Raw genomic sequence first — 56,592 nt, 5'->3', positions numbered from 1 at the left:
TTTTTTTCATTTGCACTCCCCTTTTAGTTTGCTGCGGGCCCCCAAAACCAGGCCAGCGAAGCTCGCATATAAGCACCGAATCCGAACCATTGGAACACCCCGCTTGTCTGCCGCATGGTAAGCGGAATGGCTTTATCCAAAGACTTGTGAAATTGAAGAAACATTCCAATTTCCTCATGGACAGGTTTCATTCCTTGCCGTGAACCGGAATTGGATAGGATCGTTGAGTTGCGTGGAGATAGAGCTTTGATGCGAAAGAATTGGGTCGAAGACGTACTTGCCTTCTGGTTCGGAGAGCTCAAGCCCGAGGATTGGTTCGAGCAGAAGGACACCACGGACGAGGCGATCCGTACGCGTTTCGCAGGACTGCACGCATCGCTCTTCGAGGCAGCGCCGTCCATGTCGTTCGACGATCCGGACACGGCACTCGCCGCGATCCTCGTCTTCGACCAGTTCCCGCGAAACATGTTCCGTGGCCAGGCGCAAGCCTTCGCGACCGACGATCTCGCGATCGCGATCGCGCGCAAGTCGATCGATCGCGACTTCGATTCGAAAGTTTCCGAAGAACGAAGAATGTTCTTCTACTTGCCGCTCATGCATTCGGAAAACGTCGCCGACCAGGAGCACTGCGTCTCGCTGTTCGCTGCGCTGACGGGCGACGCGCTCAAACACGCGATCGAACACCGAGACATTATTGTACGCTTCGGGCGCTTCCCGCACCGCAATCGCGTGCTCGGCCGGCCAAGCACCACGGACGAACGGGCATTCCTGACCGAGCACAAGGGCTTTGGCCAGTGAATCGGCGGGGCTGGAGTAGATCTGGCTGCCGGTCGGCGCGAGGCTTGCGCAGGCTTTCGCCGACACCGTAGATAGGAGAACAAAAGACCATTTGATGACGCGCGGACCAGCGCAATGCTGCACCGCTCGCAAAGGAGCCCTATCGATCGGTTACTGGGAGGCAAGCTTGGCGAAGGCAAAGAGGGGAACAGCGGAAGGCGGAGCCGGAACGACAAAGTCTCGTAAGTCCGCGGCTGCTCAGCCGGTCGAGGAGGCCGCCCGGCCGAACGGCCAAGCGTCCGCCGCGCCGAACGGAATGGGCGCGGCTGCCGCCCCGAAAACGGCCAAGCCGGCTGCTCTCAAGAGATCGGGGAAGAAGCAGGCAGCAGCCAAGCAGCCGGCCTCGTCGCCCTCACCGTCCGCCGGCAAATCGGAGGCTTCGCCCATCGAAAGCACCGACAAGCCTTGGCTGAAGAGCTATCCCGAAGTGGTGCCGGCCGAAATCGGACCGCTCGCGGCCGCATCTATCGGCGATTTCCTGGTCGAGGCCTGCAAGCGATATGCTGGACGTCCGGCCTTCACCTGCATGGGCAAGTCGCTCACCTTCACCGAGTTGGAGCGGCTTTCGTCGCAGCTTGGCGGTTATCTGCAGTCGACCGGCCTCAGGGAAGGCGCCCGGGTCGCGCTGATGATGCCGAACATCCTGCAAAACCCCGTCTCGATGATGGCAGTCCTCCGGGGCGGCTTCACCGTGGTAAACGTCAATCCGCTGTACACGCCCCGCGAGCTCGAGCACCAGCTCAGGGATTCCGGCGCCGAGGCGATCATCATATTGGAGAATTTCGCCAAGACCTTGAAAGCGGCGATCTCCAACACGTCGGTCAAGCATGTGATCGTGGCCTCGATGGGCGACCTGCTCGGCCTCAAGGGCCTCGTCGTCAATCTGGTGGTGCGGCACGTCAAAAAGATGGTGCCGGAGTGGTCGCTGCCCGGGCACATCAAGTTCAACGAGGCGCTGAAGATCGGCGCCCGGAAAACGTTCCGGCCCGCCAGGGTCGACGGCGACGACATCGCCTTCCTGCAATATACGGGGGGTACGACGGGCGTCGCCAAAGGCGCCATCCTGCTCCACCGCAACGTCCTCGCCAATGTCGCGCAAAACGCCGCCTGGGTAGAGGACGCCTATGCGGTGAAACCGATGCCGGCAAACCTCACCTATGTCTGCGCGCTGCCGCTCTACCATATCTTCGCGCTTACCGTGAATGCGCTGATGGGAATGCAGCAAGGCGCCAACAACGTCATGATCCCCAATCCGCGCGACATTCCGGGCTTCGTGAAGGAACTGGGAAAGCGGCCGTTCCACATCTTCGTCGGGCTCAACACTCTCTTCAACGCGCTCCTCAACAATGAGGAGTTCCACAAGCTGGATTTCAAGCCGCTGGTGTTGACGCTCGCCGGCGGCATGGCTGTGCAGCGTGCCGTAGCCAAGCGCTGGCTTGAGCTCACCGGCTGCCCGATCACCGAAGGCTACGGCCTGTCGGAGACCTCGCCGGTCGCAACCGCCAACCGGTTCAGCGTGTCGGAATTCACCGGCACGATCGGCCTGCCGCTCCCGTCCACAGAGATCGCCATCCGCGACGACAAGGGCAAGGACCTACCGCTTGGCCAGGTCGGCGAGATCTGCATACGCGGCCCGCAGGTGATGGCGGGCTACTGGAACCGCCCCGACGAGACCGTGAAAGTCATGACCCGGGACGGTTTCTTCGCCACCGGCGACATGGGGTTCATGGACGAGCGCGGCTTCATCACCATCGTCGACCGCAAGAAGGACATGATCCTCGTCTCAGGTTTCAACGTCTATCCGAACGAGTTGGAGGACGTGGTCGCGCGCCATCCAGGCGTGCTCGAGGTGGCAGCCATCGGCGTGCCCGACGAGCGTTCCGGGGAGGTGCCGAAGCTGTTCGTCGTCAAGAAAGACCCGAACCTGACAGTCGAGGACCTTGTCGCCTATTGCAGGGAAAATCTCACCGGCTACAAGCGGCCGAAATATATCGAATTCCGCACCGAACTGCCGAAGAGCAATGTGGGCAAGATCCTGAGAAGGGAGCTTAAGGGCTGACTTCTATCAATGGTACCCGATGTCGGCCCTCACCTTGCCGCGAAACACCCAATAGGACCACGCCGTGTAGACCAGGACGATCGGCAGCAGGAAGAGCGTGCCTATCAGAAGGAACGCCTGCGTACTCGGCGAGGCCGCAGCCTGATCGAGCGTGTAGTGCCTCGGCACGATCATCGGCCACAGGCTGATGGCGATGCCGATATAGGACATGGCGAAGAGGGCCAACGAGCCGACAAACGGACCGAAATCCGAGGTGCTGTTGAGGGCACGCCAGACATACCAGACCAGCGCCGCGGTGATGATAGGCACCGGCGCGAGATAGAGGATGTTCGGCCAGCTGAACCACCGCGCCGCGATGGCCGCATCGGAAAGCGGAGTCCAAACACTCACAATGACGATCGCGGCGGTCGTCGCGACAAAGCTGCCGCGCCCGAGCCTGCGTGCCCAGGCCTGCAGTTCTCCCTCGGTCTTGATGATCAGCCAGCCGGCCCCGAGCAGCGAATAGCCAGCCACCAGGCACAGGCCGACAACCACGGAAAACGGCGTCAAAAAATCGAATGAGCCGCCGGCAAAGTGCCTGCCGTCGACCTGGAACCCTTGTATGAACGCGCCGAGAACCAGACCCTGTGCAAAGGCGGCCAGCGCCGAGCCCCAGGCAAAGCCGTGATCCCAGAACGTCCGGTGCTCTGCGTCGCGATAACGGAACTCGAACGCAAGCCCTCTGAAGATCAAGGCAAGCAGCATGAGCAGCACTGGGAAGTAGACCGCCGGAATGATGATCGCGAACGCCAGCGGAAATGCGGCGTAGAGGCCGACGCTCCCGAGGATCAGCCATGTCTCGTTGCCGTCCCAGATCGGCGCGATCGAGTTCATGATCAGGTTGCGATCCTCGCGGCTGCCGGCGAAGTTGTAGAGCATGCCGACGCCGAGATCGAAACCGTCGAGGGCAACGTAGAGGAACACGCCTACGCCAAGGATTACGGTCCAGACCGGAACGAGGTCGAGGGCCATCACGGAACAGCCTCCGGCGCGGGTTGCAGGGCTTCGATCGGCCCTTTCGGATGACCTGCTTCGATTGGCTCCGCCTCCTCCTCGGTCACGGCAGGTCCCTTCCAGACCAGTCTCAGCATGAGGAAAAGGCCGACCGGATAGACGATGAGATAGACGAGTACATAAAGCAGGAGCGAAATGAGCACGTCCGAGCCGGTCAGCGACGGCGAGACCGACTCTGCCGTGCGCATCAGCCCGTAGATGGTCCAGGGCTGTCGCCCGACCTCGGTGGTCGTCCAACCGGCTATGACGGCGACGAAACCGGCTCCGGCCATCACCTGGCAGACGCGCAGATACCACCTCGTCTCATCGAGGCGGTTGCGCACCATCAATACGAAACCAGTCGCGACCGTAAGCAGCATCAGCACGGCAATGCCGACCATGATACGGAACGCGAAATACACGATCGCGACCGGCGGGCGCTGATCGGGCGGGAAATCCTTGAGCCCCTTGACTTCGCCGTCCCATGAATGCGTGAGGTAGAGACTTCCGAGCTTAGGAATGGCGATCTCGCCGATGTTGCGCTCCTGAGCCTGATCCGGCCAGGCGACTATCGAGGCAGGCACGCCTCGTCCGGTTTCCCAAAGGCCTTCGATGGCGGCGAGCTTGGCCGGCTGGTGCTCGAGGGTATTCACCCCATGCAAGTCCCCGAGGATGGCCTGCAATGGAACGAAGATCGCGAGAAACCATAGAGCGAGCAGCAGCATCGTCCGGCCGTGCATGATGGCCCGACCTGCGCGCATCGTATAAGCGCCGACGCCAAGCACCACGAAAGCGGTCGTTACATAGAAGGCGCTGACTGTGTGGGCGAGCCGGTAGGGGAAGGATGGATTGAAGATTGCCTCGATCCAGTCCTTCGGAAAATAACGGCCATCGATCACCTCGTAGCCTGATGGCGTCTGCATCCAGCTGTTGGTAGCCAGTATCCAGAACGACGAGAACAGCGTGCCGGCTGCGACCAGCAGCGCCGCCACGAAGTGCATCGGCGTCGAAACCAGCTTGCGCCCGAACAGCAGCACCCCGAGGAAGGTCGCCTCCAGGAAGAAGGCCGTCAGGCCCTCATAAGCCAGCAGCGGCGAAATGATGTTGGCGGAAGCGTCGGAGAACCGGCTCCAGTTGGTTCCGAACTGGAACGGCATGACGATGCCGCTGACCACACCCATGCCGAAGGAGATTGCAAAAATCTTGAGCCAGAAGGTGGAAAGGTCGATGAAGACGGAGCGCTGCGTGAAAAGATATGCGCCCTCGAGAAAGGCTATGAACGATGCCAGCCCGACCGTGAATGCAGGCAGGAGAATGTGCCAGCCGACAACCCAAGCAAACTGCAGCCGTGACAGCATGACTGGATCAAGATCCATGATCCCGATCTCCTTCGCGTTCGATAGGCCGCGCCAGTGAGCACCCTACAACTCCGTCCGTCAACATAAACTTGGACTAAGCTCAACCTATCCATAAGCTCAGCCTATCGAGAAAAAAGAAAATCCTGCCAGTGTCGAATTGGAACAGCGGCAACGACTATTCTTGCGCGCATTCCAAAAGGAGATCTCGGATGAAGTACGCTTGCCTCGTCTATGTCGACGCCAGCCTCATGGAGGGGCTGTCGGAGAAGGACAGCAGAGAACTGACCGACGACTCCGTCGACTTCGACTGGAAGGTCCGAAACAGCGGCCGGCTGATCCTGGCGCAACCGCTGCAACCGCCGGAGACGGCGGTCACCATCCGCCTGCGCAACGGCAGGATGTCGAGCACCGACGGGCCGTTCGCCGAGACCAAAGAGCACCTTGGCGGCTTCTTCCTGATCGAGGCACGCGATCTCAATGAAGCAATGGGCCTGGCTATGGAGAGCCCCATGGCCGCCATGGGGAGCATCGAGGTCAGGCCGTTCCTCGAGCAGACTCACAGCGTCACCGGCAAGCAGCCGCCGAAACTGCAGGAGTAGCTTCAGCCGCCGGCCGACGGGCTGGATGGCGTGCGTTCGATTCGATCGCACGCCGATCTAGCCTTTTGATTGCGCTACCCGGCGTTTCTCACACTCGGCGCGACCTGCGCCGGGTCGAGCATGAACACGCAGCCAATGCTCATCGCCGCGCCTTTGACATCGCCGAAATCGGGCACCGAATATTCGGCCAGAAGCCGAAGCCGTGAGCGAGGCAGATAGGTCCTGCCAGGATCGCCGATCAGCGTCGTCATGCCGGCAGCAAGGCAGCTGTCCAGGAACCCCAGAACGCGTTCGGCGAGGTCGGCCTCGTAGAACAGATCGCCGATCCCAACGATATCCGCCGGGGGCGCAGAGCCCCCCATGATGTCGCCGACGATCGTCTCTACGGCAACGCCGTTCGCCGCCGCATTGAGATCGACTGCCAAGGCGGCATAGGGATCGATGTCGGCGGCGATCACCTTGCTCGCGCCGGCCTTGGCTGCAGCGATACCGACAATTCCGGAACCGGCGCCGAGATCGAGCACTCGACGGCCTTTCACCATTTCCGGATGATCAAGGAAGTAGCGGGCGAGAGCCGCGCCGCCGGCCCAGAGATAGGCCCAATATGGCGACGGCGGATCGAAGTTCCCGGGCCCCTGCCTGACGAGACGCCATAGGTTGCTCGCCGGACGAGCCATGTGGAGGCGGATGTCGGGAATTGCAGGAACAGGCTCGATCGGCAGGTTCGTTTTGATGAACTCGAGCGGATCGAGCTGCCTGCGACGCGCTGAAGCGACGGAGTTCACGTCTTCCGTCGGCCTCGGCGAGCGATGGTCCTTCCTCGGCATTTGTCGGCCATCCGAACAGATAATCTTCGAAATCTCGCGATTCCATGTTCAGGTCGCGTCTGACTTTGCCCGAGATGGCAGCGGTGGGAGGGGCGCCCATTCCGCTCGGATCAGCGATCCAGCAAAGCAGGCAGGTCCGCGATCGAGTCGAGGATCACATCCGCCATGGAAGCAAGGCTGTCGCGCGTTCCTGTTCCGGAAAGCACACCAACGGCAAGCCCTGCTCCGCCGGCGCGCGCCATTTCGAGATCGTGACGATTGTCGCCGACCATAGCAATCTCGGACGGCTTCAGGCCGGTCATATCGGCAAAGGCGATGATCGTGTCCGGCGCGGGCTTCGGCCGTGGGACTGCATCATAGCCGTAAGCCGCGTCGAACATATGAGCGACACCGAGCGTGAGCAGCGTCTTCTCCGCGCCTGTCGTGGAATCATTGGTCGCGACGCCCAGGCGATAGCCCGACGCGTGCAGCGTGGCGACGGCTTCCCGGCTGCCCGGGAGCGGGACGCATCCCGCAGCTCCGGCTTCGGCGGTGAACCTGTCGAATTCGGCGACGATGGACCCGCGCCTGGCCGGATCGGCCTCGGGGTACCAGAGCGCGACGATGTCGGCATTGGTGCCTGCGGCAAAGACGGAGTCGGCGCGAAACTTGCCGGCGGCGAAATCGTAGCCGGCCGCCGCGAGCAGGTCGTTGGCCCGCTTGCGGTCGCCGCCGGCCGCCTTCAGCGCCATGCTGTCGCCAATCGCGAACCAGGTCGCGTCGAAATCGACAAGCGTGCCGTCCTTGTCGAACAGAATTCCCTTGATCAGCCCCAAGCCCCTACCCCGCGCGCAAAGCGTGGATATGGCGCACGAGGCCTGCCGTCGAGGCGCCGCTCTTTGCGGCATCTTCCTTGCCCTCGACGACGGGCAGCAATCCGGTCGCCAGCTCCTTGCCGAGCTCGACGCCCCATTGGTCGAAGGAGTTGATATTGAACAGCGTGCCCTCGACGAAAACCCGGTGCTCGTAGAGCGCGATCAGACGGCCGAGCGTGGCGGGGTCGAGCTTCTCATAGATCATCGTCAGCGACGGCCGGTTGCCGGAAAAGACGCGATGCGGCGCGATCCGCTCCACATCGGCCGGCTTCATGCCGCGCGCGGTCATCTGCGCTTTCGCCTCCTCCAGCGTGCGGCCGCGCATCAGCGCTTCGGATTGCGCAAGGCAATTGGCGAGGAGCAGGTCGTGGTGGTGGCGAAGATGCGGTTCGTGGCCGTTCGCGGCGGCAATGAACTCGATGGGGATGACGTCCGTGCCCTGGTGCAGGAGCTGGAAGAAAGCGTGCTGGCCATTGGTGCCGGGCTCGCCCCAGACCAGCGGGCCGGTCGGAGTCGCCGCTGCCGAGCCGTCGAGCGTCGTGGTCTTGCCGTTCGATTCCATATCGAGCTGCTGGAGATAGGCCGGCAGCCGGGCAAGCCGCTGGTCATAGGGGATCACGGCGCGCGCGGGATAGCCGCATACGACGCGATGCCAGAAGCCGATCAAGCCGAGCAGGAAAGGCAAGTTCTCGAGCGGTTCGGCAGTCGCGAAATGGTTGTCCATCTCATGCGCGCCGTCGAGAAAAGCGCGGAAATTCCGGGGCCCGATTGCAATCATGATCGGAAGGCCGATTGCCGACCACAGCGAATAGCGGCCGCCGACCCAATCCCAGAAACCGAAGACCCGCTCCGGAGCGATGCCGAAGGCAGCGACCTTATCGAGCGCGGTCGAGACTGCAACGAAATGGTGCGGCGTAGCCTCCGGGCCCAGCGCCTCGGCCACCCATTTGCGGGCAGTCTCCGCATTGGTCATCGTCTCGACTGTCGTGAACGTCTTCGACGCGATAATGAAAAGCGTCGTCTCGGCATCGAGGCCCTTCAGCGTGTCGGCAATATGCGCGCCGTCGATGTTCGAAACAAAATGTGCGCGCGGGCCGTCATGGTATGGCGAGAGCGCCAGCGTGGCCATGGCCGGCCCGAGATCCGAGCCGCCTATGCCGATATTGACGACATCGGTGATGTTCTTGCCGGTGGCACCGCGCGCCCTGCCCGACCGCACCGCGTCGGCGAATTCGGCCATGGCATCGAGAACCTTGTGCACTTCCGGCACGACGTTCTCGCCGTCGACAACGATGCGCTCCGTGTCGGGCGCGCGCAGCGCGACATGAAGCACTGCCCGGTCTTCGGTGATGTTGATCTTCTCGCCCGCGAACATCGCGTCGCGTCGCGCCTCGACGCCTGCGGCAGCGGCGAGCTCGACCAAAAGCTTCATTGTCTCTGGCGTGACGGCGCATTTCGACCAGTCGAGCAGGAACCCGCCCAGCGATGCGGAGAATTTCGAGAACCGCTGCGGGTCGTCGGCAAAGGCCTTGCGCATGTTCCGAGGGGTAGCGGAAAGGCGGTGGCTGCGCAGTTCGTCCAGCTTCTTCTCGAATGCAGAGCGTGTCACGGGATTACCCTCCGGATCGGGTGTTGCTGAAGCAAGCTTAGAGCGAGACGCCTTCCCATGTCACGCCCCGTCGAGCCATGCAATTCCGTCGCGCGCATCACGAAAAAGCGATGCCGCTGGCCTATGTCATGAACCTTGACATTTCTTGTTGGCGCAACTGGTTAGACCAAAAAAAATCGTCTATAGGTCCACTCAAGATAAAAGACTGCTAGGCAGAGACTGCCAGGACACGCCATGGCGCAAAGGAACGATACAGCAATTTGGTCGGGGCTGTTCCGGATTTCGGCCGAGTCTGGCCAGACGCTGCAAGCCCAAATCAGGCAGGCTATCGTCGCGGCCATTCTCGACCGTCAGATCGCGGCTTCGATGCCGCTCCCGTCCTGCCGCGTGCTCGCCGAGAAGCTCGGCGTCGCGCGGGGCACGGTCGTGCTCGCCTTTCAGCAGCTCGTCGACCAGGGTTTCCTGATCGCGCGCGAGCGGCGCGGCCATTTCGTCAACCCTGAAATCCTGGCTGCTCCTGCCAAGCCGGCTCAGAAGGCCAATGGCGGCGCGGTGGCCGAGATCGACTGGAAGTCGCGGCGCCGCATTGCGGCAAGCGAGATGCCGAAGCCTGCCAAACATGACAACTGGATCAAATATTCCTATCCCTTCGTCTACGGCCAGTTCGACCCTGCACTGTTTCCGACCGCCGAATGGCGCGAATGCAACCGCATGGCGCTGGCAGTGCTGGAAATCCGCAACTGGGCGGCGGACATGGTCGACCGCGACGACCCGCTGCTGATCGAGCAGATCCAGGCACGCCTCCTGCCCAGGCGCGGCATATTCGCCAATCCCGACGAGATCATCGTCACACTCGGCGCGCAGAATGCGCTCTACATGCTGGCAACGCTGCTGATGGGCAAGGGCACCAAGGTCGCTATGGAAGACCCCGGCTATCCGGACGCGCGCAGCATCTTCCGGCTGGCCGGCGCCGAAGTGGAGCCGGTCCCGGTGGACAAGTCCGGAATTGTCACCGGCGCGGTCCCGACCGACGCCGACTTCGTCTTCGTGACGCCCAGCCATCACTGCCCGACCATGGTGCCGCTCAGCGCGGAGCGGCGGCAGGACCTGCTCAACCGAGCGCAGCAGTACAACCAGATCGTCATCGAGGACGGCTACGACAGCCAGCTCATCGACGAGGCGCCGCAGCAGGCATTGAAGAGCCTCGATCGATCCGGCCGCGTGATCTATGTCGGCTCGATGTCGAAGACGCTCGCGCCGGGCCTGAGGCTCGGCTACATCGTCGCCTCGGCCGACTTGGTGGCGGAGCTTCGGGCGCTGCGCCGTTTCATGCTCAGGCATCCGCCAGCCAACAATCAGCGCGCGGTGGCGCTGTTCCTGTCGCTCGGCCATCACGAAGCGCTGGTGCGCCGGCTTTCGACCGCCTTCGACGAGAGGCGCAAGCGATTGGTCCAGGCAATCTCGGCATTCCTGCCGGACTGGCGCTCGACCGACTCGGCCGGCGGTACCTCGCTCTGGCTCGAGGGGCCGCAAGGAACGGACTCTCGTGCGCTGGCCGACGCGGCTTCCTGCCGCAGTGTCATCATCGAGCCCGGCGACCGCTTCTTCAATCGCGTCGACAAGCCGACGCGATTCATGAGGCTCGGGATCTCGTCGATCGCGCTGCAACACATCGAGCCCGGAATCCGCGAGCTTGCAACCGCTGCGGGCAGGCGTCCAGCGGCGGCTTGAGGCGACCGTTTTCCTTCTGCCCGCTAGCGCAAGGCGATTGCCGATCGCGAGGCGGAGTGGGGGTCGACCTCATAGGCGATTGCCGTGCCGGAGGCGGAAAGAGGAACGCTCTCATCAGCGCGTCCTGGCTCATCTGGCCGAATCTGGTGGCTCAAAGGCTTCGGCCCGCCTGGCTGCATAGTTGCCAAAAGAAGCGACGGTTGGATCAGCGCAGCAAGACGCAGACCAACCCTGGGAACCGGAGCTGAGAATGTCGACGACGCTTGACGAACAGGAAGCGGCGGTCACCACGCGTGGCCGGCGTGCTGGAGGACGCGAGGCACGACGCGCAATGCGATCGGCGCCGCTGGCGGAGGACATCCGGCCGGTCCGAGCCGGCCTGGAGGGCGGCCGTTACAAGCCGCTTCAGGAGGACGATCTGGCGCGCATCCACGAGGCCGTGCTGACGGTACTGGAGACAGTCGGCTTCGCCAATGCGATCCCAAGCTGCATCGATGCGCTGATCCGCGTCGGTGCGACGCTCGGCGAAGACGGTCGGCTGCGCTTTCCGCGACGGCTGGTCGAGGCAACGGTCAAGAACGCGGCGAGGAACTTCACTCTGCACGGCCAGGATCCCAGGCACGACATGGTGATCCAGGGCTCCAGGGTGCACTATGGCACAGCCGGTGCCGCCGTCCATCTGGTCGATGTGGAGAAGCGCGAATATCGCGAGTCGCAGCTTCAGGACATCTATGACGCGGCCCGCATCGTCGACGGGCTCGACAACATCCATTTTTTCCAGCGGCCGATGGTGCCGCGCGACATCCCCGACCCGCTCGCGATGGACTTCAATACGCTCTACGCCTGCGTGATGGGCACGTCCAAGCACGTCGGCACGAGCTTTACTGTGCGCGAGAACGTCGCCCCGGCGCTGGAGATGCTCTACATGATCGCCGGCGGCGAGGAGAATTTCCGGGCGCGGCCCTTCGTCTCCAATTCCAACTGTTTCGTCGTGCCGCCGATGAAATTCGCCGAGGACGCCTGTGGCGTGCTGGAGGCCTGCGTCGCCGGCGGCATTCCGATCCTGCTGCTCTCGGCCGGACAGGCCGGCGCCACCGCACCCGCCGCGATCGCCGGCGCCGTGGTGCAGGCCGTTGCCGAGGTGCTTGTCGGCTTGATCTATGTGAATGCGCTGAAGCCCGGACACCCTGCGATCTTCGGCACCTGGCCCTTCGTCTCGGATCTCAGGACCGGCGCGATGTCGGGCGGCTCGGCCGAGCAGGCCCTGCTCACCGCAGCCTGCGCGCAGATGGCCCAGTTCTACAACCTGCCCGGCGGCTCGGCGGCGGGCATGGCAGACTCCAAGCTGCCCGACATCCAGGCCGGATACGAGAAAGGCATAACCAACGTCATGGCCGGGCTCTCCGGCCTCAACCTCATCTACGAATCGGCCGGCATGCATGCCTCGCTGCTCGGCTTCTGCCTGGAAAGCCTGATCGTCGACAACGACATGCTGGGTTACTGCCTGCGCAGCGTGCGCGGCATCGAGGTCTCCGACAACACGCTGTCGGTCGACACCATCGCGGATGTCTGCCTGAACGGGCCCGGCCATTTTCTCGGGCATCGGCAGACGCTCGGCCTGATGCAGTCCGAATATTTTTACCCCGCCGTCGGCGACCGTTTCTCCCCCAAGGAATGGAACGAGAAGGGCAAGCCCGATATCCTCTCCCGCGCAATCGAGGAGAAGAAGCGCATCCTGTCCTCGCGCTTCCCGCGCCACGTGGCGCGCGCGCTCGATGACCGGCTGCGCGCCAAATTCGGCAATCTGATCCACTTGCCGCGCAAATCGATGGGTGGGTGAGCAAGCGCTGGGGACTTACCGCGCTTCCGGCAGCCTTACCGCATAGCTTACGACGCGATCGCGTTCCGAGACGCCGGCGATCTCGAAGCTTCCCGTCGCCGCAATCGGCGTGCCCTCCGGAATGAGGCCCGGGGGCTGATCTTTCCCCCGCCAGACATAGAGCACGCCATCCTTGCGCAGCCGGTCCTCGTCCAACCATGGCGAGTTGGCGAGTACACCGTCATGGATGACGTGCGGGCGCTCGGGAAGTCCGGCAGACACGAGACCGGCGAGCCATCTTTCACCCGACACGACCTGAAGCTTCGCGGGCGTGCTCGCGGCCCAGGCTTCACGCGCCTTGTCCGCGATCTCGGCCATCGGCCAGGCATTGCGGATCGGCTGGCTGATGCCGCGACTGACGACGATGTTGATCGTGAAAGCCACGCCCACGACGGCGACAAGGCCGATTGTCGCGACCCACAGACGCTGGACCAGCGGATAGCTCCACTCACGCCGCAAAAGGAGCACGACCAGCAGTCCCGATGGCGCGAACATGGGCATGCCCCACATGTTCTGCGGCTTCGAACCGGAGATTGCGGCGAGAAGCGCTGTTGCCAGCGCCGGGGCGAGCGCGATGAAGGCGACATAGGCGAGGTTGCCGCCATCCTCCGTCCGGCGTGGAAGCGACATGATCCTGCGCATGCCGGTGATCGCCAGCAGCAGGCCGATAGGCAGCTGGCAAGCGATCTGCACCAGGATCCATTTGATCGGAGGAAGCAGCGAGCCGCCGCCCGCTGCCCGCGACTCGACATAGCCAATGGGCGCGAAATCGTGCTCTACCAGCCAATAGACGTGCGGAGCCGCCACGAGCAGCGACAAGGCGACGGCGAGCCACGGCCACGGCGTCAGGAAGGCACGCCGCATCCTGCCATCGATCAGCGTCCAGAAGCCCAGCGCGACATAGAGGACAACGACGCTGTACTTGGCGTATATACCGAGGCCGGCCAGCACGCCGAGCGCCAGCCAGGGGCCGGGTCGGCCTGCATCCTCGCGGATCACCGTGAACAGCAGGAATGTCGCCGCCCAGATCGGCATCTGGATAACGTTGTGGTTGAACTCCGGCGTGGTCCAGTTGAAATAGACGATGCCAGCGGTGAGCAGGGTGCCAGCAAGCGCATTTGCCGTCGTGGTCAGCCGGCAGCCGGCCATGAAGACGAAGATGTAGGAAAGCGCGACGCAGAGCTGGCTGAGCAAATACGGCCCAAGGATCGGGCTGCCTGTCAGCCGGAACGAAATCTCGATCAGCCAGGCCGGCATGGTCGGCAGCTTATGCGTGCCGAGCAGCCATTCCTGCCCCCAGATCAAGCCTTCGACGACGTCGATCGGCGGTGCCGAGCTGACCGGGAAAGGCAGCAGCGCGAGGAAGATGATGTGTGTAGCGACCAGCGTCGCGATCGCGCGCGCAGGCGTGGCGGAGAGTTTTTGCAGGATTGTAAGCCAGCGCTGGGCGGCGACGACCGGTCCTGCGACCTGCACGGAATTCATTCATCAACCCGCCGCACGATGACTGGACTTGTCACGGACCGGCCCGGGCGGCACGAGCGCAGATCGAGGAAGCGGCCGATCGGTCGCTGCTGCGCCTCTTAGCTTCCGCGGCTGCGGAATGCCAGCATGCGGCAAGAGGGGCGTTGGGGACAGCCTAGTTTTTAACGTCAGCGCGACTTCGGCAAAATGCAGCGCCTTTCCGCGGCAAGAAGCAAACTGTCCCTCGGCGACCTATCTGACTGCCGCCCTACCCCAGCGCCCTGCCCAGCGCATCGAGCAGGTCGCGCGTGCCGCGCTCGCGGTTGCCTGCGTCGTCATAGCCATCGAGAAAGGCGGCCTGCTCCGTGAAGACAAGGCGGGTGCCGCCTTGTTCCGGGATAAGCACTATGGTGGCGAGCGACACCGAGATGCGCGTGTCGCCGATATGCATGTCGTAGGAATAGACGATGCGCTGGTCCTCTACGATGTCATGATAGATCGCGTCGAAGGTGTGCAGTTCACCCCCCTTCGGCCTGCCGCTGTTGACCTCGCGGCCGCCGACGCGGAAGTCCATCTCAAACCGCTCCTGGCGCCATTCGTCGGGGCCGACGAACCATCTGCTCTTTGCAGCCTTGTCGGAAAGCGCGTGGAATACACGCGAAGGAACGGCCGCATAGGTCCGCTCGATCGTAAAGGTCGCGTGGGTGACGGAACGTTCGGTCATGAAATCCTCATTCGATTTCCGGTTGCCAACTGCAGCGGCGAGCCGCAGCACTGGAGATTACTGAGCATTCCAACTCGGGCGCGAGCGCACGCGTTCCAGCCAGCGGTTGACATTCGGCAGCGAGGCTGGCCGCTCGATCTCGAAGAACTCGCCCAGCCACGCGGCCACGCCTGCCGTAATGTCGGCGATCGAGAATTGCTCGCCGGCAATGAAGGGGCGGCCGTCGGCCATCTCGCGATCGAGCCATTCCCATTTTCTGGGAACGTTCAGCTTCTGTGCCTCCCCGAATCCCGGGAACTGAGGCACGCGATCTTTGAAGAACTCGTTGGTGTGGAAGGTATAGTCGCCGATCGTCCCCATGACCTGCAGCTCCACCCGCCGATTCCACATCTCGACCTTGGCGCGGCCAACGGGTTCCCTTCCAAACAAGGGCGGCTCGGGATTGAGCTCCTCCAGATAACGGCAGATCGCGACACTCTCTGTGATGACAGTCCCGTCGTCGAGCATGAGAACCGGGATCTGCCCGAGCGAATTGAGCTTCAGGAATTCCGGAAATTTGTGCTCGCCCTTGAAAAGGTCCACCTCGACACGAGGGAGATCGACGCCCTTCTCTGCCATGAAGATGCGTACGCGATACGAATTCGGCCCGACACCGCAGTAGAGTTTCATGACTGCCTCCTGTGTGAATCTACCCTGACGCATTAACGCCGCAGCTCGGCAGCCAGATTGTCGAGGGCGCCAGCATGCCCGGCCCTGTGGCCGTCGATCATGCTCCTGCCGCCGAACGCACCGACCTGATCTGTGAGAATGATCCGCGTACCGCTGCCAGCCTCGAGAAGCTCAACTGTTATCAAGGCGAAGCACAGCGTAATGCCTCCTTCCGAGACGATTTCGGTCGAGATGATGCGCCGTTGCGGAACGATGTCGCGGTAGCGGGTCTCGACACGGTAGACCAGATTGCCGCGCGGGCCACAACGGCTGACATCCATGCCGCCTATCCGGAAATCCGCCTGATCATACTCGAGCTCGACATGGGCCGAGGGGACTCCCCATCGCATCCGCGCCTCGGGGCTCGCAAAGGCCTCGAACACGCGGGCCGGCTTCGCCTCGTAGGTGCGCTCCAGCACGATCGTGTCATGGTTCAGTGGCGGTACGATCGCGATCGCGGACTGTTCGACGGATCGTTCGGTCATGTTTTCCCTCCCTTTTCCTCACCTGGGGCCGTTTCGGCAAGGAAGTCGCCGAGGCGGTCGAGCCGCCCTTCCCAGCTCCTGCGACGCTCGGAAATCCAACGCTCGACATCTCCGAGCGCCTTCGGCTCGATGCGGCAGGTTCGGACGCGGCCGATCTTCTCGGAAACGACCAGCCCACTCGTCTCCAACAGATGGAGGTGCTGCATGACCGCCGACAGAGACATGTCGAGGGGCTCGGCGAGCTCGCTGACCGAAGCCGGACCGCGCGACAGGCGTTCGACCATCCGGCGCCGGCCGGGATCGGCAAGCGCCTGAAACATCAGATCGAGCTGGGCGGGGTCGTGCAGCAACGCCTCACGCCTGCTCCGGCTCGTAGAATGGGAAGAGCGGCATATAGGGCTGGGCCTCCTCGACGACCCGAGCCACCGAGGGGCGGGTGGACAGACGTTCGAGATAGCGGGCGGCGTTCCGGTATTTGCTCGTCAACGGCTCGACCTTGTCCGCGTAGAAGAGGGCGGGGAAAGCCGAGCAGTCTGCGAGCGTGAAATCACCGCCTATCGCCCAGGTCTTTGAACGAATGTCCTCGTCGATCAGCGCATAGGCCGTCTGGAGCATCTGCCGAGCCCTCTCGACGCCAAACAAATCATGGCTGCCTTCAGGCCTTATCTTGTCCCCCACGATCTTCTGCAACGGCTCGTGCACGTAGAGGTCGAAGAACCGATCGGCGAGCCGCGTTTGCCGGGCAAGTTCCGGATCCTTGGGAACGAAGGTAACGCGTCCGGGAAAATACTGATCGAGATAGTCGATGACGATTGAGGATTCCGGCACGATCCGATCTCGCGCCTTGTCCTGGAGCACCGGGAACTTGCCGACCGGCCAGAGCTTGAAGAAGGCAGCTCGCGAGGCCTCGTCCCCAAGATCGACGACCAGCTTCTCAAACGGAGTGTCGTTCTCATACAGCGCGATCAGCACCTTCCAGCAGAAGGAGGCCAGCGGGTGGTAGTGGAGCGTGAGGGACATGTTGCTACTCGATCTGGCTCGAAACACTGAAGTGCTTACTTAACTAATGCTAGCCCCCTGCGGATGTCAATGGTGAAGCAACAACTTAAGTATGGCTTTGCGTGTGCCCTTCTATCGCGTCGATGATCAGCGGCCAGTACGCCTCGTTCAACTCATGGCCGCCGCCTTCCAGGCGCACAAGTTTCGCACCCGGGACTGCCCGGGCGAGCGCTTCGCCATGCTCGATCGGAAAGAGGGGATCGGCCGTCCCATGAATGACGAGGAGCGGCACGCGCAACTCGGCCATCCGACCGCGAAGCTTCCTTCCGCTTTCGAGCAGGAAGTGATTGGCGGCGCTGGCGAAGGAATTCGAGCGGTCGAAATCGCTCTCCACGAATCGCCTTGCAGTTCTCTTGTCGAAAGGGTGCGCAGGACTTGCCAGCACGCGCATTTCCTCAACCATCGAGCGGACCGCCTGCTCCCGGTCCGACCAGTTAACCTGGCCGGCTTCAGCGGAATGGTCCTGATACTCCGGCCTCGCCGGCGGTAGGTGCGAGGTGTCCATACCGACCGGCGATGTGCTGATGGCCGTCAGCGATAGCACTCGTTGCGGATATTCGAGCGCAACCGATTGTGCGATCGCGCCGCCCATCGACATGCCGACGATGTGAGCCGAGGTGAGACCGTAGCCATCGAGCACACGCACCACGTCATCGACCATGTCGGCGGACGTATAGCCTGGTCTGCCGTGCTCATACTTCGTCGAAAGACCGGTGTCACGGTTATCGAAGCGGATCACATAGCGGCCGCTGTTGCTCAATCTCCGGCAGAACTCGTCCGGCCACCATAGCATCGATGCCATTGCACCCATGATCAGCAGGACGGGCGGATGCGCCGGATCGCCGAAGTCCTCTGTCGCAATTTCGATGCCGTCCGTTCGGATCGCCTTGGCGGCGGCCGCGACCTTGCCAGCTTCCGTCATTGTCGCCTCTTCTCGACATTGCAGAGCATGAACCGGCTGTATAATTGCAATTTGCAACCAGCTTAGCGAACTGATCTCCGAATGCAATCAGTTTTCACGCACCAGACCGCGACAGATCCCTGCAGAAGGGGAACGCTATACGAGCTGGTGTGACAAGAACGGCGATGTGAGGCGACTGGCCGCAGCGCGAGCACAGGCGCAACCGCGCTTCGCAGCTATTTGGCGATTTTAGTCCGTAACCAGTCGAGTGCACCCGGGGTCGCCGACCACGAGGAGCCGAACCCGTCAGCAAAAAGCACCGCTTCGTTGCGGTCGCCAATGCCGTAGTGGTCGGGTAATTGTTTCGGCAACTTCTTTTTCCCCAGAAGGTAAGCCGGAACGAAGGCATTGCTGTCCAGCGCAGAGCCGAGCGCTAGCCGGCTGGCGGGGCTGTCGCCGTCACGACGGAATGCCGCAAGCGCAAGGGGCCATAACCACATCGCCATGTCTTCTCCCGGGTAGGACTCCTTCAACCGCTCGATTTCGGCATGCCGATCCGTTTCGGCGAGATAACCGATAAGGAGATAGCGCACGCCCTGGTTGTCGTTAGGATTGAGAAGGAGCATATCCCACACATGGGCTATTGCGTCATCCCGAAGTCCTCGATCCCACAGAGTGGTCGCAAGCACCTGCCGTGCACGCATGTAGGGCCGGGTCTCGAACCAGCCCCAAAACTCCCCGATCATTTCGTCGAAGGAGCCGCCAAGCGCAGTCTTGCCCGCGTCGACGGCGCGTAAGAGCAGCTCCATTTGCTCATCGGAACCCGGCTCGGCAATCTGCGCGAGGACCAACCAGGCGTCAGCGCAAAGCGGACTGATCTCGATTGCCTTGGTGGCAAGCTCCAACCGCCGCTTTGCTGTAGTCGCGTCCCAGGCGTCGTAGACGAGCTCCTGAGCCCGATCGAGCGCCTCCAACTCCTTGCGGCTTGGATTCTTTGCCCCGCCGGCCGAGCTCTTCTTCTTTGCCATATCGGTCCGTCAGTGATTGTCGCGCGGTACGCCCCTCGTATGCGCCACGTCCTGGTATTTCACGGCAGGCTTCAGCACCATGCCCTGCGCGAGCTGGTCGACCATGCCGCGCTGGATCTCCTGCCAGGGCGTCTGGTGCTTCGGGAAGTGGTAGCCGCCATTGCCCTCAAGCTTGGCGCGGCGCTCGGCGAGCTCCTCGTCGGAGATCAGGATGTTCGCCGTGCCCTTTTTCAGGTCGATGCGGACCCGGTCGCCGGTCCTGAGCAGCGCCAGCCCGCCGCCGGCCGCAGCCTCCGGCGAGGCGTTGAGGATCGACGGCGAGCCCGAGGTGCCCGACTGTCGTCCGTCGCCAATGCAAGGCAGCGAATGCACTCCCTTCTTGATGAGGGCCGCAGGCGGCTGCATGTTGACGACCTCTGCCGCACCCGGATAGCCGATCGGCCCAGCCCCGCGCATGAAAAGGATCGTGTACTCGTCGATGCCGAGCGACGGATTGTCGATGTTCTTGTGATAATCCTCCGGCCCATCGAAGACGACCGCCTTGCCTTCGAAGGCCTCCGGATCGTTCGGGTTGGAGAGATAGCGGTCGCGGAACTCCTTAGAGATCACGCTGGTCTTCATGATCGCGCTGTCGAACAGATTGCCCTTCAGATTGATGAAGCCGGCATGCTCCTTGAGCGGGTCCGAGACCGGGCGGATCACTTTTGTGTCCAGGTTCTCGACATCACCGCAGTTCTCGCCCATCGACTTGCCGTTGACCGTGAGCGCGTTGGGATGAGGCAGGAGCCCCGCCTTCATCAGCTCCGCCACCACCGCAGGCACGCCGCCTGCGTGGTGATAATCCTCCCCGAGATATTCGCCGGCCGGCTGCAGGTTGACGAGCAGCGGGATCTGGTGCCCGATCTTTTGCCAGTCATCATTGTCGAGCGGCACGCCGATATGGCGCGCGACGGCGTTCAAATGGATCGGTGCGTTGGTCGAGCCGCCGATCGCCGAGTTGACGACGATCGCATTCTCGAAGGCTTCGCGCGTCAGAATGTCGGAGGGCTTCAGGTCTTCATGGACCATCTCGACGATGCGCCTGCCCGTCTCATAGGCCATCTGGCCGCGCTCGCGATACGGCGCCGGAATGGCGGCCGAGCCCGGCAACTGCATGCCCAGCGCCTCGGCCAACGAGTTCATCGTGGTGGCAGTGCCCATGGTGTTGCAATAGCCGGTCGAGGGCGCTGACGAAGCCACGAGATCCATGAACTGGGCGTAGTCGATCTCGCCCGCGGCATGCATTTCCCGTGCCTTCCAGACGATCGTGCCGGAGCCGGTACGCTGGCCGCGATGCCAGCCATTGAGCATTGGACCGACCGAAAATGCGATTGCCGGAATGTTGACCGTTGCGGCCGCCATGAGCAGCGCCGGCGTCGTCTTGTCGCATCCGATCGTGAGCACCACGCCATCGAGGGGGTAGCCATAGAGCACCTCGACAAGCGAGAGATAAGCGAGGTTGCGGTCGAGCGCGGCTGTCGGACGTTTCCCCGTCTCCTGGATCGGATGGCACGGGAACTCGAACGGAATGCCGCCCGCCGCCTCGATGCCGGCGCGCAGGCGCTTGGCGAGTTCGAGGTGGTGACGGTTGCAGGGTGAGAGGTCCGAGCCTGTCTGGGCGATGCCGATCAGCGGCTTGCCGGACTGCAGCTCGGCGCGCGTCAGGCCGAAATTGAGGTAGCGCTCCATGTAGAGCGCCGTCATCTCCGGATTGTCGGGATTGTCGAACCACTCTTGCGAGCGAAATTTCTTCTTGGATGGTGCGCCGGTCATGTCGTGTCTCCCTGGATCCGTCGCGCATCGATATGGCAAGCTGATTTGTCAGACAAGAGCCGTCTTGTCCGCCTGCGGACTTTGGTCGGATGGACAACCGCCCGTGGCCTATATATTGGCCTTGCGGAAGGCTCGAGGAGGGTATCCGCGATGGCTCTGGTGATTGAAGGCGAGGAACGCATCGCCGCGCCTGCCGAGAAGGTCTGGCAGGCGCTCAACGACCCCGAGGTGCTGAAGGCATGCATCCCCGGCTGCGAGAGCCTGGAGAAGCAATCCGATACCGAATTCGCTGCGACCGTGGTGCTGAAGATCGGCCCGATCAAGGCAAAGTTCGCCGGCGCCGTGCAGCTCAAGAACCTCAACCCGCCGCAGTCCTATAGGATCGAGGGCGAAGGCAAGGGCGGCGTGGCGGGCTTCGCCAAGGGCGGCGCCGATGTCACCATCGAGCCTGACGGCGCAGACACGACCGTGCTGAAATACGCCGCCAAGGCCGATGTTGGCGGCAAGATCGCCCAGCTCGGCAGCCGCCTCATCACCTCCACCTCGAAGAAGCTTGCCGGCGAGTTTTTCTCGAGCTTCAACGCAAAAGTGAGCGGGGCGTAGGCGGGCCCTTACCTTTCCTATTCGAACACGATCGCGGGCGCGGCCACCGCGCGGCCGCGTTCCTCCTGCAGCCGTTCCCAGACCTTGCCCGCGATGTCGCGATAGACTTTCGCCATTGCCCCGTCGGGCGCCGAAACCACGACCGGCGCGCCGACGTCTGAAGTCTCGCGGATCGTCATCTCGATCGGCACCTCCCCGAGGAAGGTTACGCCCAGACGTTCGGCTTCGTTCCTGGCACCGCCATGGCCGAAGATGTCGTAGCGCTTGCCGGTATCAGGCGCGACGAAATAGCTCATGTTCTCGACGATGCCGAGCAGGGGCACGTCGACTTTCCTGAACATGTTGAGGCCCTTGCGCGCGTCGATAAGCGCCAGGTCCTGCGGCGTAGAGACGATGACCGCGCCGGCGAGCGGCACGGATTGCGCCATGGTGAGCTGGGCATCGCCCGTGCCGGGCGGCATGTCGACGACGAGTATGTCGAGCGGACCCCAATCGACCTCGCGCAGCATCTGGGTCAGCGCCGACATCACCATCGGCCCGCGCCAGATCATCGGCGTCTCCTCATCGACAAGGAAGCCCATGGACATCACCTTGAGGCCGTAATTCTCCATCGGCTTCAACACCTTGCCGTCGACACTCTGCGGCCGGCCTCGAATGCCGAGCAGGCGGGGCATGGACGGGCCGTATATATCGGCATCGAGCACGCCGACCCTCAGCCCGTTCGCGGAAAGCCCGAGCGCCAGATTCGCGGCGGTGGTCGACTTGCCGACGCCGCCCTTGCCGGAGGCGACGGCAATGATGGCGTCGATACCGGGCACGCCGCGCTTGCCTTCGCGGTGTCCTGACGGCCCATGCCCTTGCGGGGCTGCGGGCCGGGCGGCGGGGGCCTGTGCAGGCGCGGGGCGCGGCTGCGGCGCTGCCGGGCGGGGCGGCACGCGCGCTTCCATGCCGCCGCCCTTTTTCTCCGCGGTGAGCGCCACCACGGCTCCGGCCACACCAGGCATTGACTTCACGGCCCGCTCGGCGGCTTCGCGCAGTGGTTCCAGTTCCTGCGCGCGGGCCGCCGGGACGGTAATGGAGAAGAACACCTTGGCATCGGCGATGAAGATGTCGGAGACCATGCCGAGGCCGACAATGTCGCCTTCGAGATCCGGCCCGCGCACCGTCTTCAATTTCTCGATGACGGCTTCTTTCGTGATTGCCATGGCTGCACTCTTCAGAGATCTGCTTTCAAACCCACATAGTGCAGATCGCAGGCAACACCAAGCGGCGGTAGAGAACGCTACACCCTACTTTGTACGGAGCGGCTTCAGCGCCTCGGTCCAGCGCAAGAGCTCATCGAGCATGGTCCTGGCGGTGCCTTGCACCATGTCGCCTGCCGTGAACTTGCCGGCCTCGTCGATCGACTGGCGGACATGGACCATCACGCCTTCGGGGATCGGCATCACCTTCACCGAGGTGAGCAAGTGCCTGAGCATTTGCGCGGCGCGCAGGCCGCCTGAGACGCCGCCATAGCTCAATATGCCCGCAGGCTTGTAACCCCATTCGTGGTAGACAAAGTCTATTGCGTTGATCAGAGAAGGCGGCGCGAAAAAATTGTATTCCGGCGTCACGAACACATAGGCATCCGCGGCGGCAACGCTGGCGCTCCAGGCGGCCGTGTGCTCCTTCTTGTACTCGCGTGTCCGCGGATGATTCGGCTCGTCATAGACCGGCAGCCGAAACTCATCGAGATCGACAAGCACCGGCTCGAAGCCGCCATGCTCGCGCGCGAAGCCTTCGAACCATTTGGCGATGACCGGCCCGACACGGCCCGGCCGCGTGCTGCCGACGATCACGTTGAGTCTTGGCGCCATTGGTCTCTCTCCTTCTTATTGTGAGGGCGCCGGTGAAATAGGTCGGCTCTCATCGGGCCGGCAAGAAGGCACAAACATGAAACCGTGAGGCGCGAGGCCGGGTTCCCGGCTGGGCTGAATGCCACGATCTATCCAGTGGCTTGATGCGGTTTGCCGAGATGCCGGTGACGAGACGTTTGAGCCTATACCTCATGTCTCAGCGAATGAACGCAGTCGTTATTAACTTCTGTCTGGTCCTACCAGATTGACTTTTATCTGGTCCTACCAGATCAATTCCTCCGTTACGGTGCAGCACAAGGCGGCAACCGCATCCAAGGGGGAGGAACTACGATTGATTTTGACGAGAAAAGAGGCGCAGCGGATGCGGCAGGCGTCCTTCGGGCGACCCCCTCCCCGTAAATGGCAGGAAGGGAATGCGGGGGCTGCGCGATGAAGATCGGCTTTTGCATGTTCCTGTGGACGACGAGCGTCGGCAAGAAACACGAGCCTCTGCTCAGGGATATCAAGGCGACCGGCTATGACGGCGTCGAAATTCCGGTTTTCACCGGCACGCCGGACGACTACCGGCGGCTCGGCGACATGCTCGACCGGATCGGGCTCGCCCGCACCGCCGTCTCGGCAATGAGCGATCCGTCGATGAACCTGATCTCGCCGGTTGTCACTGCACGCCGAAAGGGCATCGACTACATGAAATGGGCGATCGATTGCAGCGAGGCGCTCGGAGCGAAATACCTGTCAGGCCCGCTGCATTCGACGCTCGGCCGTTTCTCGGGCACGGGGCCCACCGCCGCGGAGAGGAAACGCTCGGTCTCCTCACAGCGGTCGATCGGCGACCATGCTGCGGCGAAAGGCGTGACGATCGGGCTCGAGGCACTAAATCGCTTCGAGTGCTACCTGTTCAACACGATGGCGGATCTGTCGGTCCATATCGACGAGATCGGTCATCCGAACATCAAGGCGATGTACGACACTTTTCACGCCAATATCGAAGAAGCCGATCCGATCGGCGCGTACACCAAACATGTGCGAAACATCGTTCATGTCCACATTTCGGAAAATGATCGCGGCGTGCCCGGGCGCGGCAACATCCCTTGGGCCGAGACCTTCGCGGCGATCCGCAGGAGCGGTTATGATGGCTGGCTCACCATCGAATCCTTCGGCCGCGGCCTGAGGGATCTGGCGGCCGCCACCAAGGTGTGGCGCGATTTCGCGGAAAGCCCGGAGGCCGTCTACCGCGAAGGCTACGCTCACATCAGGAAGGGTTGGAGGAAGGCGGCGCCGGCCGGAAAGGTGATGACCGCATAGCATGACGGCAGCGAGCATCGATCTCAAGGGGTTGATCGCAGCGGTGGCGGATGTGATCGCCGCTCACGCCGACGAGCTCACCGACCTCGACCGGGCGATCGGCGACGGCGACCATGGCCTCAACATGAAGCGCGGCTTCGAGGCCGTGCGTGCGGATGCCGCTATCGCGGAGAAGCCGCTGCCCGATGCGCTGAAGGCGGTCGGCACGAAGCTGGTGATGACGGTCGGCGGCGCCTCGGGCCCGCTCTACGGAACCTTGTTCCTCGCCCTCGGCAAGGAGCTGCCGGCCGAACCCGACCGCGCAAGCTTTGCGGCAGCCTTGACCAAGGCAGTCGACGCGGTGGCGGCGCGGGGCAAGTCCGAGCAGGGCCAGAAGACCATGCTCGACGTGCTCTATCCCGTCGCGCTGGCGTTCGCCGCCGACAGGTCGATGGCCGAGATCGTCACGATAGCAGAGGAATCGGCCGTGGCGACCAAGCCGATCAAGGCCACCCGCGGCCGCGCTTCCTTCCTGGGCGACCGCTCGATCGGCCATGTCGACCCCGGCGCGCGCTCGAGTGCGCTGATCGTCCGCGCTGTGGCGGAAGTCATCGGAGGCGCTGCGTGACGAATGTCGGCATCGTCATCGTCTCGCATTCGCCCAAGGTCGCCGAGGGCACGGCCGATCTGGTGCGCCAGATGGTCGGCGAGGAGGTGCAGCTCGCCTGGTGCGGCGGCGACCCGGGAGGTGGGCTTGGCACCAGCGTGGAGGCGATCATGGCGGCCATCGACCGTGCCTGGTCGGAAGCGGGCGTGGCGGTGCTTGTCGATCTCGGCGGCGCCCAAACCAATAGCGAGATGGCAATCGAGATGATCGGCGAGCCGAGATCGGGGAAGATCGTCATCTGCAAGGCCCCGATCGTCGAGGGTGCCGTGGTGGCAGCTACCGAAGCCTCGAGCGGCGCGGCGCTGACGGAAGTGGTCGCGGTCGCCCATGAGCTCGCGCCGGCAAATGAACGGGGATGATGCATGACGGGCACCGCCGAAGCCAAAGTGACCGTCGCCAACGAGGTGGGTCTCCATGCCCGCCCGGCAGTGAAGCTCGCCAAGCTCGCCAAGAGCTTTCCGGCGCGCGTCGAGATGGCTCTGTCCGCAGAGGGCCCATGGTTCGACGCAAAAAGTGTCGTCAAGGTGATGGCGGCCAGAGCGCCCAAGGGCGCAGTGCTCCACCTCCGCGCTACCGGCGAGGGCGCGAGCCAGGCGGTTGAGGCGCTCGTGGACCTGGTCGAGCGCAAATTCGACGAGGGCGAGGCGCATGCGCGAACGGCTTGATATGCGCCTGCTAACGTTAATGGCCGGCGCCCTGTCGCGCCCCCCTCTGTCCTGCCGGACATCTCCCCCACGAGGGGGGAGATTGGCTGTCATCATTGGTGTCGCCAATCTTCGACGTTCGAGGTTGGCGAAACCTAAGCGGCCGTCCAATCTCCCCCCTTGTGGGGGAGATGTCCGGCAGGACAGAGGGGGGCAACGTAGGGCGCTGTCTTCTGCGAATCGAGAGCTGGACTGTGGCTGACGAATCCGCGCATCGGCCTTCACGCCTCCACCTCACCGGCATCCCCGCCTCACCCGGCTATGCCGAAGGCCCGCTGTTCCCGCTCGAACGTTCGCATTCCGAATACGTCTCGCGGGGCGACCGCGAAGCGGAAGCCGAAGCGCTGCGCAAGGCGATTGGGCATGCGACCGCGCGCATCGGCACGCTCAGCCTGACAGCCTCCGGCGAGAGCGCAGCGATCCTGGAATTTCAGGTCGCCATGCTGGAGGACGAGGCGCTCACTGGCCCGGCTTTCGCTGCGATCGGCGACGGCATGGCTGCCAACGCCGCCTGGATCAGCGCGATCGACGCCGAGATCGCTGGCTACGAGGCGTCCGAAGACGGCTATTTCCGCGCCCGCGCCGCCGACCTCAGGGACATTCGCGAGCAGGTGCTCAGCGCGCTCGTCGAGGGCGAGGAAAAACATGCCCCGCCCGGCGCGATCCTTTTCGGCGAGGACATCGCGCCGACGCGCTTTCTCGAAACCGATTGGAGCCGCGGCGGCGGAATTGCGCTCACTGCGGGGAGCACGGCGAGCCATGTCGCCATGCTCGCCCGCGCGCGCGGCGTGCCTATGGTGGTGGGGCTTGGCCGCTCGCCCATGACCGTAGACGGGCAGGCGCTGCTCGATGCCGAGCACGGCGGCATCATCGTCAAGCCGAGCGCGGTGGATATAGAGAGCTTTCGCCGTTCCTCGCACGAATTCGAGATGCGGCGCGCCCGTGCCGAGGATCTCCTCACGCGCCCTGCAATGACGAAAAATGGAGAGCCGGTGCGCATCGAGCTCAATATCGCGGCCCCCTCCGATGTCGAGACGTTCGACATTGCGACCTGCGATGGCATCGGTCTGATGCGCACGGAATTCCTGTTCAACAAGGGCCCACCCGACGAGGAGACGCAATACGTCGCGTACCGCAAGGTGCTCGAATGGGCTTGCGGCAAGCCGGTGACGATCCGCACGGTCGATGCCGGCGGCGACAAGCCGATCCCGGGATTGACCATAAAGGAGAGTAACCCGTTTCTTGGCCTGCGCGGCATCCGCCTTTCGCTCGCCCGGCAGGACGTCTTCCGTGCAGGTTCGAGCACTGCTTCGCGCAGCAGTGCATGGCGATCTGAAGGTCATGTTCCCGATGGTCGCGGTGCCAGAGGAATATGAGCACGCCTGTGCGCTTTTCGCAGAAGAGGCCGGCAATCTCGCACGCGAAGGCGTGCCCCACAAAATGCCGCCGCTTGGCGTCATGCTGGAAGTGCCATCCGTTGCGATAGCGCCTCGTGGGTTCGCGGATGTAGCCTTCTTCTCGATCGGCTCCAACGACCTCACGCAATATGTGATGGCTGCCGCACGCGACGATGCCAATGTCGCGCATCTGAACTCGGTGCAGAACCCTGCCGTGCTCGCGCTGATCGCCCTCATCGCCGACTTCGGGCGCGAGCACGGTATCCCCGTCAGCCTGTGCGGAGACGCCGGCGGCGATCCCCGCGCCATCCCTGCGCTGCTCAAGGCAGGGCTGCGCGACTTCTCGGTTGCGCCGGCGCAGCTCGCAACCGCCAAGGCGGCAATCGCCGAGCTTGCGGTGTAGGCGAGGCAAGAGGGTAAGGCAATCAGGGAGGAGAACGTGAAGAAGCTGATCAACGCCGTCGAGAACATTCTGACGGAGAGCCTGGACGGCTTCGTTGCCGCCCATTCCGACATTCTTGTGATGGGAGAGGGCCACAAATTCCTGCGCCGCAGGAATCTCAAGCCCGGGAAGGTGGCGCTGATCTCAGGCGGCGGCTCCGGTCACGAGCCGTTGCATGCCGGGCTGGTCGGTCACGGCATGCTCGACGCCGCCTGCCCCGGCCAGGTCTTCACCTCGCCGACACCGGATCAGATGGTGGAGGCGGCACAGACGGTGGATACCGGCGCCGGCGCGCTCTTCATCGTCAAGAACTATGAAGGCGACCGCATGAATTTCGATATGGCGGCCGAGCTCACGGAAGGCGCCTTGCAGATCCTCGTCAATGACGACGTTGCGGTCGAGGGCTCGCTGTATACGACCGGGCGCCGCGGCGTCGCCGGCACGCTGGTCGTCGAAAAGATCGTCGGCGCGGCAGCGGAGGAAGGCAGGCCGATCGCCGACCTGAAGGCGCTGGGCGACAGGATCAACGCAGCGACGCGCTCGATGGGCGTGGCGCTCACTTCGTGCACCGTGCCCGCAGCCGGCAAGCCGACCTTCGAGATCGGCGAGGACGAGATGGAGTTCGGCGTCGGCATCCATGGCGAGCCCGGCCGACGCCGCGACAAGCTCAAAAGCGCCGACGCCATCGCCGAGGAGATCTGCACGGCGATCACCGGCGATCTCGGCGAGCACGCGAAGGGCAACGCGCTGCTGTTCGTTAATGGCTTCGGCGGCACGCCGGCGATGGAGCTCTATCTCATGTATAACAGCGCAAGGATGCTGTTCGAGAAGCGGGGCGTCAAAATCGTGCGCTCGCTCGTCGGCAACTATGTGACGTCGCTCGATATGGCCGGCTGCTCGATCACCCTCGCGATGCTCGAGGACGAGGCCGTACGGCTCTGGGACGCGCCGGTGCACACGGCAGCGCTGAGATGGGGGATGTGACGGCTCAGCTCGGCGTCAGTATCGTCAGCTTGTAATCAGCGTGCCCGGCAAGCATGAACGTCACCTGCTGGTAGCGCACGAGGCCGTCCTGCGGATGGTTGAATGTCCTCTCGCCCCCTTCGCGGCCGAGCACCCCGTGCTCGTCCCAGAAACGTTCGAAGTTCTGGCTTTGGCTTCTAAGCTCGGTGATGAGCAGGCGCACGGCCGGGTCGTCCAGATGGGCGCTGACATCGGCGCGGAACTCCGCGACGACGCGCCGGGCGCGGGTCTCGTAGTCGCTGATCAGTGAACGGGCCGCGGGTTCCAGGAAGATGAAGCGCAGGAGGTTGCGGTCGGCCGGTGTGTCGAGCCAGCCCACGAACAGCCGCTCCGCCTGCCGGTTCCAGCTTCGGGCGGTCCAGCTTCGGTCGAGGATGTAGGCCGGTGCCGCGATCAGGTCGACTGAGGCCAGCGTCGCCGCAGGAACGAGACTGATCTCGCCTTCGCCCTGGCTGGGATCACGCTTGCCTGCGAGCTCGAACAGATATGCCCGCTCGGCGCGGCCAAGCCTCAACGCTCGCGCAAGCCGAGCCAGGGCCGCCACGGAAAGCATCATGTCGCGACCCTGTTCCAGCCATGTGTACCAGGTGACGGAGAGCCCGCAGAGCTGCGCCACCTCCTCCCTTCTCAGCCCGGAGGTCCGACGCCGCGGTCCCGCCGGCAGCCCCACATCCGCGGGCTTGAGCCTCTCCCGCTGCGCCCGGACGAAGTCGCCCAGCTCGCGCTGCTGCTGCCTGGATTGCGTAGCGATCATGGTGGATTTTCATACCAGTATAAAATTGGTCCTCACACCAGTACATGGCCGCTGATATGCATGCAATCGAACGAGCCAGCGAGAGCAAGCAATGTCCGACGGAAAAAGTCACGAAACCTTGGTGGGCGGCCAGTTTGGGTCGCGTGCCGAAGCCTATCTCAGGAGCAGCGTACATGCGCGCGGCGCCGATCTCGACGCGCTGGCGGCGCTGATTGGCGAGCGACAAGATGCCCGGGCGCTCGATCTCGGCTGCGGCGGCGGCCATGTCACCTTCAACCTCGCGCCACGTGTACGCGAGGTCGTGGCCTACGACCTCTCGCCCGAGATGCTGGAGGTGGTGGCGCGAGCAGCACGGGAACGAGGCTTCGACAACGTCACGACCGAGCAAGGCGTGGCCGAGAAGCTCCCTTTCGCCGATGCCAGCTTCGATATCGCGTTGAGCCGCTTCAGCGCGCATCATTGGCGGGACTTCGGGGCCGGCCTGCGCGAAGCGGCCCGAGTGCTCAAGCCTGGCGGCATGGCGGTCTTCATCGACAGCGTGTCGCCCGGCGTGCCGCTGCTCGACACGTATTTCCAGACGCTCGAGATGCTGCGTGACTGCTCGCATGTGCGCAACTATTCGCGCGCCGAGTGGGAAGCCTCGCTCGCCGGCGCCGGGCTCCTGGTGCGCGCGACCAGTCATTTCCGCCTGCGCCTCGATTTCGCGAGCTGGGTCGAGCGTATCGGAACGCCCAAGGTCCAGGTCGACGCCATAAGGGCGCTGCAGACCTCCGTCTCGGAGATCGCCACGCGCCACTACGAGACCGAGCCGGACGGGAGCCACTCAATCGATGTCGGGCTCTTCCAGGCGTTCAAGCCCGGCTCGTGAACGGCCTATGGCGTGAGGGCGACGGGCGGCTTCGCTCCGACCGGCCCAGGGCAATCGCATATGGCGCGGCGCTGGTGCCCCCCTCGCCCTTATGGGGAGGGGGCACCAGCGCCGCGCCTTCCATATGCGATCGCGACGGGCGAGAGGTGGTTCGCGAAGCGAACCGGAGTGGGGGTCGACCTCATAGGCGATCGCCCCGTCCAGCCTCACGCCAGAGGACGTGCCTTCAGCCAGAGAAAGAGCGGGAACCGCGACCATCTCTCGATGTGGCTCGGGCCTTCGCCAGGGGTCGGCACAGGCTCGCGGACAGACGTTATGGCCAGGCCAGCCGCCTCGAGCGCGGCCGCATAGGCTTCCAGCGGCTGCGACCAGCCGGCAAAATGCATCTTGAGACCATTGCGCTCTTCCACGTCTTCAAAACGCTGCCGCCCGTAGTAGCTGGCTTTGACGACAAAAGGAGCGTCCGGCTCGTCCCCGTCGAACCGCCCATGATCGGCGAGCGGATGGACGACCGAGATGATCAGTTCGCCCGCCGGGCGCATCACGCGCCTGATCTCCTTCAGCGCCGAGGGAACATCTTCGACGTCCATCAGCATGTTGTAGGCGACGACCAATGGGAAGCTGCCGGCCTCGAACGGAAGGTCGATCGCGCTGGCGACCACATATTCGTGCGCGGAATCGGCCGCCTCGGCGGCAGCAATGAAATCCGCGACGGGATCGCAGGCCGTCACGCGGTATCCCAGCGCTTTCAGTTCGCGCGAAACGCGCCCTTCCCCGCAGCCGACATCCAGCGCTTCGCCGCTGCCGCGGCCGACAAATTTGGCGAGAGAGCTTCGGTAAGACCAGAACGCGTCATGGTTCGGGGTGCGCGCCCAGGCGATCCATTCGTCGGCAAAGCGGGACCAGTGCTCCTGATCGGCCCTCTTATCCATCTCAACTTCTCCCTTGGTGGCAGGGTGGCCTCTTTACGCGTGAGGCGATAGGTTTTCCACCCTTGAGACAAGTTATGCGGGCATGCCGTCGCCCTGCCGTGACCGTTCGCAAGCCGCGCCGGCCTCGCCTCATCAGCCTTCCCTCGGAGCAAGGTCCGTGCCTGATCTGATCCAGCCGAAGCTCGTAAATGAACCCTTCTCCGATCCCGTTCTCTTCCTGGATTTCAGATTCCGCCGGCGGGCGCTTCTTTTCGACCTCGGCTACCTCACGCCGCTTTCCACGCGCGAGATCGTGCGCGTGAGCCATGTGTTCGTCTCGCACATGCATATGGACCACTTCGCAGGCTTCGACCGGCTGCTCCGCTCGGTGCTGTATCAGCCCGTCAGCCTCCATTTGACGGGTCCGCCGGGCATCGGGGACGCGGTCGAGGCCAAGCTCAAGGCGTATACCTGGAACCTGCTCGGCGCCCACTCGACCGACCTCAGCCTTTCCGTCGCCGATTGGACGCCCGCCGGCTTTGTCCGGCAGAGCCTTTTTAGGGCTCGAAGAGCATTCGCGCGCGAAGAGACGGAGCCGCCGCAAACCGCTGCCGGTATCCTGCTGGACGATCCGGAGTTTCTCGTCGAGGGAGCGATGCTCGACCACGGAATCCCGTCCCTGGCCTTTGCATTCCAGGAGAAGATGAGGGTCAACGTCCACAAGCCGCGTCTCGACGAACTCGGCCTGGCGGTCGGCCCCTGGCTGACCAAGGCCAAGCATCTGGTCAGGCGCGGCGATCCGCCGGAGACCGAGATCACGGTTGGCGACCGCCAGGTCTCGCTGGATGAGCTGACCGAGGCGGACGCCCTCAATATCGGGCCCGGCCAGCGGATCGCCTATGCGACTGACCTAGCCCACACGCCGGAGAATGTAGCGGCCGCCGTCAATCTCGCGCGGAACGCCGACCGGCTCTACATCGAGGCCGGCTACCTGGATCAGGATCGCGAGCTGGCCGCGTCGCGACGCCACCTGACCGCAGCACAGGCGGGCGACATCGCCCGCTCAGCCGGTGTAGCGCGGGCTTTCCCGATGCACTTTTCTGCCCGCTATCTCGAAAAGGAAGATGAGCTGAGGCGAGAATTCGAGGAGCATTTCACCGGCCAAGCTGTCGTCGAGGCTGGTACCAATCATAAAGTTTGATCGTTGGCGCTGCCCCCGTGAAACGGCAGGGCAATCGCATTTGGGAGGTGCGACGGATAGGGTCGGCGGGACAGTACCCCCCCTGTCCTGTCTCTGTCCTGCCGGACATCTCCCCCGCAAGGGGGGAGATTGGCTGTCATCGAGGGTTTCGCCATTCTCCAAGATTCGCGATCTGCGAAACCAAGGCGGCCGTTCGATCTCCCCCCTTGGGGGGAGATGTCCGGCAGGACAGAGGGGGGTGCGGGGCGCGCCAATCCAAGCCAGAGAGGCTGGCATCTGCTTCGGCTGACCTGTCAAGGTAAGAGCCGAGGCACCCCCACCCTGCCCACAAGCGGCAGGGGATCACCAGCGCCGCGTCACATGGGCCGCCTTTGCCATTCACCCCTTCACCCGCTCTCCCTTGGGATCATACAGCGGCTGCAAGTGAAGCTCCGCCTTCACCGGCTGCATCGCGACCACCAGCTCATATTCGCCGTCTGTCAGGAACGCATCGGTGACGCCGTTGCCGTTGCGCACATAGCCGAAGCCGATATTGGCGCCGACGGTGTAGCCGTAGCCGCCCGAGGTGAGGTAGCCGACCGGCTCGCCGTTCCTCAGGATCGTCTCGCGGCCGAGCAGCACCACGCCCTGATCTGCCGCCGTGAAGGCAACTAGCCGCTTGGTCGGCGCAGCGTCCTTCATACCCTCCAGCGCGCGGCGGCCGAGAAAATTCTTGTCCTTGCTGAGCTTCACGGCCCAGCCGAGCCCAGCTTCCAGGGGGGTGTCATTCGGCGTGATGTCCGAGCCCCAGGCGCGATAGAATTTCTCGAGGCGCAGAGATTCCAGCGCCCGGTAGCCGACCGGACGAACGTCGTATGGCTTGCCGGCCTCCATCAGCGCATCGAAGACTTTGCCGGTCGCGCCGATCGGCACATGCAATTCCCAGCCGAGCTCGCCGACATAGGTGACGCGCAGCGCGCGCACGGTCTGACCGGCGATCGCGATCTCGCGGACATGGCCGAATGGGAACGCGGCGTTGGAGACATCGGCCCCGGTCACGCCGGTAAGCACGTCCCGCGCCTTCGGCCCCATCAGCGACAATGTGCCGAACTCTTCCGTCACGTCGTCGAGCCTGGCGTCGAGTCCCCTGCCTATATGGTCGCTGATCCAGCCGAAATCATGCGTGCGGAAGCCCGTGCCGGTGACGATGTAGAAGCGCTCTTCCGCAATCCGCGCGATCGTGAGGTCGGCCTCGATGCCGCCGCGCGAGTTGAGGAGCTGCGTGTAGGTGAGCCGGCCAGCAGGCTTTGCAATGTCGTTGGCGCAGATCCAGTCGAGCGCCTTCAGCGCATCCTTTCCCGAAAGCTCGTATTTGGCGAAGGACGACTGGTCGAAAATGCCGACCTTCTCGCGCACATGCCGGTGCTCCTCACCGACCGGTCCGAACCAGTTCTGCCGGCCCATGGAATAGACGTCCTTGGGCTCGACCCCCTCCGGAGCAAACCAGTTCGGCCGTTCCCAGCCGAGCTTGGAGCCGAAGACCGCGCGGTGCTTCTTCAGCCGCTCGTAAAGCGGCGAGACGATGCGCGGTCGGCCGGTCTCATATTCTTCATGGGGAAAGGCGATGGTGTAATGCTTGCCATAGGCTTCCAGCGTGCGCTCGCGCACCCAGTCGCGGTCGCGGTGGAGGTTCGAGAAGCGGCGGATGTCGACCGTCCAGAGGTCAAGCGGCGCCTCGCCGTTCACCACCCATTCCGCGAGCGCCCAGCCGGCGCCGCCGCCCGACGCTATGCCGAAGGCGTTGAAGCCGGCACCGACGAACATGTTGGCGCATTCGGGCGCGAGCCCGAGGATGAAATTGCCGTCCGGCGTGAAGCTCTCGGGCCCATTGACCATCTGCTTGACGCCGGCCTTCGCGAGCGCCGGAACGCGGGCAATAGCCTCAGTCATATGCTGCTCGAAATGATCCCAGTCGTCATCGAACAGCCGGAACTGCCAGTCGTCCGGGACATCGCCGCCGGGCAGACCTGTCGCCCACGCCTCGGGGTTGGGCTCGTAGCCGCCCATCACCAGCCCGCCGACCTCCTCCTTGAAATAGGTGCGGCGGTCGGGATCTCGGATGGTCGGCGCGTCTGGGGCCAGGCCCTCGATCCTTTCGGTAACGATGTACTGATGCTTGACCGGCTGGAGCGGCACGTTGACGCCGGCCAAAGCGCCGACCTGCCGCGCCCACTGGCCGGCGCAATTGACCGCCTTCTCGCAAGCGATGTCGCCCCGGGTCGTCTTGACCTTGACGATGCGGCCGTCCTTCATCTCGAAGCCGGTGACGCGCACATCCTCGAACAGTTTCGCGCCATGCATCCTTGCGCCCCTCGCGAGCGACTGGGCAATGTCGGAGGGGCTCGCCTGGCCGTCGGTCGGCAGCCAGGAAGCGCCGATAAGGTCGCCGGTCTCCATCAACGGCCACATTCTCTTTACCTCGGCTGCCGAGATCAGATGCATTTCCATGCCGAAGCTCCTCGCCGTGGTGGCGAGCCGCTTGAACTCCGTCCAGCGATTCTCATTGGTCGCCAGGCGCAGGCAGCCGGTCATCTTCCAGCCGGTCGCGAGCCCTGTCTCGGCCTCGAGCCCCTTGTAGAGGTCGACCGAATATTTGAGCACGCGCGTGATCGAGGCGGACGATCGCAACTGACCGACAAGACCGGCCGCGTGCCAGGTCGAGCCCGAGGTGAGCTTGCCCTGCTCGATCAGAACCACGTCCGCCCTGTGGTCGCGGGCAAGATGATAGGCCGTCGAGCAGCCGATGATGCCCCCGCCGATCACGACGATCTCGGCATGGCCGGGAAGGCTCGTGTTCATGACTCAAGCTTCGCCCGCTTGGCGCCCCGCAGAGCCCCCTCTTGCCTGCCGGCAGGCCGGATGGGGCTGCGAAGAAGCAGCTGCGTTGCAGATTCAGTTTGCGCCGTCATCTCAAGTCACGACTTTCCATAGGCTGAGTGATAGGCGTCCAGCGCCGCGTCGAGCCGGCTGAGATTCTCGTCGGTATAGGCGACGTAGTCGACGCCGGGCGCGTCGAGATGGAGCTCGGAGACCATGCTCCACATCGCCTCGCGCAGCAGCGAAGCGCATTGCATGGCCGCATGCGAACGGCGGATCTCCGCGCTCGGAGCGCTGCCGAAATAGGCAGCGAGCAGCATCTCGGATTCCGCCGCAGTCATGCTGGCATTGGAGGCCACACCCGCAAGGTCGAACATCGCGGTCGAGAAGCCGGCATATTCGAAATCGATCAGCCAGAGCCGCTTGCCGTCGTCGAGGAAGTTCGCCGGCAGGAGGTCGTTGTGGCCGAAGACGATCGGCAGCGCCGTCTGCGCGGCCTCCAGCTCTTCGGCGAGCGCAAGGTAGGAAGGGAGCGCCCGCGTCATGCGACTGTTGGCCGCCTCCAGCGTGCGCGCATAATCACGGATTACGTGGAACGGCCAGAACATGAAGCCCGCGCCGGAGACGTGCCTCGGCATCTCTTCATGGAAGCTGCGCATGATGCGGGCAATGCGCTTGATATTGGCGCGCACGTCCTCAGCGCCATAAGTCTTGGCGCCGAGATAGGCTGTCACGATGACCCCCGGCTCGGAATAACGCACTTCCGGCGCGAAACCGGCCTGGGCGGCGGCGCGCGCAGTCATGATCTCGCGTTCCCGGAAAACATGGTGGAACGGATAATCCTTGCCGAGCCGCACGACATGACGCCCGACGCGGTCCTTGACCAACCAACTCTCGTTGGAGAGACCGCCCTTCAACGGCTCGATGAAGATCGAGCCTCGCCAGATCGGCAGAGCGCGAATGAGGTCTTCCGACATAGTCACATCCGGCCCCGGGATGCCGGATCCGCGGTTGCCTGAATGAGAACGAAAGGATCGGCCAGTCGGTTCACGGGCCAGCAATTTCGGCAGCCTTATGACCAAAGTCAACGCCACTCTGTTGGTTTTTGACTGTTTTGCTTGCACCCAACCATCGCGATCGGCAAGATCGAGCAGGTTCGGGCAATTGATGGAATACCAACAATATCGTTAGAACACCAACAATCTGGCGGTCCCGAGCGACGACGCAACGGAAATGGTGATGGGGAAGCAAACAGTCTATTCCTGCGTCTTCGGTCAAAGGCATCGGCTCGATGGTGACGAAACATTCCAGGCGACACGCGGAAATTCTTCGCCTCGTCGGCGAGGCAGGTACGATCACAATCGCCGATCTGGCGTCACGGCTCGAGGTCTCGCTGGAAACCGTGCGCCGTGACGTGAAGCCGCTGACGCGCGACGGCGCAGTGCTGAAGATGCACGGCGCGATCGGGCTGCCCTCCTTCGTCGGCGAAGCGCCGTTCGAGCGGCGCATGCGCGAGAATGCCGACGCCAAGCGCGCCATCGCCAAAGCCGTCGCCGCAACGATACGTGACGGCGAGTCGATCATGCTCGACACCGGTGCGACGACGAGCTTCCTTGCGCGCGAGCTGATCAACCATCGCCGGCTGACCGTCGTCACCAACTCATCCGATATTGCCCGCACGCTGGCGACGGTAAATGGCAACAGAGTCTACATGGCAGGCGGGGAACTCAGGAGCGAGAGCGGCGCCTCATTCGGCATGTCGGCCATCGAGTTCGTCAGCCGCTTCAGCGTGACCCATGCGGTGATCTCGATCGGCGCCGTGGATGCCGGCCGGGGCATCATGGACTACGACCTCGACGAGGCAGAATTCGCGCGCATGGTGCTGACGCGCGGTTCGCGCCGGATGGTGGTCACCGACCACACCAAATTCGGCCGGCAGGGGCTGGTTCAGGTCTGCGGCTTCGACGGCTTCGACGAGCTCGTCACCGATATCGCCCCGCCAGAGAACATAGTCGCTGCGCTCAGGGAAGCAGGAGCTCGGCTGACTGTGGCGGGCGCCTGAGACAGGCTCATTCGAAAACCAGCGACTGATGGGCGCATATGCCGGCCCAGGCGCCGTCGGCCACCGCCAATGCGATGTTATGGCTGGGTCGCGCTGCATCACCGGCGGCATAGACGCATGGGACAGTCGTTCGCTGCCGCTCGTCGACCTTGATGAACGGGCCCATCATGCCATCGCCGAAGGCACAGCCGAGCTGCTCGGCGAGCGGGCTCGCCATGCTGGTCCTGGGTGCAGTGAAAAGGGCGTCGAGCCTGGCGCTACGTCCGTCGGAGAGCACCACTGTCAATCCACCCTCTCCGCTCCGCTCATCGACAGCGACGACCGGCGCGCGTTCGAAGCGCAATTTGCGTTCCTGCATCTGCGCAACCTGTTCGTTGTCGGGTTCGAACGCTCCGTTGCCGAACAGCGTGACATCGCCCCACTCGGCGACGAGGATGGCCTGATGGAGAGCCGTCGGACCTGCCGCGAGCACACCCAGAACCCCGCCGGCGACTTCATAGCCGTGGCAATATGGGCAATGCAGCACGCGCCTGCCCCACAGCTCGGCAAGGCCGGGAACGGCAGGCAATGTGTCGCGTATGCCGGTCGCCAGGATCAGTTTGCGGGTGGCAAATGTCCGGCCTCCATTGGTCGCGACCTCGAAGCCTTCGCCAGTCGCCACGGCGTTTACTGCGAGCGTTTCGAAGACCGCCGCAGTCGGATATGCGGCGAGCTGGCGCCGGGCCTCTTCGCGGATCGCCTGCGGCGTGCTGCCGTCCTGCGTGAGGAAGCCGTGTGAATGGTCCGCAAAACGGTTGCGGGGCTCGCCCGCATCGAGAACCAGCACGTTGCGGCGCGCCCGCGCCAGCTGCGTGGCGGCCGAAAGCCCGGCGAAGCTGCCGCCGATTATGATTGCGTCATGCTGCATGGGTGCTCTCCCCGATCAATTCGAAGCGGCGGCGGAAGTCCGCCGCAAGGTCGGCCAGCGTGATGCGGGCCAGTCTTTCGGCCAGCAGCCGCTCAGCCTCCTTGCGGAAATCGTCGAGCGCCGCGATGACAGCTTCCTCCACCAGGCAGCCCGGGCTTTCCCGCTCGGTGCTGAAGGGCAGCAGGCTCTCGCCCAGCGCCGCGCTGATGTCGGCAAGCGTAATCTCCTCGGGCGGGCGCGCTAGCTGCCATCCGCCCTGATGCCCGCGCGATGATGTCACGATGCCGGCTTCCCGCAGTCCAGCGGCGGTCCTGCGCACGACCACTGCATTGGTGCTGATGAAGGCGGCGAGCTTCTCGGAGGTCAGTGCGCTGTCTTTTGCTTCCGCCATGTGGACCAGGATGTGGAGGATCGAGCAGAGCCGGCTGTTGCGCTTCATGTAACTTTTCCGATTACGATATTTTGTAACTCCTCTAGTTACGAACTTGCGTCGAGTCAATCCGTCCGGGACAGCAGCGGCTTTCCTTCCGCATCGGGCCGTAGTTAAGTCCGGCCATGTCCTTCACGCTTCGCCAGCTCCAGTTCTTCGTCGCCGTCGCCGAGCAGGGCACGGTGTCGCGCGCCGCACAGAGTCTGTCGATTTCGCAATCCTCGGTGACGGAGGCGATCAAGGAACTGGAGAGCGACCTCGGCGTCGCCCTCTTCGAGCGTCACCCGCGTGGCCTCAACATCACGCATAAAGGTCACCAGTTCCTGCGCCATGCCACCAAGATCCTTGCCGGCGTATCCGATGCGCGCAGGAGCTTTGTGGGAGAGGCCACGGCGGGCGGGCGCCTGCAGCTCGGCGTCACGTCGCTCGTCGCCGGCTATGTGCTCTCCGACATCCTCGCCCGCTATCGGCGCGCCTTTCCGGGCGTCGAGGTGAGCGCAATCGAGGACAATGGTGACTATCTCGAGCATCTGCTCGTCGGCGGCGAGCTGGATGTGGCGGTGATGGTGATCTCGAATTTGCGCGACCGCATGGCGCTGCAGGCCGAGATCATCGAGGTGTCACCTTACCGGCTCTGGCTCCCGCTCGGGCATCACCTCGCCGGAGCCGAGATTATCAGCGTCCACGACATCGCCCGTGATCCGCTGATCATGCTCACCGTCGACGAAATCGAGGAGAACACAGGCAAGCTTCTGGTGGCGCTCGGCGCTCGGCCGCATGTCGCCTTCCGTACGCGCTCGGTAGAGGCCGTGCGCAGCCTTGTCGCCACGGGCGCGGGCATCGCCTTGCTGCCGGACCTCGTCTATCGGCCGTGGTCGCTGGAGGGCGACCGCATCGAGCAGCGGGACGTCTCGGGCTCGCTCCCGGTCGTGCAGGTCGGCATGGTTTGGCGGCGCGGTTCGGGCTTGCCGCAAGCGGCGCGGGATTTCATCGGTATCGCGCAATCGCAACGCTTGATGAGGCAGAGGTCGTGAGTGTTGGAACAACTCCATTGGGAGTACGCGTTTTCTCTGTCATGATGGATAACCAAGCTTAAGTCAGGATCATTTTCCAAGCTTGTGGATTCCTCCTGAGAGCGAGGTGAAAACATGCAGATCGGTATGATGGGACTGGGCAGGATGGGCGCGAACATGGTTCGCCGTCTCATGCGCGCGGGGCACGAATGCGTCGTCTACGACATCAATCCGGCAAGTGTTGAGGCGCTGACCAGCGAAGGCGCGCTCGGGACTGCTTCGATGGAGGAATTCATCGGCAAGCTGACAAAACCGCGCAGCGTCTGGCTCATGCTGCCGGCCGCGACCACCGGCAAGATCGCCGACCAGGTCGCGGAACTGCTGGAAGCCGACGACATCATCATCGACGGCGGCAACTCACATTATCACGACGCGGTCGATCAGGCCGCGAAGCTCAAGGCGAAAGGCATCTGCTTCGTCGATGTCGGCACCAGCGGCGGCGTGTGGGGGTTGGAGCGCGGCTATTGCCTGATGATCGGCGGCCCCGACGAAGCGGTGCGCCATCTCGATCCGATCTTCGCCACGCTCGCGCCGGGAGGGGACGCGGCAGCACCGGTGCCGGAAGAAGGCCTAGGCACCGCCCCTCGCGGCTACCTGCATTGCGGCCCGAGCGGCGCCGGTCATTTCGTGAAGATGGTCCACAACGGGATCGAATACGGCGTCATGGCCGCCTATGCCGAGGGCATGAACATCCTGAAGGCGGCCAATTCAGGCAAGGAGCATCGCGACATAGATGCCGAAACCAGCCCGCTGCAGCAGCCCCAATACTACCAGTTCGACATAGACATTGCCGCAGTCGCGGAGGTCTGGCGACACGGCAGCGTCATCGGCTCCTGGCTGCTCGATCTGACGGCGGGCGTCCTGAAGAACGACCCGTCGCTGACGCAATTCGGCGGGCGGGTTTCGGATTCGGGCGAAGGGCGTTGGACATTGAAGGCCGCGATCGACACCGGGGTGCCGGCGCCGGTGCTTGCAGCATCGTTGTTCGACCGCTTCAGCTCGCAGGGCGAATCCGAATTCGCCGACAAGCTGATTTCGGCAATGCGCTATGCCTTCGGCGGACATGTCGAGAAGCCGAAGGCGGGGGCGTAGTCAGGGCAGATGGAGGCGCCGAGGATGGCGACCGTGCGATCAGATAGTCTGGTGTTGTTTGGCGCGAGCGGCGATCTCGCGCACAAGAAGATCTTCCCGGCTCTCTACGACATGGTCGGCCGGGGAACGCTCACCGAACCGGTAATCGGGGTGGCGCTGGACGATTGGGATGTCGAGAAATTACGGGCCCGCGCCCATGACGGCATCACCGTGGCGAACGGCAGCATCGACGAAGGCGTCTTCGCAAAGTTCGCGTCCTTGCTTCGGTATGTCAGCGGCGATTATCGAGACCAGGCGACCTTCGACAAGCTCAGGGCGGCCATGGAGCCGTCGCGGTACCCACTCTACTATCTCGCCGTGCCGCCAAGCATGTTCGAGCCCGTGGTGCAGGGGCTGGAACAATCCGGCGGGGCCGCCGAGGCGCGCCTCATGGTCGAGAAGCCGTTCGGGCGCGACCTGCAATCCGCACGCTGGCTGAACCGGGTCCTGCATATCGTGTTCGAGGAAGAGTCGATCTTCCGCATCGACCACTATCTCGGCAAGGAAGCGATCCAGAACCTGCTTTATTTCCGCTTCGCCAATTCCTTCCTGGAACCGATCTGGAACCGCAACTTCATTCAGAGCGTGCAGATCACCATGGCCGAGGATTTCGGTATTCAGGGCCGCGGCCGCTTCTACGACGAGGTCGGCGCGATCCGCGACGTGATCGAGAACCATCTGCTCAACGTGCTGCTGTTGCTGGCGATGGAGCCCCCCGTCACCCGCTCGGCCGAGGATCTGATCGACGAGAAGGTTCAGGTGCTGAAGGCTGTGCGCACGCTGACCAAAGGCGACGTCGTGAGAGGCCAGTTCAAGGGCTATCTCGACGAGCCCGGCGTCGCGCCCAACTCGCCTGTGGAGACGTTTGCGGCGGTCCGCTTCTTCGTCGACACATGGCGCTGGAAGGACGTGCCGTTCTTTATCCGCGCAGGCAAGATGCTGCCGGTCAGGGCGACCGAAGTGGTGGTGCAACTGAAGCCGCCGCCGCTCGGCGTTTTCGACGACATCCGCCCTGCAGACGCCAACTACTTCCGCTTCCGCATCTCCCCGGAAATGTCGATCGGCATCGGCGCGCGCCGCAAGGCGGCCGGCGATGCCATGGTCGGCGAACAGGTCGAGCTCAGCGCAATGAACAACGCCGCGGGCGATAGAGAGCCTTACGAGCGCCTGATCGGCGACGCCATGAACGGCAACTCCCAGCTGTTTACCCGCCAGGACGCCAGCGAGATCGCATGGCGTATTGTCGGGCCGGTGCTCAACGACACCACGCAGCCACATGTCTACGAGCCCAAGACTTGGGGGCCGACCGATGCAATGACCGGCTTCGGACCGCCGAACGGCTGGGTCGAACCGGAGGCGTGATCAAGGAAGCGCCGGGGACAGTTTACCTTTTTTCCGCCAGCGCAAGCCTCCGTTCGTCGCGCTTTCCTGCGGATAAAACTGTCCCCTGTGCATCTATCCATACGCTATCGGAAAAACCGATATCGCGTTTCTGATAAATGAATTTGCGAAAGCGACTATTTCGTATCACCCTGATTTCAGGGACCAAGCCGCCATAAGCGCGTCAGCCAATTCGGTCGTGCGCCGAGGGATCGAGAGCGGCCCCCTGCCAATGGGAGAATTGACGATGAAATCGTTCCTGAAATCCTGCACTGCCCTGACCGCCGCCCTCGCCTTCTCGGGCCAGGCCCTTGCCGCCGAGATGCTGAAGGAGATCGGCAAGGGAGAGGGGCAGGTCAACATCATTGCCTGGCCGGGCTATATCGAGCGCGGCGAGACCGACAAGGCCTATGACTGGGTGACCGGGTTCGAGAAGGAGACCGGCTGCAAGGTCAATGTGAAGACCGCAGCGACTTCCGATGAGATGGTCGCGCTCATGAATGAGGGCGGCTTCGATCTCGTCACCGCCTCGGGCGATGCTTCGCTAAGGCTGGTTGCGGGCAAGCAGGTGCAGCCGGTCAATGTCGACCTGATCAAGAGCTGGTCGACGGTCGACGACAGGCTGAAGGACGCACCCTGGCACACGGTCAACGGTGTCCATTACGGCGTGCCCTATCAGTGGGGACCGAACGTGTTGATGTACAACACCAGCGTCTTCAAGGAGGCACCGAAAAGCTGGAACGTCGTCTTCGAGGAGATGACGCTGCCCGACGGGAAATCGAACAAGGGCCGCGTACAGGCCTATGATGGAGCAATCCACATCGCGGACGCAGCAAACTACCTGATGTTCCACAAGCCGGAGCTCGGCATCAAGGACCCCTACGAGCTGAACGAAGAGCAATACAAGGCTGCGGTCGATCTGCTTCGGCAGCAGCGGACGCTGGTCAGCCGCTACTGGCACGACGCCATGATCCAGGTCGATGACTTCAAGAATGAAGGCGTCGTCGCTTCCGGCTCATGGCCATTCCAGGTGAACCTGCTCGCAAGCGAGAAGCAGCCGATCGCATCGACCATTCCCGAAGAAGGGGCCACGGGGTGGGCCGACACCACCATGCTGCATGCCAACGCGGCCAACCCGAACTGCGCCTATATGTGGCTCGAACATTCGCTTTCGCCGAAGCTGCAAGGCGATCTCGCCGCCTGGTTCGGCTCGGTGCCGGCGGTCCCTGCTGCCTGCAAGGGCAACGAGCTTTTGACCGACGAGGGTTGCAAGACCAACGGTTTCGAGAATTTCGATAAGATCAAGTTCTGGAGGACGCCAGTCTCGAAATGCGGCACTCAGGACCAGTGTGTGCCGTATTATCGCTGGACGACGGACTACATCGCGGTGATCGGAGGGCGGTGAGTACGAGCCCAACCGGCTAGGGCGGCGCTGCCCCTCATCCGCGTGCTGGCGCCTTCTCCCCGTGAATCACGGGGGGAAGGAGGCTGGCCGCAACGCCGGCGCCCCCTCTCCCCGTTCTTCACGGGGAGAGGGTAAGGGTGAGGGGCGGCGCATACCTCGCCAGCTCAGCGCTGCCTCCGGTGTGAGCGAGAACGATTTTCGGACATGACCCCCGCCGTCTCCTTCAGACAAGTTTCGCGCCATTTCGGCCAGGTGCGCGCCGTCGACGGCGTCGATCTCGAGGTCGTGCCTGGCGAATTTTTCGCAATGCTCGGGCCGTCCGGGTCCGGCAAGACGACGTGTCTGCGCCTGATTGCCGGCTTCGAGCGGCCGACAGCGGGACATATCGAGATTTTTGGCGAGCGCGCCGACGGCGTCCCGCCCTACCGGCGCAACGTCAACACGGTCTTCCAGGACTATGCGCTATTTCCGCATCTCAACGTCATCGACAATGTCGCCTACGGGCTAATGGTGAAAGGCGTGGCCAAAACGGAGCGCCTGAAGGCGGCCGAGCAGGCGCTCGAGCTCGTGCGGCTGCCAGGCTATGGCACGCGTCGGCCGGGCCAACTCTCCGGCGGCCAGCGCCAGCGCGTCGCTCTCGCCCGCGCGCTGGTCAATCGGCCGAAAGTGCTGCTGCTCGACGAGCCGCTCGGCGCGCTCGACCTCAAGCTGCGCGAGAACATGCAGGAGGAATTGAAGCTCTTGCAGAAATCGCTCGGCGTCACCTTCATCTTCGTCACCCACGACCAGGGTGAGGCATTGTCGATGGCCGACCGCGTCGCCGTCTTCAACGACGGCAGGATCATGCAGGTGGGCACGCCGCAGGACATCTATCAGCGTCCGGCCACGCGCTTCGTCGCCGACTTCGTCGGCTCCTCCAACGTGCTGCCGCCCGATTTCGTGCAACGCTGTGGCGGAGAGCGCCGCTGGGCGAGCCTCAGGCCGGAGGCGATCCGGGTCGCGTGGCCGGCGAACGGCGAAGGCGTGCCAGCACGGGTGGTATCGCTCAACTATCTCGGCGCGGCGACCAAGATCGCGCTGGACGCCGAAGGCCTGCGGCTCCACGCAACAGTGCCGGCCGGCGCTGCCGTGCCAGCCGAGGGCGAAGCGGTGACGCTCACCTTCGACCGCGAGCAGCTCCATCTGATGGAGGAGGGGTGATGGGCCTCCATAGCTTACGGCGCGGCGCCCTACGTTGCCCCCCTCTGTCCTGCCGGACATCTCCCCCACAAGGGGGGAGATTGGCCCTCCTTTACGGTTTCGCCAATCGCCGGCGTTGCAAGCTAGGCGCCGGACGAAGCGGCCGTCCAATCTCCCCCCTCGTGGGGGAGATGTCCGGCAGGACAGAGGGGGGCGCGCAGGACTCTGAACTATCCGGAAAGCGGGAGACCGCGTCATGAGCGACGCCGCGCTCCCTGCCCCCCGCCCAGCGTCAGCCATCCTGCCCAGCCGCCGCGGCCTCTCCGGCGTGCTCTCCGATCTCTTCTGGAAGCGGCCGGGAATCCTGCTCCTCCTGATGCTGGCGCCGCCGCTGTTGTGGCTTGGGATCGTCTATGTCGGCTCGCTCCTGGCGCTGCTGATCCAGAGCTTCTTCTCGATCGATGAATATTCCGGCCTCATCAATCACGAGTTCACGCTGAAGACCTATGGCGACCTTTTCCAGCCGGCCAATTACGACATCATCCTACGCACTGTGACCATGGCGGCGCTGGTGACCGCCGCCTCGGCGATCGTCGCGTTCCCGATTGCCTATTACGCGGCGCGCTATGCGCGCGGGCGCTGGAAAGCTCTGTTCTATCTCGGCGTCATGCTGCCGCTGTGGTCGAGCTATCTGGTCAAGATCTACGCCTGGAAGCTGATCCTCGCCAAGGAAGGCATCCTGACCTGGCTCGCCGAGCGCATCGGTCTTTCCTGGCTGCTCGATGCCTGGCTGGCGCTCCCGATCGTCGGCGGAAACTCGCTGTCGGTCTCGTTCACGGGCACCTTCATTGTCTTCGTCTATGTCTGGCTGCCGTTCATGATCCTGCCGATCCAGGCTGCGCTCGAGCGGGTGCCGGCAAATCTTATCGAAGCGTCCTCCGACCTCGGCGCTTCACCAGGGCAAACCTTCCGCAATGTGATCCTGCCGCTGGCGCTGCCGGGCGTCGTTGCCGGCTCGATCTTCACCTTCTCGCTCACGCTCGGCGACTACATCATCCCGCAGATCATCGGCACGTCCCGGCTCTTCATTGGTCAGGCCGTTTACGCGCAGCAGGGCACGGCCGGCAACATTCCGCTCGCGGCCGCCTTCACGGTCGTGCCCATCGTGGTGATGGGGTTCTATCTCTGGGGCGCCAAAAGGCTGGGGGCGTTCGATGCGCTGTGAGTTCGCACAGGGGACCTCCCATGCGCTCTGACCGGCCACAATCCGCTCCTCTGAGCCTGAAGATCGCCGCCGCGGCCGGGCTCGCCTTCCTGCATCTGCCGATCCTCCTGATCTTCGTCTACGCCTTCACGACCGAGGAGAAGAGCTATGCATGGCCCCCGCCCAGCCTGACCACGAGCTGGCTCGCCGTCGCGTGGAACCGGCCAGACGTCTGGGCCGCGCTGCAGCTCTCGATCATGGTGGCGGCGATCTCCACGGCCATTGCTCTGGTGCTCGGCACGCTCTGTGCGGCCGCCGTCTCCGGCTCGCGGTTTTTCGGCCGCGAGACGATCTCGCTCCTCGTGATCCTGCCGATCGCGCTGCCCGGCATCATCACCGGCATCGCGCTCCGCTCCGCGTTCAGCCTGATGGAGATTCCGTTCTCGCTGTGGACCATCGTGCTCGGCCACGCGACTTTCTGCGTGGTGGTTGTCTACAACAATGCGGTCGCTCGCTTCCGCCGCACCTCCGGCTCCATGGTCGAGGCCTCCATGGATCTCGGGGCCGACGGGTTCCAGACATTCCGCTACGTGGTGCTGCCCAATATCGCGACTGCGCTGCTCGCTGGCGGCATGCTCGCCTTCGCGCTCTCCTTCGACGAAGTGATCGTAACGACCTTCACGGCCGGCCAGCAGCAGACACTGCCGATCTGGATGCTCGAAGAGCTGGTGCGTCCGCGCCAGCGGCCGGTGACCAATGTCGTGGCGATGGTCGTGGTGCTGGTGACGCTGCTGCCGATCCTTGCCGCCTATTACCTCACCCGCGAGGGCGACCAGATCGCTGGGGGTGGGAAATGAAAGGAGGGTGCCACGCTGGAGTACCCCTCATCCGTCTCGGCGCTGCGCGCCGAGCCACCTTCTCCCACAAGGGGCGAAGGGGAAGCGTTGCATTTTGCGTCTTTGCCAATCTCCAACATCGGCGATTTGCAGGTGCCTCAATGCCAAGACTCCCCTTCTCCCCTTGTGGGAGAAGGTGTCGCCGAAGGCGACGGATGAGGGGTCCTCCAGCTTGGCGTCACCGCCCAAGCGCGAGCGGATAACAACTGGATCGCAAGGGAGAGAATCAAATGCAGACCGAGATGCTGATCGGGTCGAAATTCGAGAAGGGCACGGAGACCGAGGAGCAGATCCTCAATCCCAAGACCGGCGAGACGATCCTTGGCATGCCGGAGGCGAGCCAGGCGCAGATCGAGGCCGCTGTGGCAGCGGCCGAGAAGGCTTTCGCGACATGGTCGCGCACGACGCCGGCGCAGCGCTCCGTGCATCTGCTCAAGATCGCCGATCGTATCGAGGCCGAGGCCAAGGAATTCGCGGCGCTGGAAGCGCTCAACTGCGGCAAGCCGATCAATGCCGTGCTCAATGACGAGATCCCGGCGATCGTCGATTGCTGGCGCTTCTTTGCCGGCGCGGTGCGCTCGATGCCGGGCCAGGTGGCCGGCGAATATCTGCCGGGCTTCACCTCGATGATCCGCCGCGACCCGATCGGCATCGTGGCGTCCATCGCGCCATGGAACTACCCGCTCATGATGATGGCCTGGAAGCTGGCGCCGGCGATCGGCGGCGGCAACACGGTCGTCTTCAAGCCCTCCGAGCAGACGCCGCTCACGGCACTGAAGCTTGCCACGATCCTGTCCGAGATACTGCCGGAAGGCGTGGTCAATGTCGTGCTCGGGCGCGGCGAGACGGTCGGCAATGCGCTCATCAACCATGCCAGGGTCAACATGATCTCGATCACCGGCGATGTCGCGACCGGCAAGAAGGTGCTGCAGGCGGCGGCGAAGAGCGTGAAACGCACGCATCTCGAGCTCGGCGGCAAGGCGCCGGTGATAGTCTTCGACGACGCCGACCTCGATGCGGTCGTCACCGGCCTGCGCGCATTCGGCTATTACAATGCAGGGCAGGACTGCACGGCAGCCTGCCGTATCTATGCCGGCAAGAAGATCTACGACAAGCTGGTCGCCGATCTCTCCTCGGCCGTCGCGTCCATCAAATATGCCGAGCCCGACGACACTAAGAATGAGATCGGGCCGTTGATCTCCCAGCGTCAGCGCGACCGAGTCGCCTCCTTCGTCGAGCGCGCGTCCGAATTGAAGCACATCGATATCACGACTGGCGGCAAACCGGCCGAAGGCAAGGGCTTCTTCTACCAGCCGACCGTTGTGGCAGGCGCCCTGCAGGAGGACGAGATCGTGCGGCGCGAGGTGTTCGGGCCGGTGGTTTCCGTCACGCGCTTCGGGGATGTCGACGAGGCGGTAGCGTGGGCGAACGATAGCGACTACGGGCTCGCCTCCTCGGTGTGGACGAAGGACGTCTCGCGGGCCATGCCGACCGCGGCACGGCTGCAATATGGCTGCACCTGGATCAACACGCATTTCATGCTTTGCAACGAGATGCCGCATGGCGGGCTGAAGCAGTCCGGCTACGGCAAGGACATGTCGCTCTATGCGCTGGAGGACTACACGGCCGTACGCCACGTGATGGTCGCGCACGGATAATCTCAACAGGAGGAGAACGAACATGCATCGCCGCCAGTTCATGACAGCCGCGGCATTGGCCGCCGCTTCCCTTACCGCCTCGACTGCCTTCTCCGCCGAAAGCGCCGACGCTGTGGTGAAAGCCTATGTCGAGGCCTGGAACGCACACGACTCGGCAAAGGCCGCAAGCTATTTCGCGGAAAAAGTCGTCTATTATGACGCCTCCGTCGGCAAGCCGATCGAGGGCCGCGAGGCCGCCAAGGCCGGCGTCATCGATAATTTCCTCAATGCTGTCCCCGATGCGGTGTGGAAGGTGAAGGGCGAGCCTATCGTTCAGGGCGACCGCGTCGCCTTCGAATGGGAGTTTTCCGGCACCAACACCGGGAAATGGGCCGACGGTACGGCCGCAACAGGCAAGAAGTTCTCGTTCGCGGGGGCCTCTGTGTTCGACACCAAGGACGGGAAGATCGCCTCGCAGAGCGACTATTACGATGCACTGGGCTTCTTCAAGCAGCTCGGCCTGATGTAAGTCTGTGCGCTGGAGGGACACTTCGGCGGACCGGCGACATTCGCCGCGGCCGCCGGGTCACTTCGGGAGAAAGCGGAGGAAATTTCATGGAAGCCATCGAAAGAGAAAGCGGCTCTGGCGCGGCGCTCTGGACTGGACGCGTGATGAGCGGGATCGTCATCCTGTTCATGATCTTCGACGCGGGCATCAAGCTGATCCCGATCCAGCCGGTAATCGATACGATGGCTGAGCTTGGCTATCCCAGCACGGCCGCACTCGCCAGGGGGATCGGCATAGTCGAGATCGTCTCGATCGTGCTCTATGGCTGGTCGCGGACTTCGGTGCTCGGCGCGATCTTGCTGACGGGCGTGTTCGGCGGTGCGATCGCCGCCCATCTCAGGGTCGAAAGCCCGGTCTTCACACACCTCCTGTTCGGCCTCTATCTAGGCCTGCTCGCCTGGGGCGGGCTCTATCTGCGCGACCCGCGCGTCAGAGCCATGATTCCATTCCGCGTCTGACCGGGTCTGGTTCCGATGAGCCGAGTTGTCACCTGACATCGAGCACGTGATGTCGTCCGCAGAGCATCGGTGGTAATGTTTAGCCCAGAACCTGGCTGTCTCATCATGGAGGAATCGCTCATGACCACAGCGGAGCTTGCTAAGGCTTTTACCGACCTCCTCAAGCAGGGCGACCATGCAGGAGCTGCGGCGAAATACAATGCCGACGACATCGTGAGCTACGAGGCCATGGAAGGCCCCATGGCGGTCTGCAGAGGCAAGGATGCCGTCAAGCAGAAAGGCGATTGGTGGTCCGCGAACCACGAAGTCCACGGCGCCTCTGTCGAAGGGCCCTATGTCAATGGCGACCAGTTCGCCGTCCGTTTCATGATGGACATTACCAGCAAGCAGACGGGCGAGCGCGTCAAGATGGACGAGGTCGGCCTCTACACGGTAAATGACGACAAGATCGTCGAGGAGCGCTTCTACTACTCGGGCTGAAGGTTCCCATTCACCCCCTTCGCCTCATGGGAGCGGTGGTAACGACGACCATTTCCACCGAGCCATTTCGCGCAAGGCGATGTCGCTTACGCTTATAGCGTAGGTCGGTTTTGCCGGTTAGCCTTCCGGCATGATCGACAAGCTCGAGTTCTTCATCGCGCTCGCCAAGGCGGAGCATTTCGGCCGCGCGGCCGAGGAGTGCGGCGTCACCCAGCCGACGCTGTCGGCCGGCATCAAGCAGCTCGAGGACACGCTCGGCGTCATGCTGGTGCAGCGCGGCTCGCGCTTCCAGGGACTGACGCCGGAAGGCCAGCGCGTGCTGGAATGGGCGCGCCGCATCGTCGGCGATGCGCGCACAATGCGCGAGGAGATGAAGGCGGCACGGCGCGGTCTTGCCGGCCACGTGCGCATCGCGGCAATCCCGACCGCTCTCGCCATGACGCCCAGGCTCACCACGCCTTTCCGCTCCAAGCACCCGAGCGTCACTTTCTCGATCCTGTCACGCACTTCGATCGAAGTGCTGACGCTTCTCCAGAACTTCGAGATCGATGTCGGCATCACCTATCTCGAAAACGAGCCGCTCGGGCGCGTGGCAAGCGTGCCGCTCTATTCGGAGCGCTATCAGCTCATCACCGCGGCAGGGAATCCCTATTCGGAGTGCAACTCGGTGACCTGGCGCGAGGTCGCCGCGCTGCCGCTCTGCCTGCTCACACCCGATATGCAGAACCGGCGCATCATCAACCGGCATCTCGAAGAGGTCGGCGTCGTGCCGCGACCCACGCTCGAATCGAACTCGATGATCGTGCTCTTCTCGCATATCCGCACGGGAAAATGGTCGTCGATCATGCCGCTCAACCTTGCCGAGACATTCGGCTTCGTGGAGCCGATCCGCGCCATCCCGATCGTCGAGCCCGACGCCAGCCACATTGTCGGACTGGTTGCCGCTCACCGCGAACCGCACACGCCCTTGGTCTCGGCCCTTCTTCATGAGGCAAGGCTGATCGCCGCGGAGCTAGGGCCGTTTCAATAGAGAATTCCTATCAACCAACGATTTCGTGATATTGATCGTGTCCAGGCGTTCTGTTTTCGTCCCTCAAGATCATCAATCCGTGGGAGGGCGCTGCATGGCGGTGCAGCAGGCAAGTACCGGGATCGCCGAACGCACGTTGGCGATCATTGAAGGCCTCAGGGGCCTGGAGGGCCCGCTGTTGCCGATTCTGCACGGCATTCAGGCAGAATTCGGCTATGTGCCGCAGGAGACGCTCCCGGTCATCGCCAACGCCCTCAACCTGTCGCGCGCCGAAGTGCATGGCGTCGTCACTTTCTACCACGATTATCGCAGCCAACCCGCGGGGCGGCACGTGCTGAAGCTGTGCCAGGCCGAAGCCTGCCAGTCGATGGGCTCCGATGCCACGACGGCCAGGCTGAAGCAGTTGCTCGGCATCGACTTCCACGAGACCACCAAGGACGGCTCCGTAACGCTCGAGCCGGTCTACTGCCTCGGGCTCTGCGCGTGTGCGCCGTCGGCCATGCTGGATGGCGAGGTGATCGGCCGGCTCGACGCCGAGAAGATCGACGAGATCGTGGCCGAGGTGCAGGCATGAGCGTGACAATCTACGTCCCTCGCGATTCCGGTGCACTTGCGCTGGGCGCCGAGAAGGTCGCCAAGGCCATCGAGAAGGAGATCGCCGAGCGCGGCATCGACGCGCGTATCGTGCGCAACGGCTCACGCGGCCTCTACTGGCTGGAGCCGATGGTCGAGGTGCGCACCGACAAGGGCCGCATCGCCTACGGGCCGGTAAAGCCGTCCGATGTGAAGTCGCTGTTCGATTGCGGATTCCTTTCCGGCGGACAGCACAGGCGCTGGCTCGGCAAGCCGCGCGACATTCAATTCCTGGCGAAACAGACGCGGCTCACCTTCGCCCGCTGCGGTATCATCGACCCAGTCTCGCTCGATGACTATCAGGCGCATGAAGGGATGAAGGGCCTGCGCAAGGCCATCACGATGGCGCCGGCCGATATCGTCAGGGAAGTCACCGAATCCGGCCTGCGCGGCCGCGGCGGCGCCGGCTTCCCGACCGGCATCAAATGGAAGACGGTGCTCGATACTGGAACCGGCATCCAGAAATACATCGTCTGCAATGCCGACGAAGGCGACAGCGGCACCTTTGCCGACCGCATGATCATGGAGGGCGACCCCTTCGTGCTGATCGAAGGCATGGCGATCGCGGGCATCGCGGTCGGCGCGACCAAGGGTTACGTCTATATTCGCTCGGAATATCCGCACGCGGCTGCGATCATGAACGAGGCGATCGCCGCAGCGCGCAAGGCCGGCGTGCTGGGCCAAAGCGTGCTCGGCTCGGCATATGCCTTCGACATGGAGGTGCGCGTCGGCGCAGGCGCCTATGTCTGCGGCGAGGAGACCTCACTGCTCGAGAGCCTTGAGGGCAAGCGCGGCCTTGTGCGCGCCAAGCCGCCGCTGCCGGCCCACAAGGGCCTGTTCGGCAAGCCGACGGTGATCAACAATGTCATCTCGCTCGCCTCGGTGCCCGTCATCCTCGACAAGGGCAGCACCTTCTACAAGGATTTCGGCATGGGCCGCTCGCGCGGCACGATTCCGATCCAGATCGCCGGCAACGTCAAGCATGGCGGCCTGTTCGAAGCGGCTTTCGGCTTGACGCTAGGCGAGATCGTCGACGAGATCGGCGGCGGCACCAGGAGCGGCCGGCCAGTAAAGGCCGTGCAGGTTGGCGGGCCGCTCGGCGCATATTTCCCGCGCGAGCTGTTCGACACGCCGTTCGATTACGAGGCCTTCGCCGCCAAGGACGGGCTGATCGGCCATGCGGGTATCGTCGTCTTCGACGACACGGTGGATATGCTCAAGCAGGCGCGCTTCGCCATGGAGTTCTGCGCGATCGAAAGCTGCGGCAAATGTACGCCGTGCCGGCTCGGCTCGGCGCGTGGCGTGGAAGTGCTCGACAGGATCGCAGCTAATATCGAACCGCAGAAGCAGATCGAGCTCGTCACCGACCTTTGCAACACCATGAAGTTTGGATCGCTTTGCGCGCTCGGGGGTTTTACTCCTTATCCGGTCATGAGCGCGCTCACGCATTTCCCTGAGGATTTCCGGCCGCACCCCGTGCGGGAAGCCGCGGAATAGGAGCGGTAGCCATGAATGCCAGATTCGACGTGAATACGCTGATAGAAGAAACCGATTACGGCACGCCGGCATCGAAGTCAGAAAAGGCGGTGACGCTCACCATCGACGGCCGCGCCGTGACCGTTCCGGAAGGCACCTCGATCATGCGCGCGGCAATGGACGCCGGGGTGGAAATCCCGAAGCTCTGCGCCACCGACATGCTGGATGCCTTTGGCTCCTGCCGCGTTTGCCTGGTCGAGATCGAGGGACGTGCCGGCACGCCCGCCTCCTGCACCACCCCGGTCGCGGAAGGCATCGTGGTCAACACGCAGACGGAGCGGCTGGACCGCATCCGCAAAGGCGTGATGGAACTCTACGTCTCCGATCATCCGAGCGGTTTCGACATCGCGGCCGGTACGGGCGGCAGCGAGTTCGATCATGTCGTGAAGTCGGTCGGCCTGACCGAGAACCGCTACGGCATCGACGGGCGCAACCACGTGGCGCCCGGCAACGGATCGCTGAACATCGACTACATCGCCCGCGACGAATCCAACCCCTACTTCACCTACGACGCCTCGCAATGCATCGTCTGCTCGCGTTGCGTGCGCGCCTGCGAGGAGGTGCAGGGCACCTTCGCGCTGACGATCACCGGCCGCGGCTTCGAATCCCGTGTCGCGGCGGGCATGTCGGAAAGCTTCGTCGAGTCCGAATGCGTCTCCTGCGGCGCCTGTGTCCAGGCCTGCCCGACCGACGCGCTGCGCGAGAAATCCGTGCTCAAGATGGGCCGACCGACTCATTCGGCGGTCACTACCTGCGCCTATTGCGGCGTCGGCTGCTCGTTCAAGGTCGAAATGCGCGGCGACGAGGTGGTGCGCATGGTGCCTTACAAGGACGGCAAGGCCAATCGCGGCCATAGCTGCGTGAAGGGCCGCTTCGCCTGGGGCTATACCACCCACAAGGACCGTATCCTGAACCCCATGGTCCGCGAGAAGATCACCGATCCGTGGCGCGAGGTCAGCTGGGATGAGGCCTACGCCCATGTCGCCAAGGAGTTCCGCCGCATCCAGTACCAGTATGGCCGCGGCGCGGTCGGCGGCATTACCTCGTCCCGCTGCACCAATGAAGAGACGTACCTCGTCCAGAAGCTGGTCCGGCAAGGCTTCGGCAACAACAATGTCGACACCTGCGCGCGCGTCTGCCACTCGCCGACCGGCTATGGGCTAAAGACCACTTTCGGCACCTCGGCCGGCACCCAGGATTTCGATTCCGTCGAGCATACCGACGTGGTGATGATCATCGGCGCCAACCCGACCGACGCTCATCCGGTCTTTGCTTCGCGGCTCAAGAAGCGGCTTCGCGGTTCTCCAGGAAAAGAGGGCGCGAAGCTCATCGTCATCGACCCTCGTCGCATCGACATGGTGCGCACGCCGCATGTCGAGGCCGCTTATCATTTGCCGCTGAAGCCCGGCACCAACGTCGCTGTCGTGACGTCTCTGTCGCATGTCATCGTCACAGAAGGGCTCTACGACGAGAAGTTCATCCGCGAGCGCTGTGACTGGTCCGAGTTCGAGGATTGGGCGGCTTTCGTCGCCGAGCCGCAGCACAGCCCGGAGGAGGTCGAGAAGATCTCCGGCGTGCCGGCGGAGACTATTCGAAAGGCGGCGCGGCTCTATGCGAAAGGCGGCAACGGGGCGATTTATTACGGTCTCGGCGTCACCGAGCACAGCCAGGGCTCGACCACCGTAATGGCGATCGCCAACCTCGCCATGGCGACCGGCAATATCGGCCGGCCGGGTGTCGGCGTGAACCCGCTGCGCGGCCAGAACAACGTGCAGGGCTCGTGCGACATGGGCTCCTTCCCGCATGAGCTGCCGGGCTACCGCCACATCTCCGACGAGGCGACGCGGGCCATCTATGAGAGCCTGTGGGGCGTGAAGCTCGACGAGGAGCCGGGACTACGCATCCCCAACATGCTTGATGCCGCCGTCGACGGCACCTTCAAGGGCATCTATATCCAGGGCGAGGACATCCTGCAGTCCGACCCGAACACCGCGCATGTCGCGGCCGGCCTCGAGGCGATGGAGTGCGTGGTCGTCCACGACCTCTTCCTCAACGAGACTGCGAATTATGCCCACGTCTTCCTGCCGGGCTCGACCTTCCTCGAAAAGGACGGCACCTTCACCAATGCCGAGCGCCGCATCAACCGCGTGCGCAAGATCATGGAGCCGAAGAACGGGTTCGCCGACTGGGAGGTGACGCAGAGGCTCGCGCAAACGATGGGGCTCGCCTGGAACTACACGCACCCATCCGAGATCATGGACGAGATCGCGAAGACGACGCCGAGCTTCGCCGGCGTCACTTTCGACCTCATCGATCGCGAAGGCTCCGTGCAGTGGCCTTGCAACGAAAAGGCGCCGCTCGGTACGCCGGTCATGCATATTGGCGGCTTCGTGCGCGGCAAGGGCAAGTTCGTCCGAACCGAATATGTAGCGACGGACGAGAAGACCGGTCCGCGCTTCCCGTTGCTTTTGACCACCGGGCGTATCCTTTCTCAGTACAATGTCGGGGCGCAGACCAGGCGTACGGACAATGTGGTGTGGCACGATGAGGATCGGCTGGAGATCCATCCGTTCGATGCCGAGAACCGCGGCATCCGCGAGGGCGACTGGGTCAGGGTGCAGAGCCGCGCCGGCGAGACGACGCTGCGCGCGCTGATCACGGAGCGCGTGGCGCCGGGCGTGGTCTACACCACCTTCCACCACCCCAACACGCAGGCCAACGTGGTGACCACCGAATATTCGGACTGGGCGACCAACTGCCCCGAATACAAGGTGACCGCAGTGCAGGTCAGCCCCTCCAACGGTCCGACCGAGTGGCAGGAGGACTATGTGGCTCTTTCACGCCGCAGCCGGCGTATTGAGGGACGGCTGGAGGCGGCGGAGTAAGTGATGCGTAGGGCGCAGGCTTTCCCTTCTCCCCGTTTATGCAGGGCTGTCCGGGGAAAATTATGCATATGCGAAGCTCATCTGATGCGGGGAGCAAGTCGGCTTCCTTTTGCTTGGATTGACGGGCGGTGGGCGTTCGATTGCGCCGATGTGGCGGCGCTCGAAG

52 protein-coding genes and 1 pseudogene (1 of these 53 only partly in view) are annotated in these 56,592 nt (G+C 63.5%); 30 read left to right on the top strand and 23 right to left on the bottom strand.

From position 1 onward, the window contains the following. Positions 1-10, bottom strand: the 5' portion of a protein-coding gene (locus tag SAZ10_RS26300; protein WP_318612383.1) for an ABC transporter substrate-binding protein. It extends 1,583 nt beyond the left edge of the window; 10 of the gene's 1,593 nt are visible here — the first part of the coding sequence; its start codon is at positions 8-10; its stop codon lies beyond the left edge, outside the window. A 239-nt stretch (positions 11-249) separates the two neighbouring features. Between SAZ10_RS26300 and SAZ10_RS26295 the strand changes: the two genes are divergently transcribed. Together SAZ10_RS26295 and SAZ10_RS26290 are read left to right on the top strand one after the other, a co-directional pair. Beyond that, positions 250-798, top strand: coding sequence for a DUF924 family protein (locus tag SAZ10_RS26295; RefSeq protein WP_318612382.1), 549 nt, complete (start codon positions 250-252; stop codon positions 796-798). A gap of 166 nt (positions 799-964) precedes the next feature. Continuing rightward, the gene (locus SAZ10_RS26290; RefSeq protein ID WP_412535301.1) at positions 965-2,896 is read left to right on the top strand and encodes a long-chain-fatty-acid--CoA ligase; all 1,932 of its coding nucleotides are present in this window, start codon (positions 965-967) and stop codon (positions 2,894-2,896) included. A 6-nt stretch (positions 2,897-2,902) separates the two neighbouring features. On the opposite strand, the gene cydB is transcribed toward SAZ10_RS26290, so the two are convergent. Further along, on the bottom strand, positions 2,903-3,907 hold the full coding sequence (gene cydB / locus SAZ10_RS26285; protein WP_318612381.1) for a cytochrome d ubiquinol oxidase subunit II: 1,005 nt from the start codon (positions 3,905-3,907) through the stop codon (positions 2,903-2,905). Next, positions 3,907-5,304 carry a cytochrome ubiquinol oxidase subunit I gene (locus tag SAZ10_RS26280; protein ID WP_318612380.1) on the bottom strand — a complete coding sequence of 466 codons (1,398 nt, stop codon included), beginning with the start codon at positions 5,302-5,304 and terminating at the stop codon, positions 3,907-3,909. Before SAZ10_RS26280 ends, cydB begins: the two co-directional genes overlap by 1 nt. A gap of 191 nt (positions 5,305-5,495) precedes the next feature. Between SAZ10_RS26280 and SAZ10_RS26275 the strand changes: the two genes are divergently transcribed. Then, the gene (locus SAZ10_RS26275) at positions 5,496-5,885 is read left to right on the top strand and encodes a YciI family protein (RefSeq protein ID WP_318612379.1); all 390 of its coding nucleotides are present in this window, start codon (positions 5,496-5,498) and stop codon (positions 5,883-5,885) included. Between the two features lie 74 nt (positions 5,886-5,959). Here the strand turns inward: SAZ10_RS26275 and SAZ10_RS26270 are convergent, their stop codons facing one another. The 3 genes from SAZ10_RS26270 to pgi form a co-directional block, all read right to left on the bottom strand. After that, positions 5,960-6,712: a methyltransferase gene (locus SAZ10_RS26270; RefSeq protein WP_318612378.1), complete on the bottom strand. Its 753-nt coding sequence runs from the start codon at positions 6,710-6,712 to the stop codon at positions 5,960-5,962. 110 nt (positions 6,713-6,822) lie between these two features. Further along, positions 6,823-7,527: an HAD family hydrolase gene (locus tag SAZ10_RS26265; protein ID WP_318612377.1), complete on the bottom strand. Its 705-nt coding sequence runs from the start codon at positions 7,525-7,527 to the stop codon at positions 6,823-6,825. Between the two features lie 4 nt (positions 7,528-7,531). After that, entirely contained in the window at positions 7,532-9,148 is a 1,617-nt protein-coding gene (gene pgi, locus SAZ10_RS26260) for a glucose-6-phosphate isomerase (RefSeq protein WP_412535303.1), read from the bottom strand. A 261-nt stretch (positions 9,149-9,409) separates the two neighbouring features. Between pgi and SAZ10_RS26255 the strand changes: the two genes are divergently transcribed. Together SAZ10_RS26255 and SAZ10_RS26250 are read left to right on the top strand one after the other, a co-directional pair. Then, positions 9,410-10,906, top strand: a complete 1,497-nt coding sequence (locus SAZ10_RS26255) for a PLP-dependent aminotransferase family protein (RefSeq protein WP_318612375.1) — start codon at positions 9,410-9,412, stop codon at positions 10,904-10,906. Positions 10,907-11,156: 250 nt separating this feature from the next. Next, a complete protein-coding gene (locus tag SAZ10_RS26250) occupies positions 11,157-12,746 on the top strand; it encodes a trimethylamine methyltransferase family protein (RefSeq protein ID WP_318612373.1) in 1,590 nt (529 codons plus the stop codon). Between the two features lie 15 nt (positions 12,747-12,761). Here the strand turns inward: SAZ10_RS26250 and SAZ10_RS26245 are convergent, their stop codons facing one another. From SAZ10_RS26245 to SAZ10_RS26205, 9 genes are all read right to left on the bottom strand, one after another. Beyond that, positions 12,762-14,270, bottom strand: a complete 1,509-nt coding sequence (locus SAZ10_RS26245; RefSeq protein ID WP_318612372.1) for a glycosyltransferase family 39 protein — start codon at positions 14,268-14,270, stop codon at positions 12,762-12,764. Positions 14,271-14,517: 247 nt separating this feature from the next. After that, on the bottom strand, positions 14,518-14,973 hold the full coding sequence (locus tag SAZ10_RS26240) for an SRPBCC family protein (RefSeq protein ID WP_318612371.1): 456 nt from the start codon (positions 14,971-14,973) through the stop codon (positions 14,518-14,520). Positions 14,974-15,030: 57 nt separating this feature from the next. Continuing rightward, positions 15,031-15,642 carry a glutathione S-transferase family protein gene (locus SAZ10_RS26235; protein WP_318612370.1) on the bottom strand — a complete coding sequence of 204 codons (612 nt, stop codon included), beginning with the start codon at positions 15,640-15,642 and terminating at the stop codon, positions 15,031-15,033. Between the two features lie 32 nt (positions 15,643-15,674). After that, complete coding sequence (locus SAZ10_RS26230) at positions 15,675-16,166, bottom strand: SRPBCC family protein (protein WP_318612369.1); 492 nt, start codon at positions 16,164-16,166, stop codon at positions 15,675-15,677. Continuing rightward, the gene (locus SAZ10_RS26225) at positions 16,163-16,516 is read right to left on the bottom strand and encodes a metalloregulator ArsR/SmtB family transcription factor (RefSeq protein WP_318612368.1); all 354 of its coding nucleotides are present in this window, start codon (positions 16,514-16,516) and stop codon (positions 16,163-16,165) included. Before SAZ10_RS26225 ends, SAZ10_RS26230 begins: the two co-directional genes overlap by 4 nt. Positions 16,517-16,520: 4 nt before the next feature. After that, a complete protein-coding gene (locus tag SAZ10_RS26220; RefSeq protein WP_318612367.1) occupies positions 16,521-17,186 on the bottom strand; it encodes a glutathione S-transferase family protein in 666 nt (221 codons plus the stop codon). Between the two features lie 85 nt (positions 17,187-17,271). Beyond that, a complete protein-coding gene (locus SAZ10_RS26215; protein WP_318612366.1) occupies positions 17,272-18,147 on the bottom strand; it encodes an alpha/beta hydrolase in 876 nt (291 codons plus the stop codon). Between the two features lie 215 nt (positions 18,148-18,362). Continuing rightward, complete coding sequence (locus SAZ10_RS26210) at positions 18,363-19,100, bottom strand: hypothetical protein (RefSeq protein WP_318612365.1); 738 nt, start codon at positions 19,098-19,100, stop codon at positions 18,363-18,365. 63 nt (positions 19,101-19,163) lie between these two features. Continuing rightward, positions 19,164-20,966 carry an IlvD/Edd family dehydratase gene (locus tag SAZ10_RS26205; RefSeq protein ID WP_318612364.1) on the bottom strand — a complete coding sequence of 601 codons (1,803 nt, stop codon included), beginning with the start codon at positions 20,964-20,966 and terminating at the stop codon, positions 19,164-19,166. A 150-nt stretch (positions 20,967-21,116) separates the two neighbouring features. Between SAZ10_RS26205 and SAZ10_RS26200 the strand changes: the two genes are divergently transcribed. Further along, positions 21,117-21,569 carry a carbon monoxide dehydrogenase subunit G gene (locus SAZ10_RS26200; RefSeq protein ID WP_318612363.1) on the top strand — a complete coding sequence of 151 codons (453 nt, stop codon included), beginning with the start codon at positions 21,117-21,119 and terminating at the stop codon, positions 21,567-21,569. Between the two features lie 17 nt (positions 21,570-21,586). Here SAZ10_RS26200 and SAZ10_RS26195 read toward each other — a convergent pair whose 3' ends face one another. Together SAZ10_RS26195 and SAZ10_RS26190 are read right to left on the bottom strand one after the other, a co-directional pair. Further along, positions 21,587-22,774 (bottom strand): Mrp/NBP35 family ATP-binding protein, encoded by a 1,188-nt coding sequence (locus tag SAZ10_RS26195; RefSeq protein WP_318612362.1) that lies wholly within the window; start codon positions 22,772-22,774, stop codon positions 21,587-21,589. Between the two features lie 84 nt (positions 22,775-22,858). Beyond that, positions 22,859-23,425 (bottom strand): NADPH-dependent FMN reductase, encoded by a 567-nt coding sequence (locus tag SAZ10_RS26190; protein WP_318612361.1) that lies wholly within the window; start codon positions 23,423-23,425, stop codon positions 22,859-22,861. Between the two features lie 429 nt (positions 23,426-23,854). Here SAZ10_RS26190 and SAZ10_RS26185 point away from each other — a divergent pair, with 429 nt between their 5' ends. From SAZ10_RS26185 to dhaK, 6 genes and pseudogenes are all read left to right on the top strand, one after another. Further along, on the top strand, positions 23,855-24,730 hold the full coding sequence (locus SAZ10_RS26185; protein ID WP_318612360.1) for a sugar phosphate isomerase/epimerase: 876 nt from the start codon (positions 23,855-23,857) through the stop codon (positions 24,728-24,730). A 1-nt stretch (position 24,731) separates the two neighbouring features. Then, positions 24,732-25,337, top strand: a complete 606-nt coding sequence (gene dhaL / locus SAZ10_RS26180) for a dihydroxyacetone kinase subunit DhaL (protein WP_318612359.1) — start codon at positions 24,732-24,734, stop codon at positions 25,335-25,337. Beyond that, the gene (gene dhaM, locus SAZ10_RS26175; RefSeq protein WP_318612358.1) at positions 25,334-25,735 is read left to right on the top strand and encodes a dihydroxyacetone kinase phosphoryl donor subunit DhaM; all 402 of its coding nucleotides are present in this window, start codon (positions 25,334-25,336) and stop codon (positions 25,733-25,735) included. Before dhaL ends, dhaM begins: the two co-directional genes overlap by 4 nt. Positions 25,736-25,738: 3 nt before the next feature. Further along, on the top strand, positions 25,739-26,041 hold the full coding sequence (locus tag SAZ10_RS26170; protein WP_318612357.1) for an HPr family phosphocarrier protein: 303 nt from the start codon (positions 25,739-25,741) through the stop codon (positions 26,039-26,041). A 233-nt stretch (positions 26,042-26,274) separates the two neighbouring features. Then, positions 26,275-27,880: pseudogene (ptsP, locus tag SAZ10_RS26165) on the top strand (phosphoenolpyruvate--protein phosphotransferase). A gap of 36 nt (positions 27,881-27,916) precedes the next feature. Next, positions 27,917-28,903, top strand: a complete 987-nt coding sequence (gene dhaK / locus SAZ10_RS26160) for a dihydroxyacetone kinase subunit DhaK (protein WP_318612356.1) — start codon at positions 27,917-27,919, stop codon at positions 28,901-28,903. Between the two features lie 4 nt (positions 28,904-28,907). On the opposite strand, the gene SAZ10_RS26155 is transcribed toward dhaK, so the two are convergent. After that, complete coding sequence (locus tag SAZ10_RS26155; protein ID WP_318612355.1) at positions 28,908-29,696, bottom strand: helix-turn-helix transcriptional regulator; 789 nt, start codon at positions 29,694-29,696, stop codon at positions 28,908-28,910. Between the two features lie 91 nt (positions 29,697-29,787). Between SAZ10_RS26155 and SAZ10_RS26150 the strand changes: the two genes are divergently transcribed. Next, the gene (locus tag SAZ10_RS26150; protein WP_318612354.1) at positions 29,788-30,564 is read left to right on the top strand and encodes a class I SAM-dependent methyltransferase; all 777 of its coding nucleotides are present in this window, start codon (positions 29,788-29,790) and stop codon (positions 30,562-30,564) included. A gap of 206 nt (positions 30,565-30,770) precedes the next feature. On the opposite strand, the gene SAZ10_RS26145 is transcribed toward SAZ10_RS26150, so the two are convergent. Then, the gene (locus SAZ10_RS26145) at positions 30,771-31,496 is read right to left on the bottom strand and encodes a class I SAM-dependent methyltransferase (RefSeq protein WP_318612353.1); all 726 of its coding nucleotides are present in this window, start codon (positions 31,494-31,496) and stop codon (positions 30,771-30,773) included. Positions 31,497-31,653: 157 nt separating this feature from the next. On the opposite strand from SAZ10_RS26145, the gene SAZ10_RS26140 reads away from it, so the two are divergent. Next, positions 31,654-32,676, top strand: a complete 1,023-nt coding sequence (locus tag SAZ10_RS26140) for a ribonuclease Z (RefSeq protein WP_318612352.1) — start codon at positions 31,654-31,656, stop codon at positions 32,674-32,676. A 378-nt stretch (positions 32,677-33,054) separates the two neighbouring features. Here SAZ10_RS26140 and SAZ10_RS26135 read toward each other — a convergent pair whose 3' ends face one another. Both SAZ10_RS26135 and SAZ10_RS26130 read right to left on the bottom strand, forming a co-directional pair. Beyond that, on the bottom strand, positions 33,055-35,514 hold the full coding sequence (locus SAZ10_RS26135; RefSeq protein WP_318612351.1) for an FAD-dependent oxidoreductase: 2,460 nt from the start codon (positions 35,512-35,514) through the stop codon (positions 33,055-33,057). Between the two features lie 116 nt (positions 35,515-35,630). Next, positions 35,631-36,509, bottom strand: a complete 879-nt coding sequence (locus SAZ10_RS26130; RefSeq protein ID WP_318612350.1) for a phosphotransferase family protein — start codon at positions 36,507-36,509, stop codon at positions 35,631-35,633. A 314-nt stretch (positions 36,510-36,823) separates the two neighbouring features. On the opposite strand from SAZ10_RS26130, the gene SAZ10_RS26125 reads away from it, so the two are divergent. Next, on the top strand, positions 36,824-37,594 hold the full coding sequence (locus SAZ10_RS26125; protein ID WP_318612349.1) for a DeoR/GlpR family DNA-binding transcription regulator: 771 nt from the start codon (positions 36,824-36,826) through the stop codon (positions 37,592-37,594). Between the two features lie 7 nt (positions 37,595-37,601). On the opposite strand, the gene SAZ10_RS26120 is transcribed toward SAZ10_RS26125, so the two are convergent. Both SAZ10_RS26120 and SAZ10_RS26115 read right to left on the bottom strand, forming a co-directional pair. Next, positions 37,602-38,501, bottom strand: a complete 900-nt coding sequence (locus SAZ10_RS26120) for an NAD(P)/FAD-dependent oxidoreductase (RefSeq protein ID WP_318612348.1) — start codon at positions 38,499-38,501, stop codon at positions 37,602-37,604. Next, positions 38,491-38,940: an Rrf2 family transcriptional regulator gene (locus SAZ10_RS26115; RefSeq protein ID WP_318612347.1), complete on the bottom strand. Its 450-nt coding sequence runs from the start codon at positions 38,938-38,940 to the stop codon at positions 38,491-38,493. Before SAZ10_RS26115 ends, SAZ10_RS26120 begins: the two co-directional genes overlap by 11 nt. A 116-nt stretch (positions 38,941-39,056) precedes the next feature. On the opposite strand from SAZ10_RS26115, the gene SAZ10_RS26110 reads away from it, so the two are divergent. The 15 genes from SAZ10_RS26110 (at position 39,057) to fdhF (ending at position 56,426) form a co-directional block, all read left to right on the top strand. Beyond that, on the top strand, positions 39,057-39,965 hold the full coding sequence (locus SAZ10_RS26110; protein WP_318612346.1) for a LysR substrate-binding domain-containing protein: 909 nt from the start codon (positions 39,057-39,059) through the stop codon (positions 39,963-39,965). 114 nt (positions 39,966-40,079) lie between these two features. After that, entirely contained in the window at positions 40,080-41,096 is a 1,017-nt protein-coding gene (gene gnd, locus SAZ10_RS26105; protein WP_318612345.1) for a phosphogluconate dehydrogenase (NAD(+)-dependent, decarboxylating), read from the top strand. A gap of 24 nt (positions 41,097-41,120) precedes the next feature. Then, positions 41,121-42,497 (top strand): glucose-6-phosphate dehydrogenase, encoded by a 1,377-nt coding sequence (gene zwf, locus SAZ10_RS26100; RefSeq protein WP_318612344.1) that lies wholly within the window; start codon positions 41,121-41,123, stop codon positions 42,495-42,497. Between the two features lie 265 nt (positions 42,498-42,762). Then, on the top strand, positions 42,763-43,920 hold the full coding sequence (locus tag SAZ10_RS26095) for an ABC transporter substrate-binding protein (protein WP_318612342.1): 1,158 nt from the start codon (positions 42,763-42,765) through the stop codon (positions 43,918-43,920). A gap of 204 nt (positions 43,921-44,124) precedes the next feature. Beyond that, entirely contained in the window at positions 44,125-45,120 is a 996-nt protein-coding gene (locus SAZ10_RS26090; protein ID WP_318612341.1) for an ABC transporter ATP-binding protein, read from the top strand. Between the two features lie 235 nt (positions 45,121-45,355). Next, positions 45,356-46,324: an ABC transporter permease gene (locus tag SAZ10_RS26085; RefSeq protein WP_318612340.1), complete on the top strand. Its 969-nt coding sequence runs from the start codon at positions 45,356-45,358 to the stop codon at positions 46,322-46,324. Positions 46,325-46,344: 20 nt separating this feature from the next. Continuing rightward, a complete protein-coding gene (locus SAZ10_RS26080; RefSeq protein WP_318612338.1) occupies positions 46,345-47,160 on the top strand; it encodes an ABC transporter permease in 816 nt (271 codons plus the stop codon). A 269-nt stretch (positions 47,161-47,429) separates the two neighbouring features. Next, entirely contained in the window at positions 47,430-48,857 is a 1,428-nt protein-coding gene (locus SAZ10_RS26075) for a gamma-aminobutyraldehyde dehydrogenase (protein WP_318612337.1), read from the top strand. Between the two features lie 22 nt (positions 48,858-48,879). Next, positions 48,880-49,365: an ester cyclase gene (locus SAZ10_RS26070; protein ID WP_318612336.1), complete on the top strand. Its 486-nt coding sequence runs from the start codon at positions 48,880-48,882 to the stop codon at positions 49,363-49,365. An 86-nt stretch (positions 49,366-49,451) separates the two neighbouring features. Beyond that, entirely contained in the window at positions 49,452-49,862 is a 411-nt protein-coding gene (locus SAZ10_RS26065; protein WP_318612335.1) for a DoxX family protein, read from the top strand. Between the two features lie 120 nt (positions 49,863-49,982). Continuing rightward, positions 49,983-50,342: a nuclear transport factor 2 family protein gene (locus SAZ10_RS26060; protein ID WP_318612334.1), complete on the top strand. Its 360-nt coding sequence runs from the start codon at positions 49,983-49,985 to the stop codon at positions 50,340-50,342. 130 nt (positions 50,343-50,472) lie between these two features. Then, complete coding sequence (locus SAZ10_RS26055; RefSeq protein ID WP_318612333.1) at positions 50,473-51,372, top strand: LysR family transcriptional regulator; 900 nt, start codon at positions 50,473-50,475, stop codon at positions 51,370-51,372. A 94-nt stretch (positions 51,373-51,466) separates the two neighbouring features. Further along, positions 51,467-51,946, top strand: a complete 480-nt coding sequence (locus SAZ10_RS26050; protein WP_318612332.1) for a formate dehydrogenase subunit gamma — start codon at positions 51,467-51,469, stop codon at positions 51,944-51,946. Then, positions 51,943-53,502 (top strand): NADH-quinone oxidoreductase subunit NuoF, encoded by a 1,560-nt coding sequence (locus tag SAZ10_RS26045; RefSeq protein ID WP_318612331.1) that lies wholly within the window; start codon positions 51,943-51,945, stop codon positions 53,500-53,502. Before SAZ10_RS26050 ends, SAZ10_RS26045 begins: the two co-directional genes overlap by 4 nt. An 11-nt stretch (positions 53,503-53,513) precedes the next feature. Continuing rightward, positions 53,514-56,426 (top strand): formate dehydrogenase subunit alpha, encoded by a 2,913-nt coding sequence (gene fdhF, locus SAZ10_RS26040; protein ID WP_318612330.1) that lies wholly within the window; start codon positions 53,514-53,516, stop codon positions 56,424-56,426. The last annotated feature ends 166 nt before the right edge of the window (positions 56,427-56,592 follow it).

The organism is Mesorhizobium sp. BAC0120, assembly GCF_033542235.1.
GTDB lineage: Bacteria > Pseudomonadota > Alphaproteobacteria > Rhizobiales > Rhizobiaceae > JAWRCU01.
Note: the sequence above shows the minus strand (reverse complement) of the source record. Positions and strands in the feature narration are given on the sequence as shown.

What these genes read in the sequence shown, in the direction of transcription:
- SAZ10_RS26120 (WP_318612348.1), bottom strand. Translation starts at nt 38,501, where the DNA reads ATGCAGCATGACGCAATCATAATCGGCGGCAGCTTCGCCGGGCTTTCG.
- SAZ10_RS26245 (WP_318612372.1), bottom strand. Translation starts at nt 14,270, where the DNA reads ATGAATTCCGTGCAGGTCGCAGGACCGGTCGTCGCCGCCCAGCGCTGG.
- SAZ10_RS26190 (WP_318612361.1), bottom strand. Translation starts at nt 23,425, where the DNA reads ATGGCGCCAAGACTCAACGTGATCGTCGGCAGCACGCGGCCGGGCCGT.
- SAZ10_RS26215 (WP_318612366.1), bottom strand. Translation starts at nt 18,147, where the DNA reads ATGACGGAAGCTGGCAAGGTCGCGGCCGCCGCCAAGGCGATCCGAACG.
- zwf (WP_318612344.1), top strand. Translation starts at nt 41,121, where the DNA reads ATGGCGACCGTGCGATCAGATAGTCTGGTGTTGTTTGGCGCGAGCGGC.
- SAZ10_RS26090 (WP_318612341.1), top strand. Translation starts at nt 44,125, where the DNA reads ATGACCCCCGCCGTCTCCTTCAGACAAGTTTCGCGCCATTTCGGCCAG.
- SAZ10_RS26280 (WP_318612380.1), bottom strand. Translation starts at nt 5,304, where the DNA reads ATGGATCTTGATCCAGTCATGCTGTCACGGCTGCAGTTTGCTTGGGTT.
- SAZ10_RS26060 (WP_318612334.1), top strand. Translation starts at nt 49,983, where the DNA reads ATGACCACAGCGGAGCTTGCTAAGGCTTTTACCGACCTCCTCAAGCAG.
- SAZ10_RS26130 (WP_318612350.1), bottom strand. Translation starts at nt 36,509, where the DNA reads ATGTCGGAAGACCTCATTCGCGCTCTGCCGATCTGGCGAGGCTCGATC.
- SAZ10_RS26230 (WP_318612369.1), bottom strand. Translation starts at nt 16,166, where the DNA reads ATGACCGAACGATCCGTCGAACAGTCCGCGATCGCGATCGTACCGCCA.
- cydB (WP_318612381.1), bottom strand. Translation starts at nt 3,907, where the DNA reads ATGGCCCTCGACCTCGTTCCGGTCTGGACCGTAATCCTTGGCGTAGGC.
- SAZ10_RS26235 (WP_318612370.1), bottom strand. Translation starts at nt 15,642, where the DNA reads ATGAAACTCTACTGCGGTGTCGGGCCGAATTCGTATCGCGTACGCATC.
- SAZ10_RS26125 (WP_318612349.1), top strand. Translation starts at nt 36,824, where the DNA reads ATGGTGACGAAACATTCCAGGCGACACGCGGAAATTCTTCGCCTCGTC.
- gnd (WP_318612345.1), top strand. Translation starts at nt 40,080, where the DNA reads ATGCAGATCGGTATGATGGGACTGGGCAGGATGGGCGCGAACATGGTT.
- SAZ10_RS26095 (WP_318612342.1), top strand. Translation starts at nt 42,763, where the DNA reads ATGAAATCGTTCCTGAAATCCTGCACTGCCCTGACCGCCGCCCTCGCC.
- SAZ10_RS26155 (WP_318612355.1), bottom strand. Translation starts at nt 29,696, where the DNA reads ATGATCGCTACGCAATCCAGGCAGCAGCAGCGCGAGCTGGGCGACTTC.
- SAZ10_RS26220 (WP_318612367.1), bottom strand. Translation starts at nt 17,186, where the DNA reads ATGTCCCTCACGCTCCACTACCACCCGCTGGCCTCCTTCTGCTGGAAG.
- SAZ10_RS26150 (WP_318612354.1), top strand. Translation starts at nt 29,788, where the DNA reads ATGTCCGACGGAAAAAGTCACGAAACCTTGGTGGGCGGCCAGTTTGGG.
- SAZ10_RS26255 (WP_318612375.1), top strand. Translation starts at nt 9,410, where the DNA reads ATGGCGCAAAGGAACGATACAGCAATTTGGTCGGGGCTGTTCCGGATT.
- SAZ10_RS26115 (WP_318612347.1), bottom strand. Translation starts at nt 38,940, where the DNA reads ATGAAGCGCAACAGCCGGCTCTGCTCGATCCTCCACATCCTGGTCCAC.
- SAZ10_RS26135 (WP_318612351.1), bottom strand. Translation starts at nt 35,514, where the DNA reads ATGAACACGAGCCTTCCCGGCCATGCCGAGATCGTCGTGATCGGCGGG.
- SAZ10_RS26080 (WP_318612338.1), top strand. Translation starts at nt 46,345, where the DNA reads ATGCGCTCTGACCGGCCACAATCCGCTCCTCTGAGCCTGAAGATCGCC.
- fdhF (WP_318612330.1), top strand. Translation starts at nt 53,514, where the DNA reads ATGAATGCCAGATTCGACGTGAATACGCTGATAGAAGAAACCGATTAC.
- SAZ10_RS26170 (WP_318612357.1), top strand. Translation starts at nt 25,739, where the DNA reads ATGACGGGCACCGCCGAAGCCAAAGTGACCGTCGCCAACGAGGTGGGT.
- SAZ10_RS26075 (WP_318612337.1), top strand. Translation starts at nt 47,430, where the DNA reads ATGCAGACCGAGATGCTGATCGGGTCGAAATTCGAGAAGGGCACGGAG.
- SAZ10_RS26205 (WP_318612364.1), bottom strand. Translation starts at nt 20,966, where the DNA reads ATGACCGGCGCACCATCCAAGAAGAAATTTCGCTCGCAAGAGTGGTTC.
- SAZ10_RS26050 (WP_318612332.1), top strand. Translation starts at nt 51,467, where the DNA reads ATGGCGGTGCAGCAGGCAAGTACCGGGATCGCCGAACGCACGTTGGCG.
- SAZ10_RS26185 (WP_318612360.1), top strand. Translation starts at nt 23,855, where the DNA reads ATGAAGATCGGCTTTTGCATGTTCCTGTGGACGACGAGCGTCGGCAAG.
- SAZ10_RS26070 (WP_318612336.1), top strand. Translation starts at nt 48,880, where the DNA reads ATGCATCGCCGCCAGTTCATGACAGCCGCGGCATTGGCCGCCGCTTCC.
- SAZ10_RS26200 (WP_318612363.1), top strand. Translation starts at nt 21,117, where the DNA reads ATGGCTCTGGTGATTGAAGGCGAGGAACGCATCGCCGCGCCTGCCGAG.
- SAZ10_RS26085 (WP_318612340.1), top strand. Translation starts at nt 45,356, where the DNA reads ATGAGCGACGCCGCGCTCCCTGCCCCCCGCCCAGCGTCAGCCATCCTG.
- SAZ10_RS26270 (WP_318612378.1), bottom strand. Translation starts at nt 6,712, where the DNA reads ATGCCGAGGAAGGACCATCGCTCGCCGAGGCCGACGGAAGACGTGAAC.
- SAZ10_RS26145 (WP_318612353.1), bottom strand. Translation starts at nt 31,496, where the DNA reads ATGGATAAGAGGGCCGATCAGGAGCACTGGTCCCGCTTTGCCGACGAA.
- SAZ10_RS26295 (WP_318612382.1), top strand. Translation starts at nt 250, where the DNA reads ATGCGAAAGAATTGGGTCGAAGACGTACTTGCCTTCTGGTTCGGAGAG.
- SAZ10_RS26250 (WP_318612373.1), top strand. Translation starts at nt 11,157, where the DNA reads ATGTCGACGACGCTTGACGAACAGGAAGCGGCGGTCACCACGCGTGGC.
- SAZ10_RS26065 (WP_318612335.1), top strand. Translation starts at nt 49,452, where the DNA reads ATGGAAGCCATCGAAAGAGAAAGCGGCTCTGGCGCGGCGCTCTGGACT.
- SAZ10_RS26240 (WP_318612371.1), bottom strand. Translation starts at nt 14,973, where the DNA reads ATGACCGAACGTTCCGTCACCCACGCGACCTTTACGATCGAGCGGACC.
- SAZ10_RS26275 (WP_318612379.1), top strand. Translation starts at nt 5,496, where the DNA reads ATGAAGTACGCTTGCCTCGTCTATGTCGACGCCAGCCTCATGGAGGGG.
- dhaL (WP_318612359.1), top strand. Translation starts at nt 24,732, where the DNA reads ATGACGGCAGCGAGCATCGATCTCAAGGGGTTGATCGCAGCGGTGGCG.
- SAZ10_RS26195 (WP_318612362.1), bottom strand. Translation starts at nt 22,774, where the DNA reads ATGGCAATCACGAAAGAAGCCGTCATCGAGAAATTGAAGACGGTGCGC.
- SAZ10_RS26110 (WP_318612346.1), top strand. Translation starts at nt 39,057, where the DNA reads ATGTCCTTCACGCTTCGCCAGCTCCAGTTCTTCGTCGCCGTCGCCGAG.
- SAZ10_RS26055 (WP_318612333.1), top strand. Translation starts at nt 50,473, where the DNA reads ATGATCGACAAGCTCGAGTTCTTCATCGCGCTCGCCAAGGCGGAGCAT.
- SAZ10_RS26045 (WP_318612331.1), top strand. Translation starts at nt 51,943, where the DNA reads ATGAGCGTGACAATCTACGTCCCTCGCGATTCCGGTGCACTTGCGCTG.